Source organism: Synechococcus sp. CS-1333, from assembly GCF_025128015.1.
Classification (GTDB): Bacteria; Cyanobacteriota; Cyanobacteriia; order PCC-6307; family Cyanobiaceae; genus MW101C3.
In genome coordinates, this window is sequence record NZ_JAHLYO010000028.1 from 1 (window position 1) to 56306 (window position 56306).

General features: G+C 64.7%; 52 protein-coding genes, 1 tRNA gene, 3 pseudogenes and 1 riboswitch (1 of these 57 running past the window's edge). Of the genes and pseudogenes, 32 read left to right on the forward strand and 24 right to left on the reverse strand.

Features of this window, described 5'->3' with window-relative positions; all coding sequences use genetic code 11:
* The 5 genes and pseudogenes from KQ303_RS10935 to KQ303_RS10955 form a co-directional block, all read left to right on the forward strand.
* Nucleotides 1-511: pseudogene (locus tag KQ303_RS10935) on the forward strand (photosystem II q(b) protein); the annotation flags it as partial.
* Nucleotides 512-762: 251 nt separating this feature from the next.
* Nucleotides 763-1695 (forward strand): metal ABC transporter substrate-binding protein, encoded by a 933-nt coding sequence (locus tag KQ303_RS10940; RefSeq protein ID WP_399233585.1) that lies wholly within the window; start codon nt 763-765, stop codon nt 1693-1695.
* 4 nt (nt 1696-1699) lie between these two features.
* Entirely contained in the window at nt 1700-2509 is an 810-nt protein-coding gene (locus KQ303_RS10945) for a metal ABC transporter ATP-binding protein (RefSeq protein ID WP_259730311.1), read from the forward strand.
* On the forward strand, nt 2509-3348 hold the full coding sequence (locus KQ303_RS10950; protein WP_094512901.1) for a metal ABC transporter permease: 840 nt from the start codon (nt 2509-2511) through the stop codon (nt 3346-3348). Before KQ303_RS10945 ends, KQ303_RS10950 begins: the two co-directional genes overlap by 1 nt.
* Entirely contained in the window at nt 3345-4556 is a 1212-nt protein-coding gene (locus KQ303_RS10955; RefSeq protein WP_259730312.1) for a DUF4336 domain-containing protein, read from the forward strand. Before KQ303_RS10950 ends, KQ303_RS10955 begins: the two co-directional genes overlap by 4 nt.
* A gap of 38 nt (nt 4557-4594) precedes the next feature.
* Here KQ303_RS10955 and KQ303_RS10960 read toward each other — a convergent pair whose 3' ends face one another.
* On the reverse strand, nt 4595-4942 hold the full coding sequence (locus KQ303_RS10960) for a DUF760 domain-containing protein (protein WP_259730376.1): 348 nt from the start codon (nt 4940-4942) through the stop codon (nt 4595-4597).
* Nucleotides 4943-4991: 49 nt separating this feature from the next.
* Nucleotides 4992-5585: a signal peptidase I gene (gene lepB / locus KQ303_RS10965; RefSeq protein ID WP_259730313.1), complete on the reverse strand. Its 594-nt coding sequence runs from the start codon at nt 5583-5585 to the stop codon at nt 4992-4994.
* 58 nt (nt 5586-5643) lie between these two features.
* Here lepB and menD point away from each other — a divergent pair, with 58 nt between their 5' ends.
* The 3 genes from menD (at nt 5644) to KQ303_RS10980 (ending at nt 9509) form a co-directional block, all read left to right on the forward strand.
* Nucleotides 5644-7467, forward strand: coding sequence for a 2-succinyl-5-enolpyruvyl-6-hydroxy-3-cyclohexene-1-carboxylic-acid synthase (menD, locus tag KQ303_RS10970; RefSeq protein ID WP_259730314.1), 1824 nt, complete (start codon nt 5644-5646; stop codon nt 7465-7467).
* A gap of 53 nt (nt 7468-7520) precedes the next feature.
* Nucleotides 7521-8423 carry a 1,4-dihydroxy-2-naphthoyl-CoA synthase gene (gene menB, locus KQ303_RS10975; RefSeq protein WP_259730315.1) on the forward strand — a complete coding sequence of 301 codons (903 nt, stop codon included), beginning with the start codon at nt 7521-7523 and terminating at the stop codon, nt 8421-8423.
* 114 nt (nt 8424-8537) lie between these two features.
* On the forward strand, nt 8538-9509 hold the full coding sequence (locus KQ303_RS10980; RefSeq protein ID WP_259730316.1) for a sensor domain-containing diguanylate cyclase: 972 nt from the start codon (nt 8538-8540) through the stop codon (nt 9507-9509).
* Nucleotides 9510-9521: 12 nt separating this feature from the next.
* Here the strand turns inward: KQ303_RS10980 and KQ303_RS10985 are convergent, their stop codons facing one another.
* The 3 genes from KQ303_RS10985 to KQ303_RS10995 all read right to left on the reverse strand — a co-directional run bounded on the left by KQ303_RS10985 (nt 9522) and on the right by KQ303_RS10995 (nt 13424).
* A complete protein-coding gene (locus tag KQ303_RS10985) occupies nt 9522-11300 on the reverse strand; it encodes an ATP-binding protein (protein ID WP_259730317.1) in 1779 nt (592 codons plus the stop codon).
* A 140-nt stretch (nt 11301-11440) separates the two neighbouring features.
* Nucleotides 11441-13069, reverse strand: a complete 1629-nt coding sequence (locus KQ303_RS10990) for an ATP-binding protein (RefSeq protein ID WP_259730318.1) — start codon at nt 13067-13069, stop codon at nt 11441-11443.
* A gap of 7 nt (nt 13070-13076) precedes the next feature.
* Nucleotides 13077-13424: a PAS domain S-box protein gene (locus tag KQ303_RS10995; RefSeq protein ID WP_255139779.1), complete on the reverse strand. Its 348-nt coding sequence runs from the start codon at nt 13422-13424 to the stop codon at nt 13077-13079.
* Nucleotides 13425-13629: 205 nt separating this feature from the next.
* Here KQ303_RS10995 and KQ303_RS11000 point away from each other — a divergent pair.
* Nucleotides 13630-13977, forward strand: a pseudogene (locus KQ303_RS11000) (STAS domain-containing protein); the annotation flags it as partial.
* A 22-nt stretch (nt 13978-13999) separates the two neighbouring features.
* Here the strand turns inward: KQ303_RS11000 and KQ303_RS11005 are convergent.
* The 6 genes and pseudogenes from KQ303_RS11005 to KQ303_RS11030 form a co-directional block, all read right to left on the reverse strand.
* Entirely contained in the window at nt 14000-15172 is a 1173-nt protein-coding gene (locus tag KQ303_RS11005; protein WP_259730320.1) for a PP2C family protein-serine/threonine phosphatase, read from the reverse strand.
* Nucleotides 15173-15177: 5 nt separating this feature from the next.
* Nucleotides 15178-17106, reverse strand: a complete 1929-nt coding sequence (locus KQ303_RS11010) for an ATP-binding protein (RefSeq protein WP_259730321.1) — start codon at nt 17104-17106, stop codon at nt 15178-15180.
* Nucleotides 17107-17271: 165 nt separating this feature from the next.
* Nucleotides 17272-17712, reverse strand: a pseudogene (locus KQ303_RS14795) (hypothetical protein); the annotation flags it as partial.
* A 16-nt stretch (nt 17713-17728) separates the two neighbouring features.
* The gene (locus KQ303_RS11020; protein ID WP_259730323.1) at nt 17729-18328 is read right to left on the reverse strand and encodes a heme NO-binding domain-containing protein; all 600 of its coding nucleotides are present in this window, start codon (nt 18326-18328) and stop codon (nt 17729-17731) included.
* A gap of 59 nt (nt 18329-18387) precedes the next feature.
* Entirely contained in the window at nt 18388-19449 is a 1062-nt protein-coding gene (locus tag KQ303_RS11025) for a polysaccharide pyruvyl transferase family protein (protein ID WP_259730324.1), read from the reverse strand.
* Nucleotides 19450-19749: 300 nt separating this feature from the next.
* Complete coding sequence (locus tag KQ303_RS11030; protein WP_259730325.1) at nt 19750-20640, reverse strand: glycosyltransferase family 8 protein; 891 nt, start codon at nt 20638-20640, stop codon at nt 19750-19752.
* Between the two features lie 666 nt (nt 20641-21306).
* On the opposite strand from KQ303_RS11030, the gene KQ303_RS11035 reads away from it, so the two are divergent.
* From KQ303_RS11035 to murF, 15 genes are all read left to right on the forward strand, one after another.
* Nucleotides 21307-22350: a polysaccharide biosynthesis/export family protein gene (locus KQ303_RS11035; RefSeq protein WP_259730326.1), complete on the forward strand. Its 1044-nt coding sequence runs from the start codon at nt 21307-21309 to the stop codon at nt 22348-22350.
* A 48-nt stretch (nt 22351-22398) separates the two neighbouring features.
* Nucleotides 22399-23868, forward strand: coding sequence for a hypothetical protein (locus tag KQ303_RS11040; RefSeq protein ID WP_259730327.1), 1470 nt, complete (start codon nt 22399-22401; stop codon nt 23866-23868).
* Nucleotides 23869-24076: 208 nt separating this feature from the next.
* Nucleotides 24077-25213 carry an O-antigen ligase domain-containing protein gene (locus tag KQ303_RS11045; protein WP_259730328.1) on the forward strand — a complete coding sequence of 379 codons (1137 nt, stop codon included), beginning with the start codon at nt 24077-24079 and terminating at the stop codon, nt 25211-25213.
* Nucleotides 25214-25377: 164 nt separating this feature from the next.
* On the forward strand, nt 25378-26658 hold the full coding sequence (locus KQ303_RS11050; protein WP_259730329.1) for a lipopolysaccharide biosynthesis protein: 1281 nt from the start codon (nt 25378-25380) through the stop codon (nt 26656-26658).
* Nucleotides 26659-26787: 129 nt separating this feature from the next.
* Nucleotides 26788-27681, forward strand: coding sequence for a glycosyltransferase family 2 protein (locus tag KQ303_RS11055; RefSeq protein WP_259730330.1), 894 nt, complete (start codon nt 26788-26790; stop codon nt 27679-27681).
* A 68-nt stretch (nt 27682-27749) separates the two neighbouring features.
* Complete coding sequence (locus KQ303_RS11060; protein ID WP_259730331.1) at nt 27750-28700, forward strand: glycosyltransferase family 2 protein; 951 nt, start codon at nt 27750-27752, stop codon at nt 28698-28700.
* Nucleotides 28701-28740: 40 nt separating this feature from the next.
* Nucleotides 28741-29772 carry a glycosyltransferase family 2 protein gene (locus KQ303_RS11065; RefSeq protein ID WP_259730332.1) on the forward strand — a complete coding sequence of 344 codons (1032 nt, stop codon included), beginning with the start codon at nt 28741-28743 and terminating at the stop codon, nt 29770-29772.
* Nucleotides 29769-30224 carry a PssD/Cps14F family polysaccharide biosynthesis glycosyltransferase gene (gene pssD / locus KQ303_RS11070; RefSeq protein ID WP_094512885.1) on the forward strand — a complete coding sequence of 152 codons (456 nt, stop codon included), beginning with the start codon at nt 29769-29771 and terminating at the stop codon, nt 30222-30224. The genes KQ303_RS11065 and pssD overlap by 4 nt, the downstream gene beginning before the upstream one ends.
* Complete coding sequence (locus tag KQ303_RS11075; RefSeq protein ID WP_259730333.1) at nt 30221-30700, forward strand: glycosyltransferase; 480 nt, start codon at nt 30221-30223, stop codon at nt 30698-30700. The genes pssD and KQ303_RS11075 overlap by 4 nt, the downstream gene beginning before the upstream one ends.
* Nucleotides 30697-31698 (forward strand): sugar transferase, encoded by a 1002-nt coding sequence (locus KQ303_RS11080; RefSeq protein WP_259730334.1) that lies wholly within the window; start codon nt 30697-30699, stop codon nt 31696-31698. The genes KQ303_RS11075 and KQ303_RS11080 overlap by 4 nt, the downstream gene beginning before the upstream one ends.
* A gap of 8 nt (nt 31699-31706) precedes the next feature.
* Nucleotides 31707-32192 (forward strand): ATP-binding protein, encoded by a 486-nt coding sequence (locus KQ303_RS11085; protein WP_259730335.1) that lies wholly within the window; start codon nt 31707-31709, stop codon nt 32190-32192.
* A 561-nt stretch (nt 32193-32753) separates the two neighbouring features.
* Nucleotides 32754-33389, forward strand: a complete 636-nt coding sequence (locus tag KQ303_RS11090) for a L,D-transpeptidase (RefSeq protein WP_399233555.1) — start codon at nt 32754-32756, stop codon at nt 33387-33389.
* A 105-nt stretch (nt 33390-33494) separates the two neighbouring features.
* Nucleotides 33495-35039, forward strand: coding sequence for a glycogen synthase GlgA (glgA, locus tag KQ303_RS11095; protein ID WP_259730336.1), 1545 nt, complete (start codon nt 33495-33497; stop codon nt 35037-35039).
* A gap of 67 nt (nt 35040-35106) precedes the next feature.
* A complete protein-coding gene (locus KQ303_RS11100) occupies nt 35107-36003 on the forward strand; it encodes a hypothetical protein (protein ID WP_259730337.1) in 897 nt (298 codons plus the stop codon).
* A 4-nt stretch (nt 36004-36007) separates the two neighbouring features.
* Nucleotides 36008-37537: a UDP-N-acetylmuramoyl-tripeptide--D-alanyl-D-alanine ligase gene (gene murF / locus KQ303_RS11105; protein WP_259730338.1), complete on the forward strand. Its 1530-nt coding sequence runs from the start codon at nt 36008-36010 to the stop codon at nt 37535-37537.
* On the opposite strand, the gene glmU is transcribed toward murF, so the two are convergent.
* The 3 genes from glmU to upp form a co-directional block, all read right to left on the reverse strand.
* Nucleotides 37501-38880, reverse strand: coding sequence for a bifunctional UDP-N-acetylglucosamine diphosphorylase/glucosamine-1-phosphate N-acetyltransferase GlmU (gene glmU / locus KQ303_RS11110; RefSeq protein WP_259730339.1), 1380 nt, complete (start codon nt 38878-38880; stop codon nt 37501-37503). The two genes, murF and glmU, sit on opposite strands and share 37 nt — an antisense overlap.
* Before the next feature lie 61 nt (nt 38881-38941).
* On the reverse strand, nt 38942-40279 hold the full coding sequence (gene aroA, locus KQ303_RS11115; protein ID WP_259730340.1) for a 3-phosphoshikimate 1-carboxyvinyltransferase: 1338 nt from the start codon (nt 40277-40279) through the stop codon (nt 38942-38944).
* 99 nt (nt 40280-40378) lie between these two features.
* On the reverse strand, nt 40379-41047 hold the full coding sequence (gene upp / locus KQ303_RS11120; RefSeq protein WP_259730341.1) for a uracil phosphoribosyltransferase: 669 nt from the start codon (nt 41045-41047) through the stop codon (nt 40379-40381).
* 51 nt (nt 41048-41098) lie between these two features.
* On the opposite strand from upp, the gene KQ303_RS11125 reads away from it, so the two are divergent.
* The 3 genes from KQ303_RS11125 to cobW all read left to right on the forward strand — a co-directional run bounded on the left by KQ303_RS11125 (nt 41099) and on the right by cobW (nt 43658).
* Nucleotides 41099-41629, forward strand: a complete 531-nt coding sequence (locus KQ303_RS11125) for a pentapeptide repeat-containing protein (protein WP_399233562.1) — start codon at nt 41099-41101, stop codon at nt 41627-41629.
* Nucleotides 41623-41779, forward strand: a riboswitch (cobalamin riboswitch). Its footprint overlaps the gene before it by 7 nt.
* A 126-nt stretch (nt 41780-41905) precedes the next feature.
* A complete protein-coding gene (locus KQ303_RS11130) occupies nt 41906-42475 on the forward strand; it encodes a HupE/UreJ family protein (RefSeq protein WP_259730342.1) in 570 nt (189 codons plus the stop codon).
* Between the two features lie 13 nt (nt 42476-42488).
* Nucleotides 42489-43658 carry a cobalamin biosynthesis protein CobW gene (gene cobW, locus KQ303_RS11135; RefSeq protein ID WP_259730343.1) on the forward strand — a complete coding sequence of 390 codons (1170 nt, stop codon included), beginning with the start codon at nt 42489-42491 and terminating at the stop codon, nt 43656-43658.
* Nucleotides 43659-43799: 141 nt separating this feature from the next.
* Here the strand turns inward: cobW and KQ303_RS11140 are convergent, their stop codons facing one another.
* Nucleotides 43800-44171: a hypothetical protein gene (locus KQ303_RS11140; RefSeq protein ID WP_255100871.1), complete on the reverse strand. Its 372-nt coding sequence runs from the start codon at nt 44169-44171 to the stop codon at nt 43800-43802.
* A gap of 94 nt (nt 44172-44265) precedes the next feature.
* On the opposite strand from KQ303_RS11140, the gene purS reads away from it, so the two are divergent.
* Nucleotides 44266-44538, forward strand: a complete 273-nt coding sequence (gene purS / locus KQ303_RS11145; RefSeq protein ID WP_094512874.1) for a phosphoribosylformylglycinamidine synthase subunit PurS — start codon at nt 44266-44268, stop codon at nt 44536-44538.
* Nucleotides 44535-45188 carry a phosphoribosylformylglycinamidine synthase subunit PurQ gene (gene purQ / locus KQ303_RS11150; RefSeq protein ID WP_259730344.1) on the forward strand — a complete coding sequence of 218 codons (654 nt, stop codon included), beginning with the start codon at nt 44535-44537 and terminating at the stop codon, nt 45186-45188. The genes purS and purQ overlap by 4 nt, the downstream gene beginning before the upstream one ends.
* 26 nt (nt 45189-45214) lie before the next feature.
* On the opposite strand, the gene KQ303_RS11155 is transcribed toward purQ, so the two are convergent.
* Complete coding sequence (locus tag KQ303_RS11155) at nt 45215-45817, reverse strand: peroxiredoxin (protein ID WP_259730345.1); 603 nt, start codon at nt 45815-45817, stop codon at nt 45215-45217.
* A 407-nt stretch (nt 45818-46224) separates the two neighbouring features.
* On the opposite strand from KQ303_RS11155, the gene KQ303_RS11160 reads away from it, so the two are divergent.
* On the forward strand, nt 46225-46503 hold the full coding sequence (locus tag KQ303_RS11160; protein WP_144037006.1) for a hypothetical protein: 279 nt from the start codon (nt 46225-46227) through the stop codon (nt 46501-46503).
* 416 nt (nt 46504-46919) lie between these two features.
* Here KQ303_RS11160 and KQ303_RS11165 read toward each other — a convergent pair.
* The 6 genes from KQ303_RS11165 to psb32 all read right to left on the reverse strand — a co-directional run bounded on the left by KQ303_RS11165 (nt 46920) and on the right by psb32 (nt 51097).
* Nucleotides 46920-46993: transfer RNA gene (locus KQ303_RS11165), tRNA-Met, on the reverse strand.
* A gap of 49 nt (nt 46994-47042) precedes the next feature.
* The gene (locus tag KQ303_RS11170) at nt 47043-48095 is read right to left on the reverse strand and encodes a M23 family metallopeptidase (RefSeq protein ID WP_259730346.1); all 1053 of its coding nucleotides are present in this window, start codon (nt 48093-48095) and stop codon (nt 47043-47045) included.
* Between the two features lie 142 nt (nt 48096-48237).
* A complete protein-coding gene (locus tag KQ303_RS11175) occupies nt 48238-48735 on the reverse strand; it encodes a tRNA (cytidine(34)-2'-O)-methyltransferase (RefSeq protein WP_094512869.1) in 498 nt (165 codons plus the stop codon).
* Between the two features lie 3 nt (nt 48736-48738).
* The gene (gene cobU, locus KQ303_RS11180) at nt 48739-49293 is read right to left on the reverse strand and encodes a bifunctional adenosylcobinamide kinase/adenosylcobinamide-phosphate guanylyltransferase (protein ID WP_259730347.1); all 555 of its coding nucleotides are present in this window, start codon (nt 49291-49293) and stop codon (nt 48739-48741) included.
* Nucleotides 49280-50422: a proton extrusion protein PcxA gene (pxcA, locus tag KQ303_RS11185; RefSeq protein WP_259730348.1), complete on the reverse strand. Its 1143-nt coding sequence runs from the start codon at nt 50420-50422 to the stop codon at nt 49280-49282. The genes cobU and pxcA overlap by 14 nt, the downstream gene beginning before the upstream one ends.
* Nucleotides 50423-50428: 6 nt before the next feature.
* A complete protein-coding gene (gene psb32 / locus KQ303_RS11190) occupies nt 50429-51097 on the reverse strand; it encodes a photosystem II repair protein Psb32 (protein WP_311134150.1) in 669 nt (222 codons plus the stop codon).
* A gap of 98 nt (nt 51098-51195) precedes the next feature.
* Between psb32 and KQ303_RS11195 the strand changes: the two genes are divergently transcribed.
* Nucleotides 51196-51858: a cofactor assembly of complex C subunit B gene (locus tag KQ303_RS11195; protein ID WP_259730349.1), complete on the forward strand. Its 663-nt coding sequence runs from the start codon at nt 51196-51198 to the stop codon at nt 51856-51858.
* Here the strand turns inward: KQ303_RS11195 and lptC are convergent.
* Both lptC and metG read right to left on the reverse strand, forming a co-directional pair.
* Complete coding sequence (lptC, locus tag KQ303_RS11200) at nt 51800-52948, reverse strand: LPS export ABC transporter periplasmic protein LptC (protein WP_259730350.1); 1149 nt, start codon at nt 52946-52948, stop codon at nt 51800-51802. The two genes, KQ303_RS11195 and lptC, sit on opposite strands and share 59 nt — an antisense overlap.
* Nucleotides 52945-54531, reverse strand: a complete 1587-nt coding sequence (metG, locus tag KQ303_RS11205) for a methionine--tRNA ligase (RefSeq protein WP_259730351.1) — start codon at nt 54529-54531, stop codon at nt 52945-52947. The genes lptC and metG overlap by 4 nt, the downstream gene beginning before the upstream one ends.
* 201 nt (nt 54532-54732) lie before the next feature.
* Here metG and KQ303_RS11210 point away from each other — a divergent pair, with 201 nt between their 5' ends.
* Nucleotides 54733-56306, forward strand: partial view of an FAD-dependent oxidoreductase gene (locus tag KQ303_RS11210; protein ID WP_259730352.1) — the 5' portion only. The gene runs 235 nt beyond the window's last position; the window shows 1574 of its 1809 coding nt (coding positions 1-1574); its start codon is at nt 54733-54735; the stop codon falls past the right edge of the window.

The window sequence follows — 56306 nt, forward strand, 5'->3', positions numbered from 1 at the left end:
CAACATCCTGATGCACCCCTTCCACATGCTGGGTGTGGCTGGTGTGTTCGGCGGCTCCCTGTTCTCGGCCATGCACGGTTCGCTCGTCACCAGCTCGCTGGTGCGTGAGACGACCGAAAGCGAGAGCCAGAACTACGGCTATAAGTTCGGCCAAGAAGAAGAGACCTACAACATCGTGGCTGCTCACGGCTACTTCGGTCGCCTGATCTTCCAGTACGCCTCCTTCAACAACAGCCGCAGCCTGCACTTCTTCCTGGCTGCCTGGCCGGTGGTGGGCATCTGGTTCACCGCCCTGGGCGTGAGCACGATGGCCTTCAACCTCAACGGTTTCAACTTCAACCAGTCGGTGCTGGATGCCCAGGGCCGGGTGCTCAACACCTGGGCCGATGTGCTCAACCGCGGCAACCTCGGCTTTGAGGTGATGCACGAGCGCAATGCCCACAACTTCCCGCTCGACCTGGCCCTGCTGGAGTCGGTGCCGGTGGCGCTGCAGGCTCCGGCGATCGGCTGAGCCAGCCTCTGTCGCCAGCCGCCGGGGGCCACCTCCCCTGGCACCTGCACCCCAGAAGGCCTCCGCTGCGGCGGGGGCCTTTTCTTCTGGCCCCGGCAGCACCTCCGCTGCCGCAGGCACGTGCCGCACCAGCAACGGTTACGTCAGCGCCGCTTGTGTTCTCTTAGACCATTTTCGTGTTTGACGTTGCGCCGTTGATGGCGGCCCGCTCGATTCTCAGGCGTCCTGCCCTGGCCCTTTGTGGCGTGCTGATGCTCACCAGTGGCGCCCTGCTGGGTTGCACGCCGTCGCCGCGTCCGGCCGAGCAGACACCGGCCCCCGGCACCTCCGCGGCTGGCACGCCAGGGGCCGCAGCGCCGCAAGGGAAACCGCGTGTGCTCACCACGTTCACAATCCTGGCCGACATGGCCCGCCAGGTGGCCGGCGATCACCTGCAGGTGGAGTCGATCACCCGGCCGGGTGCCGAGATCCACGGCTACGAACCCAGCCCCAGCGATCTGCGGCGGGCTGAGGGGGCCCAGCTGGTGCTGGTCAACGGCTTCGGCCTCGAGCGTTGGGCCGATCGGTTTCTCTCCGGCCTGCCGGACGTGCCGCGGGTGGTGCTCACCGAGGGCATCAAGCCCCTTCCGATCGCCGGGGATGCCTACGCCGGCAAGCCCAATCCACACGCCTGGATGTCGCCCTTGCTGGCGGAGGTTTATGTGGAGAACATCCGCAAGGCCTTCACCCAGCTCGCCCCCGCCCATGCGGCCGATTTCAGGCGCAACGCAGAGGCCTACCGCGCTGAGCTGCGCGGCCTCGACAGGGACCTGCGCCGCGATCTGGCCACCCTGCCGCCCCAGCACCGCCTGCTGGCCACCTGCGAAGGCGCCTTCTCCTACCTCGCCCGCGATTACGGCCTCACCGAGGCCTACCTCTGGCCTGTCAATGCCGAATCCCAGGTCACCCCGCAGCGCATGGCCCGCCTGATCGCCACGGTCCGAGAGCGCCAGGTGCCGGCGGTGTTCTGCGAAAGCACAGTGTCGGCAGAGGCGCAGAAGCAGGTGGCGGCGGAGAGCGGCAGCCGCTTTGCCGGTGTTTTCTTCGTGGATTCCCTGTCGCCTGAAGGTGGCCCGGCCTCCTCCCTGCTGGAGCTGCAGCGGCACAATGTATCCACACTGATCAACGGACTCAAGGGGCGCTGAGCCGATGCAACACCGCCCGCCCCGCCCGCCTCAGCACCGCCCGGCCCAGGAGCGGATCGTCGTCGACAACCTCTGCTACGCCTACAACGGGGTGGTGGCTCTGCATGACGTGTCGCTGCGGGCCTACGCCGGCAGCATCTGCGCCCTCGTGGGCATGAACGGCGCCGGAAAATCCACCCTGTTCAAGGCGCTGATGGGGTTCGTGAACCCTTCGCGCGGCACCATCGCCATCAACGGCGTGCCCCTGCGTGAAGCCCTGCGACAGCAGGCGGTGGCCTATGTGCCGCAGACCGAAAGCGTCGACTGGAACTTCCCGGTGAGCGTGGCGAACGTGGTGATGATGGGCCGCTACGGCACCATGAACCTGCTGCGCATTCCCCGCCGCCGCGACCACCAGGCCGTGCGTGAGAGCCTGGAGCGGGTGGAGCTCTGGCCGTTGCGCCACCGCCAGATCGGTCAGCTCTCGGGGGGCCAGCGCAAGCGGGCTTTCGTCGCCCGAGCCCTTGCCCAGGAGGCGTCAGTGATGCTGCTCGATGAACCCTTCGCCGGCGTGGACATCCGCACCGAGAAGCTGCTGATCCAGCTGTTCCAGCAGTTCCGCCAGGAAGGCCGCACGCTGCTGATCTCCACCCACGATCTGAGCCACGTCACCGGCTTCTGCGACGACGTGGTGCTGATCAATAAGACCGTGCTCGCTTACGGCGACACCTCCGAGGTGTTCACGCAGGAGAACGTGGCCCGCACCTTCGGCGGCGGACCGCTCGATTCGCTCACGATCACCCCGCCGGATCCGTCCGGTGAGGGCGACCTGTGATGGACGCGCTCCCCTGGCTCACCGAACCATTGCAGCATGCCTTCATGCAGCGGGCCCTGCTGGTGAGCATGCTCGTGGCCTCCGTCTGCGGCCTGCTCTCCTGCTACATGACCCTCAAAGGCTGGGCGCTGATGGGCGATGCGGTGTCCCATGCGGTGATGCCCGGCGTGGTGATCGCCTATGCCCTCAACCTGCCCTTCGCCCTCGGCGCCTTCGTGTTCGGAGTGGGATCGGTGGCGGTGATCGGCTACATCAAGCAGATGACGCGCATCAAGGAAGACACCGTGATCGGGCTGGTGTTTACCGGATTCTTCGCCTTCGGCCTGATCCTGGTGTCGAAGGTGCGCAGCAGCATCGATCTCACCCACATCCTGTTCGGCAATGTGCTGGGCATCAGCCCCGCTGACATCCAGCAGACGCTCTGGATCTGCGGCCTGGTGCTGGCGGTGCTGCTGCTGCTGCGCCGTGACTTGATTCTGTTCTGCTTCGATCCCACCCACGCCCGCTCGATCGGCATCCACACCGGCGTGCTGCATTACCTGTTGCTGGCGGTGCTGTCATTAGCGGCGGTGGCCGGCCTGCAGACCGTGGGCATCATCCTGGTGGTGGCCATGCTGGTCACCCCGGGGGCCACGGCTCACCTGCTCACCGATCGCTTCGACAGGATGACCTGGATCGCCGTCGGCTCCGCCATGCTCTCCAGTGTGGTCGGCATCTACTGGAGCTACTGGCTGGATGCCTCCACCGGCGGCTGCATCGTGGTGGTCCAGACCTGCCTCTTCCTGGCCAGCTTCCTGTTCGCGCCCCGCCATGGGCTGATGGCGCAGCTGCGGCAGTGAGAGCCTCCAACGGCCTGTCCCCCACGCCGAGGCTGCGGCAGGGGTGGCCCTGGTGGCCGCTGCTGCCGCTCTATCCCTATGGCCGCCGCCGCACCCTGGTGCGCGAGCTTGTGCCTGGCCAGATCTGGAGTTTCGAGCAACTGCAGGGCGTGCTCTATGTGGCGGTGCCGATCCGCATGACCGTGGCACGCCTCACCGATGGGCTGCTGCTCTACGCGCCAGTGGCGCCCACCCAGGAGCTGCTGCACAGCCTGCGCGAGCTCGAAGCCCGCTATGGGCCGGTGCGCACGATCGTGCTGCCCACCAGCTCAGGGCTGGAGCACAAGCTGCCGGTGCCGGCGATGGCCCGGGCCTTTCCTGCCGCCACCGTGTGGGTGAGCCCGTGCCAGTGGAGCTTTCCGCTGCCGCTGCCCCTGCCCTGGCTCGGATTTCCCGCTGGCCGCACCCGGGTGCTGTTCGAGCAGGGCCTGCCCCACGCCGAGCAGCTGCAATGGGAGATGCTTGGCCCGCTGGACCTGGGCCTCGGCACCTTCGTGGAAGTGGCCTGCCTGCACCGGGCCAGCGGCAGCCTGCTCGTCACCGATGCGCTGGTGGCCATCTCCAGCGAACCGCCGGAGATCTTCAGCACCGATCCCACGCCCCTGCTGTTCCATGCCCGCGAGCAGGGCACGGAGCCGCTCAGCGATGGCCAGGAGCAACGGCGGCGCGGCTGGATGCGGCTGGTGCTGTTCGCCTCCTACCTGCGGCCGTCCGCGCTGGAGGTGCGACCCTGGCCAGAGGTGATCGCCGGCAGCTTCCGGCCGGGGCTGCGCGCCGCAAAGGCCTACTTCGGCCTCTACCCCTTTCGCTGGCAGCCCGGTTGGGTGGCTGAATTCGAGGCGCTGCTGGGCGGTGATGCCCATCCTCTGCAGGTGGCGCCGGTGTTGGAGCGGCTGGTGTTTCCCAGGGCCCGCACCGCCCTGGTGGCTTGGCTGCGGCGGCTCGCCCAACTGCCAAGCATTCGCCAGGTGGTGCCTGCCCACTACGCGGCACCTGTGGCGTCCACCCAGGAGGATCTCCAGCGCCTCGCCGATGCCCTGGAGCAGCGCCCGTGGGCGCCCTCCAGCGGATCGTGGGCATTCCTCGCAGGCATCGACAGCGCCCTTGTGCGTTGGGGCGTGGTGCCGGAGGTGCCGGCAGCGGAGCCTCAACCCGCCTCAAAGGGCTGATCAGCCTGGATCTGGAGAGGCCCTGCGGGGCTCTGGGCTCAGAGGCTCAGCTCGCCGGGGTCGGCATCGAGGGCGCCTTCGCCGAACAGGCTGCTCTCCAGTTCCATGCGCTGCTCCATCTGGCGCAGGAAGTAACCCGTCATCATCGCGGAGGCCAGCAGGCCAGCGAGATTGTCGCGACTGGCCTGGATCTTCACTTCAAACTGCTCGCCCGGCAGCATGCCCAGCAGGCCCTGAACGTTGTGGCGGATGATGTCCTGAATGTCGCCGCTGGCGGATCGGGCCACACGCTGCAAAACGTCCGGAGATTGCTCCTGCAGGTACTGGATCAGCGAGTTGCCGCTGATTGATTCGCTGTCGGTCGTCAGGAACTCCGGGTTGAACATCTCCGGTGTGCTCTGCGTCACGGCCTGCACCATAACGCAGCTCTCCGGGTCAACCCACCGCCGCAGAGGGGGAGAACCGAATCGGCCCTAGCGCGTGCCAGGGCCAGTAGCGAAACACGGCAGTGCCGATCACATGGTCGGCCGGCAGGGGGCCCCAGAGGTGCGAATCGAAGCTGGCATTGCGGTTGTCGCCCATGACCAGCAGACAATCAGGCGGCACGGCGAGCGGCGCCAGCTCGTAGGCGATCGGCTCGGCCCGCCACGGCTCCGGCACCGGCTGGCCGTTGCGGATCAGCTGGCCGTCATGGACGGCGATCCGATCCCCCGCCGCTCCCACCACCCGCTTGATCAGGGCGGCATCGGGGTCGTAGCCGGCCGCCAGCAAGGCGTCGGGAGGGTGGAACACCACGATCGTGCCCACCGGCAGGGGCCGGTGCAGGCGAGCCCGCAGTTTCTCCACCAGCACCCGGTCGTTGAGCTGAAGGGTGGGCAACATGGAGCCGGAGGGGATCCAGCGGGGTTCGATCACCGCCCAGCGCAGCAGCAGCGCCACGCCCACCCACAGCAGCAACAGGCCGACCTGGCGCAGCAGCCCGGCGCGGCCTCCGGCCGGAGAGCTGCCGCCGGTGGGAGTGACGCTCATGTCGGGGGGGCTCCAGTCGTGGGCATGATCAGGCCATCCTGAACAGTCATGAGCCCCGGTGAGCGGCGACGACGGCCTCGGCAGCCAAGCCCCAGCGTGCAAAGACGCTCACGCGGCGGCCAATCTGGGCGCGGCTCATGCGCTGCTGCTGGCCTTCCGGCACCTGGGGCTGCGGCGGCTCGTGCTCTGCCCCGGCAGCCGCTCGGCGCCGCTGGCGATTGCGGCCGGCCTGCTGGAGGCCGAAGGCGGAGACCTGCGGCTTTACACGGCGATCGACGAGCGCTCCGCTGCGTTCTTCGCGCTGGGGCTGAGCCGCGCCGATGGCCTGCCGGCGGCGGTGATCACCACGTCCGGCACGGCGGTGGCCAACCTGCTGCCGGCGGCGGTGGAAGCAGACCATGGCGCGATTCCGCTGCTGCTGCTCAGCGCCGACCGGCCCCAGCGGCTGAAGGGGCGCGGCGCCAACCAGACGGTGAACCAGGAGGACTTTCTGCGCTGCAGCTGCCGCTGGGCCGGTGCTGGCGCTGCCGAGGGACTGGCCGTGATGATGCCCGCCAGCCTGCAGGCGCTCGCGCAGCGGGCCTGGCAGGAGGCCATCGGCCACCCGGCCGGCCCTGTGCACCTCAACCTGGCCTTCGAGGAGCCGCTCCATCCCTCGGCCGCCGCCATCGCGGCGCTGATGGCCCGTAAGCCCAGCGACAGGGGGGTGGGGGTTCAGCCGGAGCCGTCCGTGACCTCGGAAGCCTTGCCGCTGCTGGATCCCGATCAGCCCGGCGTGATCGTGGCCGGGCCCTGGCGCGGTGCCCCAGACCAGTGGCCGGCCCACCTGCAGGCCCTGCAACGCTGGCAGCGGCGCAGCGGCTGGCCCCTGCTCGCTGATGGCCTTTCGGGCCTGCGGGGTCAGCCGCTGCTGGAGCTGGTGGCGGGCTACGACCTGCTGCTGGAGGAGCCCACGGAGCAGTTGCAGGTGTCCCAGTTGCTGCGGCTCGGGCCCCTGCCCGCCAGCCGCCGGCTGCAGCACTGGATCGGGCGCCAGTGCGGTTGCCAGCTGGTGATCAGCGAGGGCGACCCGCGCGATCTCGATCCGCTCGGCACTGCCAGCCACCGCTTCGGCCATGGGCTGGCGGCCTGGTGCCGGGCGCTGCCTGCGGCGCTCTGGGCGGGGGAGCCGCCGGCGGCCAACCGCGCCTGGAAACGGCGCTGGATGGAGCTGGAGCACACGGTGCAGGCCGGGCTCAGTCAGGCCCTGCCGGCCACGGGTGCTGCCAATGAACCCGCCATCGCCCGGGCCCTGAGCCTGCTGTTGCCGCCGCAGCTGCCGGTGATGCTGGCCAGCAGCAGTCCCGTGCGCGACTGGGAAAGCTTTGCAGCCCAGGCGGGCGCCCCTCGGCCACTGTTCGGCTTCCGTGGTGCCTCCGGCATCGATGGCACCCTCTCGCTGGCGGCCGGCCTGGCGGAAAGCGCCGGATCCCTGCTGCTGCTCTGCGGTGACCTCGCCCTCCTGCACGACAGCAACGGCTGGCTCTGGCGCCAGCAGCTGCGCGGGCGCCTCACTGTGGTGCTGATCGACAACGGCGGTGGTGGCATTTTCGAGCAGCTGCCAATCCGCTCCACCGGCGCCTCGCCCGTTCCGCCGGAGGTTGCCGCGCCCTTCGATTTTGAGCGCCTGTTCGCCATGCCGCAGAGCCTCGATCAGGCCGCCCTGGCGGTGTTGCATGGCGTGCCCGTGCGGCGCGTGGCTCAGCTGGAGGAGCTGGAGGAGGCACTGGCCTGGGCGCTGCCCCAGCCCCTGGCCCTGCTGGAGCTGCGCACCGATCGCCAGGCGGATGCCCACCTGCGCCAGCAGCTGCGGGCCGCGCTGGCGCCTGGCTCCCCAGCCTGAGCCGGCCCACGGCTCCGCAGAATGAGCCGAAGCCGCTGCCGTTGTCAGGCCTGATGCGCCCCGATTCCGCCGCACCTCCCTCCCAGCCCGCGCCGGCAGATCCCGTGCTGCCCTGCACAGCACCGGTGCTCTGGACGCCGGCCGCCACCTACACCGACATCCGCTTCGACACCTGCGCGCAGGGGATGGCCCGCATTGCGATCAACCGGCCGGCCAAGCGCAATGCTTTTCGCCCGCTCACGGTGCAGGAGCTGTGCGATGCCTTTTCGCGCGTACGCGACGATCCCAGCATCGGCGTGGTGCTGTTCACCGGTGTCGGGCCGGCCGCCGATGGCGGCTATGCATTCTGCTCCGGTGGCGACCAGAGCGTGCGCGGCGATGGCGGCTACCTCGATGCCAGCGGCCTGCCGCGGCTGAATGTACTCGACCTGCAGCGGCTGATCCGTTCGCTGCCCAAGGTGGTGATCGCCCTGGTGGCGGGCTATGCGATCGGTGGCGGGCAGGTGCTTCACCTGCTCTGTGATCTGAGCCTGGCGGCGGAGAACGCGGTGTTCGGCCAGACGGGCCCACGGGTGGGCAGCTTCGATGGCGGCTTCGGCGCCGGCTACCTCGCCCGCGTGGTGGGGCAGCGCAAGGCACGCGAAATCTGGTTTCTCTGCCGCCGCTACGACGCCAGCCAGGCCCTGGCCATGGGGCTCGTCAATGCGGTGGTGCCGTTGGAGGAGCTGGAGGCGGAAGGAGTGCGCTGGGGCCTGGAGATCCTGCAGCACAGCCCTACTGCGATTCGCTGCCTCAAGGCAGCCTTCAATGCCGAAACCGACGGCATGGCCGGCATTCAGGAGCTGGCGGGCCAGGCCACCCATCTTTTTTATCGCACGGAAGAAGGGCAGGAAGGACGCAACGCCTTTCTTGAAAAGCGCGAGCCGGATTTCAGCGACGCGCCGTGGCTTCCCTGAAGCGCCGCGCGACCAGCCCGGGAGGGGACCTCACCAGGAAAGGACATACTGCAAGTTGTGGGATATACGGCCGAACGGCGGCGTCCCGGTCCCCCCTGCGTCCTGCTCCCCGCGATGACCGCCTACCCCATACCGGACAACGAGGCTGAGCGCCAGGCGGCTCTGGACGAGCAACACATTCTGGATGCGGAGTCCGATGAGGACTTCAATCGCATCACACGCCTGGCCAGCCAGATGCTGGGCGTGCCGACGGCCCTGATTTCCCTGGTCGATCGCCAGCGGCAGTGGTTTCTCTCCCGGGTGGGTCTGGAGGCGAGTGAAACGCCCAGGGATGTGGCCTTCTGTGCCCACGCCATCTGCGGCAATGACGTCCTGGTCGTCAATGACGCCAGTGCGGACGAGCGTTTCAAGGACAATCCCCTGGTGACGGGGAATCCCAACATCCGCTTCTATGCCGGGGTGCCGTTGCGGACCCACTCCGGCTTCAACCTCGGAACCCTGTGCGTGATCAGCCCCCAGCCGAGGCAACTCGCCGGCAACGAACAACAACTGCTGCAGGACCTTGCTGGGATGGTGATCCTGCACATGGAATCGCGGCGCAACAGTTACCTCTGCTCCCTCACGGGCCTCAAGAACCGAAGGCCCTTCTTCGATGCAGGTCTGAACGAGTTCCGGCGGCAAAGGGAGAACGGAGAACCGTTGACCCTGATGATCTTCGGTCTGGATGACTTCCATGATTTCTGCACACGATTCGGCCAACAACAGGGCGATCGGTTACTTCAGGAGCTGGCCAGACAACTGCAATCGGACTTTGGGGAGAGCGCCCTCTACGGGCGTGTGAGTGATGACGAGTTCGCCGTGTTGCAGACAGGCTTGGTGGGGCAGGAGGCGGTAGCCCAGGCGGAGGGCTTCCGTTCCGGCCTGGCTCTCCAGGGCTGGCTGGTGGGGGGAGTCCGCCATCCTCTGCCCGTCAGCCTGGGCACGGCTTGCGCCAGCAGCGACGACACCAGCTTCAAGGACCTGTTCCAACGGGCTGAAGCGGCCCTGAAGCAGGCCAGGCTGTCCGGAACAAGCCTGCCTGGCTGAACCGAGCCACACTCACGGGGCCAGTACAGCCGCGTGGGCCCGGGACAGGGCGGCTTGCAGGGACTCGACCCTGATGGGCTTACCAATGAAATCATTCATGCCGCTGGCCAGGGCCTCGTCACGGTCGCAGTAACGAATGTTGGCGGTGACCGCGACGATCCAGGGCCGCACTGTGTTGCCGGCCTGCTCACGAATTCTGCGGGTGGCCTCAAAGCCATCCACCTTGGGCATGCGCAGATCCATCAGGATGATGTCCGGATCCAGCTGGCGATACTGGCTCAGGGCCTCTTCCCCATCGCGCGCCACGCTGACGCCGTAGCCGAGACGCTGGAGCATCAATTCGCAGACACGGGCATTGACGACATTGTCTTCCGCCAGAAGAATCCGTAGCGGGTGGTCTTCGGCGAAGCTGGTTGTTGTCTGTACTTCTGGCGCTGCAGGTGATTCAGGGATCGCCACCGGCAGGATCACCGTGAAAAGGCTGCCCTGACCCTGTTCGCTCTCCACCTCAATCGCACCGCCCATGGCGACGACAAGGTGATGGCAGATGGCCAATCCCAACCCTGCGCCGCCATGGACGCGGGTGGTGGTGGAATCAGCCTGCGAAAAAGGCTGGAACAAGGACTCTTGGGCGGAGTCGGAGATTCCGGGCCCGGTGTCACGGACGCGGAAGACCAACGGAACCCAGCCATCGGGCTGGAAAGCCTGAGATGAAACGGTGATGGACACCTCTCCGCTCACTGTGTACTTGATCGCATTACTGACCAGATTCACCACGATCTGACGCAGGTGGAGAGGATCTGACAGCACGACATCGGGGAGGGCAGGGTCGAGGGAGAGGGTTAACACCAGCCCTTTGGTCTGCGCTTGTTCGGCGAACAAGGCCATCACCTCGGCGAACAGAGGCCGAAGCTGGCAGGGAGCGGAGTCGATCACCAGATGGCCGCTGTCGATCGCTGAGACGTCGAGCAGTTGGTTGAGCAACAGCAGCAGGGATTCCCCAGAGTTCCTTACCGTCTGCAGACAGGATTGTTGGTGGGGGGTCAGGCCAGTGCTGAGCAGAATGTTGGTGAGGCCAATCACTCCATTCAGTGGCGTTCGCAGCTCATGACCCATGGTGGCCAGGAAGGTGCTCTTAGCGAGGTTGGCCTGTTGTGCTTCAGCCGCCACTTGACGGGCCAGATCAGCCGCTTCCAGGCTGGATTCCAGGGCCGAAGCCGTGGATCGCAGGTAACGGCAGTGCAGGAAGCCGGCAAAGGCCGAAAGCAGGGCACTGCCTGCCAGAGAGAGACCCAGGCTCAGGCGCAAGGGAAACAGTTGCTGATTGAGGTTAGCCAGGGAGAGATCAACACCCACAATGGCCGTCCCCTCGCCGTCCTGGAATGGGGCATAGGCCGACAGGGAGGAGCCCCATTGATCGGTGTAGGGAACGGAACTGACCCTGGGCTTGGCAAGCCGGGCTGCGATCAGGGCATCGGCCGGGGCATCTGCATAGAGCTGACCAACGCTGGCGACGCTGGAGTCGTCTCCCGGATTCTTGAAGAAGACCGTGCTATCCAGACCAAATTGCAAGGGCTTTGATCGACCCCTCAGGGTGTAAGCGTAAAAGATATCCGGCACCGATCTCCTCAGCTTGATCAAAGGCTCGGAGGCCTGGCGATAGAGCTGGCTGCCCATCTGATCAGGACGGCGTATCTGGGTGTGCAGATCACCCTTCATCTCCGCCGCCGTGACCATGGCCAGATCCAGCAGCCGCTGCTGGACAGACCTGAAGAGAGTCCGTTCAGCCACCCAGTAGGTAACAATCAGGGCAGAGGTGGCAATGGAAAAAATGCCCAAAGCCAGCAGGATGGAAGGCCGTGAAAACCTGCACCTTGACCCCGATGGACCATCAATGGTGCTCACGCCACCCCTCATCGCATCACTCAGTATCATTCGGACGTAGCCGACTCTGTGGCTCGGCGCCAATCGCGATACCTGCTCAAGGCCACTCGAAGATCCGCCAATCGAAGTGGTTTGGAGAGAAAGTCGTTCATCCCAGCCGCTGCACACTCCTGCCGGTGGGTGTCGAATGAATAGGCTGTCAGGGCAATGATGTAGAGATCAGAGTAACCTTCGCTGCGCAATTGGCGTGAGGCGGCCAAACCGTCAAGACCAGGCATGGCCACATCCATGAAGATGAGATCCACGCTCCCATTCCTGACGAACTGAATGGCCGCATTGCCGTCTCCCACCGCGTCAGCGGTTAGATGCAATCTGGCCAGCATCAGCTCAAGCACCCTGCGGTTGACGCGGTTATCATCAGCAACGAGAATTCTGATTTCAGGCTCCAAGCTCTCCTCGGGATTGTCCCTGACAATCTCACCCTGCTTCTGCGCAACCAGCGTGAACGGCAGACTGACCGTAAAGCAACTGCCGGATCCGAGACTCGAATCGACGGATATATCTCCCCCCATCAATTGACACAATCTCGAACAGATGGCGAGGCCGAGGCCGGCACTTTGCTGCGTCTGGGCGGGATTGGCATGGCCAATGAACTCCTCAAAGATAAGCGGTAGAGCCTCCCTGGAGATGCCAATACCCGTGTCGGAAACATGGAACATGAAGGATCTCCCGTTAGCCGTGGCCGCCAAGGTATCAACGCTGAGGCGAATCTCCCCCTGATTGGTGTACTTGCAAGCATTCCCCAGCAGGTTGAACAGAATCTGGCGTAGCTTGAGATCATCACCAAAGAGCCATCTCGGCGTATCCGGTGGCATGCTGAGGTGCAAGCCGAGGTGTCTTACAGAGGCTTGATACTGAAAGAGATGAATGATGTCATTGAGTAAACCATGAAGGTCGAAGGTTCTGGGATTGAGTGCCAATCGCCCGGTTTCAATCTGCGAGATGTCCAGAATGTCGTTGATCAGGCTTAGCAGATACTCGCCGTTTTGATGAATCGTTTCGAGCATCTCCCGTTGCTGCCCCTCCATGGAGCTGCTGAGCAGCACATCCGTCATCCCGATCACAGCGTTCAATGGGGTGCGGATTTCATGGCTCATGTTGGCCAGAAACCGGGTTTTGGATTGGCTGGCTGCCAGGGCCTCATCGCGCGCCAGCTGCAACGCGCGGGTTCGCTCGACCACCTGGTCCTCCAGCTGGTCACGGGCATCGATCAACTTGTCCTGGGCCTGAACAATCGCGCTTTTGTCCCTGAAGGTGAACACCAAAGACGGCTTACCAGGGAGATCGACAGTCGCCCAGGACACCTCAATCACCTGGCGGAGAGGCGCACCCAGCAGTTCCCAGGTGCTGGATCCTTCTGATCCCGAGCTCCAGAACGGCAGGCCTGATCGCCTGTCGCTGAGCTCGTGGAGATAGGGCCTCGGGAGGATCTGGCTCAGGCATTGGCCAAGGCTCTGCAAGCGGGACAAACCCACGAACCGATCAAACGATGCATTCGTCCATTCCACGATTCCGTTGAGATCGGTGAAGGCAAGGGCCTCGTCAACGGCTCCCAGGGCCGCCTCCAGCCTCCCGAGAGTGCTGCGAAGCTGGCCGACAAGGGTCTGGTCCGGCATGCACGCCTCAGGTCAACGGACGCAGGGTTGCCGCGAACACCCAGCTATCGCCACGGCGTTCGGCCACAATGAAATGCTCCGAGTTGATGGCCTGGTTGTCTTTACAGATGGTCATCAATTGCAGGGGATGGTTGAGAATCTGCGATTCACCAACGATCTGGAAACGGGAGAAGCCGAGATGGTGGGCGTCTTGATAAGCAGCCGGCAGAATCATGGAAAGAGAATGGCCCTTGAGATCGTCCAATGTCCATCCATAGGTCGTCTCAAACAGATCGTTGATCTCTACAATCAACCCTTCCTGGTCGGCAGCGACAAAGGGAAGAGATTGGCGTCGTAACTCTTCAATCGTGACCATGAACCTCGCGGCTGAACCGGCCTACCTGGTTACGAACTGTAGCGCTATGCTCCATTGGCTCCCTCCTACCCCCTATGTCGAATGGGGGCTTGTGGTCAGACCCACACCCGCTCGCCACCAGCCGGCGGGCGGGTCTCAAGTCCCCAGGCCCAGACGAATGGGCTTTCGGCGATGAGTGGTAAACTCTTAGCAATTTGCGTTTCAATGTGTGGATAATCTGTACATCCTGAAACCCATGGGCCTGCTCGACGCCCAGAGTGGCGCTGAGTTGCGGCAGTCTGTCGGTTCAGTTCTGGCGGAGCAACCCAGGGACATCCTGATTGATTGCCAGGGCGTCGACTTCATGGACAGCAGCGGATTCGGCGCTCTGGTTTCCGTGCTCAAACGGGTCAAGGAGCAAGGTCAGCAACTGTTTCTTTGCGGCCTGTGCAGCCAGGTCCGCATCGTTCTGGACCTCACCGGCACCGAAAAAGTGTTCACCACGTTTCCGAACAGTGAGGCCTGCATCGCCGCATTGGCTGCCGATCAATCGGGCGGCTCAACCAACACCTGAACAACCAGAAGGCCCGTAACGATCACGACAGCAGCGCCCGGATCAGCGAGTAGTCATCGGTGAATGGCGCATTGTCCGAGACGTGGAGGATCTGGGACAGCAACCGATCCAGGCCATCGTCACCAGCGAGCACGTCTTGGCACTGCTCCACCAGTTGCATGAAGTCGGGCAGTGTGCCCATCAAGCCACCGGGCCTCGGCACTTCATAGAGGCCATCGCTGTAGATGAGAAGACAGGCCCCTTCGCCCACCTCCAGGCTCTCGGTGCCATAGGTCGCGTCGTCGAACAGGCCCACGGCCATGCCCTGACCTTTGAGCCAATGGCAGGGAAATGCACTGGTGCGGCTCCAGAGAAAGGCTGGGGGATGGCCCGCGCTGGCAAAACTCAGGGTTCGGCTGGAGGGCTGATACACCCCATACCAAAGCGTCAGATACCGCCCCTGGTGACGCTCCATCGGAAACCCGGAGTTCAGGGTCTGCAGCACAGCGCCCGGATCACGCAGATCAACGGGCAGCGAGCGGGAGCGCAGCTGGTTGTGGACGGAAATCGAGGGGAAGGCCGCCGCCAGGCCATGGCCGGAGCCATCGGCGAGGTAGAGGACGAAGTGGTCGTCATCAAGCCAGAAGAAATCAAACGAATCACCACCCAGTTCATGGCAGGGCTCGAAACGGGAGTCCGCCCGCACCGCACCAGCGATGGGCTCAGGCAGCAGGGATCGCACATAACTGGCCGCCTCCTCCAGCTCCTGATCCAGCCGCAACTTCTGCTGATGCAACTCACTCGCCAGGAGCTTCAGCCGTTCATTGGCCTGGTGCAGGCGGATGCCGGAGCGGACACGGGCCAGCAGCTCCTCCGGATCCACCGGCTTGCTGAGGAAATCATCGGCGCCGCAGTCGAGCCCCTCCACCCGGTCTTCCACCCGGGAGCGTGAGGTCAGCAGGATGAAGTGGGCCGATTCCAGGTCCGGTTCCGCCTTGATTGCCCGGCAGACGTCCAGCCCATTCATGCCGTCCATCAACCAGTCGCAGACGACAACCGTGGGGGGGCAGAGACGGGCCTTCACCACGGCACTGTCACCCGAATCCGCCACAACAACCTGGTAGCCCTGGGCGCGTAGACGGACCTCGAGGATGCGGGAATGGATGCGGTCGTCATCCACCAGCAGGATCGAAATCGGGGCGGGACAACCTTCCATCGGCGTCAGGTGTCCATCGGACGCCGCTGGCGCAGAGCTTCGGTCACCCGTCCAGCCTCGACAAGCAGCTGATCGATTCTGACCTGGGGCCACAGCTCCGAATCGGAGCGCAGGGACTCCTCAACCTGGCCGCACAGCGTGGCCAACCGCAGGGCCCCCAGGCTGGCACTGGGGGAGCGCAGCGAATGGGCAGCGGCGATCATCGCCGGGGGATCGTGGTACTGGTGGGCCATCACCACCGACGAAACGAGTCGCATCGCGTCCTCGAGGTAGAGGTCGATGAGCTCCTGGAGCACAGCCACAGCCCCGTCTCCCATGGCTTGCTCCAATTCCTCCCAGGCGGCCGCGTCGATCGGGTCGGCCCCTCCAGCCGTTGGCGCTTGGGGTTGGTCGCGGGGCTGGTAGTGCTCCAGGGCGTAGGTGAGCTGGGCAGGCACGATCGGCTTGGCCAGAAAGTCGTCCATGCCGGCCTGGAGGCAGGCCTGGCGATCCTCCGGACGGCCATGGGCGGTCATGGCAATGATCCAGGGCTGCACGAAGGGAGCCGGCAGACACCGGATCGCCCGTGTGGTCGCGTAACCATCAAGCTCCGGCATCTGCACGTCCATGAACAGCACGTCGAAGGGGGTCTCCTGCACGGCCGCGAGCGCCTCAGAGCCCGAAGCCACGGCCTCGGCCCGGTAACCCAGCCGCTGCAGCAACTGAAGCGCCAACTGGCGGTTCACGGGGATGTCATCGACGACGAGCAGCCGCAGCGGCAGCCGGTCGGCGAGGCGATGGGGGCCGCCCTGGGGGGCAGATTCGGGCGTCAGCGTTGGCGGCCCGGCCAGCCGCCGCTCCAAAGGGCTCTGCCCTTGCTGAATCAGGGCCAGGCGGAGCTGTTCGAGTCGCACAGGCTTGGAGAGCATCACAGCCGGCGTCTTGACCAGCGCTGCCAGGTCTGACACCTTGCACCTGTCAGCCAGGACGATCCAGGGGCGCACCTGAAGCAAGGGGTCCTGCAGAAAGGGGTCCTGCAGAAAGGCTGACGGGGTTGCCTCCCCTTCGGAGCACAGCAGCCGCCCATCGATGACCACCACTCCATGGCCGAGGTCGCCGATCTGGGACTGGGAGATCCGCATGGGGATCTGGCAGAGATCGGGGGCGATCACCGACAGCCCCATCCAGCCCAGCTGCTTCTGGAGCACGGCGCGCAGGGTGGGATTGCCGACCAGCAGCAGGATGGCGGACGCCGGGGGCACCAGGGGCTCCGGGCTGTTGCTGGCCTGGGGGGCCGGATCAAGATGCAGCAGCACGTTGAAGGTGAAGACACTGCCGACGCCTTCCTGGCTGGCCAGGTCGATCGAGCCCCCCATCAACTCACACAGGCGCCGTGTGATCGCCAGACCAAGGCCCGTGCCGCCGTAGCGCCGGGCGGTGGAGGGATCGGCCTGGCGGAAGGGCTCGAACAACTGGGGAATCAGCACGTCGGACACGCCGATGCCGGTGTCGCGGATCTGAAACGTGAACTGGCACGGGATCGGTTGGCCGGCCTCAGCGGCCTGGGGCTCCGCTGACACCGTGACGACGATCTCGCCCTGGGGGGTGAATTTGACCGCATTGCTCAGCAGGTTCCAGAGGATCTGGCGCAGACGGGTGAGGTCGCCGATGACGGCCGTGGGCAGGCCGGGCTCGATGTCGAGGATCATTTCCAGCGGCTTGTCCAAGAGGCGGGACACGCTCAGATCAAGGGCCTCTTCGATGCAGATGCGGAGGTTGAAGCGCTGCTCATCCAGCTGCATGGCACCGGATTCGATCTTCGAGAAGTCGAGAATGTCATTGATGATCGTCAGCAGGGAATCGGTGCTGCTGTTGATGATCTCGACATACTCCCGCTCCATGGGCTCCAGCTGGGAGTCCTGAAGTAAACCGGCCATGCCGATGATGGCGTTCATCGGAGTTCTGATCTCATGGCTCATCGTGGCCAGAAACGTATCCTTGGCGGCATTGGCGGCTTCAGCGGCCTGCTTGGCCGCCTCCAGCTCCGCATTGAGCGTCGACAGGCGCTGGGTCGACTCGCGCAACTCCCCACGCTGCGCGATCAGAATCTCATTGAGCTTCTGGCTTTCTGTGAGCGCCACATTCCTGGCCTGCAGCAGGAAAAGAAAGTCAACCAGGGAGTCATGCAAAGGAAAGTCATTGATCTTCAGACTGAGTTTCTTCAGGTCCTCCAGTTGCAGCAAACAGGGCGTACCAACAAACAACAGTTGTTCCCTTTCGTCAAGGCAACAGATCTGGCCCTTCAGTTGCAATGGAATCGCGGCGGACTTGAAAATCACGTGCCGGTCTGTGCAGTCACTCAGACTGGCGAAGTCCATGGGGACATCCGGTCGCAGCAGCAGGAAGTGCTCATCGAGGGGCTGCCCCAGCAGCTCCGGGACAGGAAGGATGCGACGCAGAACAGAGCCGACGGACTGGATACGTAGCTCACGGTCGACGACGAAATGGAAAGGGAACAGTGGATCAAGAAGGTGGTCAGGTAACGGCACGGAAGGCACCATCAGAAACGACGAACCTTCACTCGCTCGTCATGCCGTTATCCGGCCGACCTGCGACAGATTCAGAAGGCGGAGAAAGGCGAACGTGGAACAGGTCCGTGGCATCGCCCCTGTCGCGAGAGGCGATCTGATCGACCGCCAGTGGAGTACGAAAACGCTTGCCCAGGCCATGAAGCAGGCCGGTCACCATGGGGGCAAGGCCACGCCGCTTTGAACGGTACTCCAGTTGCATGGAGGCGTCAGCACTGTGCTCGCAACGGAAGGAGGGAGGCTGCAGCTCAGGAAAGGCCAGGGCGGCGCGGGCGTGGAGATTATCGAGATGATCCAGGAATTCTGGCAGGGTGTCCCCTGTGCTTTCGAGCAACTGCTCGTAACCTTCCGTGGCTGTGTAGGTGATCCAGTACTCACCAAACGCCTGCATGATCTGATCACCCGTGAGGCCAAGTTCCTCCGTGGCCGCCGCCACCAGCCGATGGGTCACGTCGTCGGGATAGGCCTGGTACGTGGAAAAGAAATCCAGATCCTGGAGATCGGCCCGCTCCTTGATGCGCTGCCACACCTCCTCACCATGGCGCGTGGTGACCATCTGCTGAATGGCCCGGTTGACAAGCCCGTACATCGTTGAACGGCCGAATAGATGAATCTAGCTCAGGGAACCAAGGGGCCAGACGACGACCGTCAGATCACATCGGGGAGTTGATCGAGGCACCACCGGAAATCGCGGCGTACCTGTTCACGCACGTGCTGATGATCGAACCGGCGCCCGCGGCTGGCCAGAATCGCTTCCAGCGCCGACGAAGGAACCAGGCTGGCCAGATCACAGCCGGGTAGATCGAGTCGCCGGCAGAGGTCCCTGCCCTTGTTGGAATAGTGGAGATGGTACGGAACCCGCCCGGCCGCCAGCGAAAGAACGGCCGTGTGAAAACGTACGGCAATCACGCTGTCGACCAGAGCGAACAGGGCCATGGCCAACTGCCAACTCGGCACGGCTGGATCGGCGACGAACGGGTTGAGGATGGCGGTGCCGGGGGCCCGTTCCTGGATGGCGGCGGCCACTTCGAGATCATTATCGGAGCCATAGGCGCCCGATTGGATCAAAATGACGGGCCTGAGTCCGGCCCCGGTGAGTTCAACGCTGAGCTGGGCCATTCTGGAAACGAAGGCCTCATTGTCGTGACCGTACATGCTGTCGAAACCACGCACAGACAGCACGGCTGCCTGGGATGGATCAATCCCTAGCCGCTCCAGGCATTGCCGCGCCGTGGCCTCCGCCAGGGGGGAGCTCTCCAGCACAAAGGCAATGTCGTAGGACAACCGTGCTTGAACCCCTGCGGCGCAGAGGCGCTGGTGACTTTCGGCATCCCGCACACAGACAGCCGCCAGGCGCTTTAAATAGCGCTGCAACAGGAGAAAGCTGAGGCCGTGGCAGGAGCGAGGGATCGACTGGCCGAACAGGATGGTGCGGTTCGGACTGTGCCTCAGTTCAGCCAGGTTCTTGAGGAAGGCTTTGGTGACAAACCATTCACGGGAATTGTTGAAGATGTCCCCCCCCACGCTCACGTAAGCGTCGCAATTCCTGGGCCGTTCGGACAAGAACGTGACCCCAAGGGTGGCATCGGGCCGTTCATCCTGAACGCAGCCCACCAGCTCCACATCAGGCAGCAACTGACGAAAGGCGCTGTAGATCGCTGCATCCCCCAGATTCAGGGTGCTGTAGGCGTTGATCAGGCCAATGCGCACGGGAGAGGGCAGAAGCGGAGAACAGTGATGGAAACGGCGCAGAAACGACTAACTCGTTACGCATGTATCCAGAGTGAACCAGGAGCAAGCCCCTCGCTCTTATCCTATCAGTTAAGGCCAGAAGGTAACCACGGGGTGGGTCGGGTGGCTTTTGCAACGACCTGAGCCAGACCTGCCGACCAATCAGATGGCTTGTCCAGATCCCTATGCCCAGGCTGCTGCTCGACTTAGCGGGTCTGGCAGGCAGCGTGAGCCAGGCCATCAGCGCAGAACACTTCTATCCTGGCGGCAATGATAGATTCAAGTAGACCGAATGAGTCGCCGCAGTTTACCTTTCACCATCTCCAAGGTAGGAACAGTACGGATAAACTTGCGATAGGCGGCTGCTATACCGAGTAGTTGAACAGGACGCTGACCGGCAAAGGCGGTTCGATCCAGCAGTGCAAACCATCGATCTTGAAAGTTTGCGGCATAATCTGCGTGCCAGGGCTTGACTTTGCCTAAGAAATGAATAATGCCATCTGAAAAACCAGCTTCAGCCCTGCCTTTGGAAGTATTCCATTTCGGATCGAGCACCAACCAATCGCCTGCCAAGACGATATTCAGAGCATCTTGATCCATTTGGTCAAGCAAATCATGGTTTTCCTGTGCAACCGCTAGAGCCTTCGATTGGATCTCATGATGCCTCCATGCATCCAGATCCATCACAATCACTCCTGAATTAAAGTACTGGCGAGGATTATCTAGTTTCAGCTTTTCGCGAAGTCGCTGCTGCTGCTGTGGAGTGTCTATGCCACCATCAATAACACAAGCACTGGATTTGCCATGCAGATCCAGAAGCTGCAGTTCAGTTAGATCCGAGCAAACGATTAAGTCCGTATCTAAATAGATGCAGCGAGATACACCCCCCAAATACTCGGGTATAAAGAAGCGCGCATAAGGAGATTTGCTCTTGACAAGCAGAGTGCTGCGGAAGCTATTGACCCGCTCAAGATTGAAATCAATAAAGCTAATTGTGCCGAGGTTGGAAGCTTGCCAGGAATTGGAAAGTTGCTGCTTATCGTCCTGTGAGAGATCGACGCAAATGGCGTAGACATTTAGGGTTGTGCTACAGGCTTCCAAAGCGGAACGAACGGTGACCGCTGCCCCCCAAAGATAGTTAGCCGTTGCCACGATTACAATGTTAACCATCGTACCTTCAGGGACCTTGCCACACGAATTTAGCTCAGTATTGTGATGGAGACTTGGCAGGGTGGCCTTCTCCCCAGCTCCAATGCCCCAGCAGCCGTGAGCATCCCAACGGCAGTGAGGGTCATGGATCCAGTTCCCGCCTGCATGCTCCAGCAGGCCCCCTACCAGTAGGAACGACGTCTGAGGTGGTGCGCAGCTCACCGGTGGGGGCATGGCGGCGCTCCTTGACAAGGCCTGGTGGACCAGGACGGCGCCAAGGCCCCAGGCTGTACCGGTTCCTGGGGGACGACCGGTTCTCACGAGCCTCAGCCTCGCGACAAGTAGTCGCAACACTGGCGGAGACAGCACGCCGCGCCGGCAGCGACCATTTGGAAGAGCCTTGCAGTAGCTCAACAGATTAGCCGGCACCCACTGATCGACTGCGCAGGGCTAACCTCGGTGATCGGGAACAGAGCGATACACCGACATAGCCGAAGATGGATAGGCAAGCAAGGGGCATTAAAGACACACGTTGCACCGGACCTGCCTCCAGGTGACGGGAATCATCAGGCGATTGAGTGATCATTCGTCAGTCTCGCCCAGGCTGAAAGCCGGTAGCCCGCTGTCTACGGATACGCTAAGATTGCCTGAGCAAGCCAAAAAGCGAACTCCCCCAGATCGACACAGATGTCGAAACTTCTATTTTGGCTTCTTGGACTCGCTTGCTTTGTTGGCACTGCAGGATCGTCCTTGGCATTACCGATCTCCCCAGGAGATCGTGTCAAGGTGACAATCCCTGAAGGGGAAGAATTCAGTGGCATCTTTGAAATCAATCTGAACGGAGAGCTTGAAATTCCCTTTTCCAAGGGAATCTACGCTGTGGGTCTTGAGCCGGAACAGCTTCAGAAGCGTGTCTATCAGGCCCTGGTGCAACAAGGCTTTTTCCAGCCATCTTTTCTCAGGGTCAGTCTGAGTGTCATCCAATGGGCACCTGTACCGGTCTTTGTCATTGGATCTGCTTTTCAGCCTGGGCGGTTACTAATCAACGAGTTGAGTGACGTTGAACAGACACAGACTCCTGTTCAACTTTCTGGGCAAGCTCCACTCAATCGTATGCTCACAACGGCACTCCGTCGTGCAGGAGGCATTACTCCCACGGCCGATGTCGCCGCGATACAGGTGAAACGAGGTTCAAAAAGGCAAGTGATTGACATGTCCGGGGCTTTCACGGGAGAACCTTTTAACGACATTCCACTCATTGCCGGTGATCAAGTCATTGTTCCGGACACTGGTACCGTTAATCCACTAATCGTTCGCCCTTCTCAGATTACGCCCGCTGAAGTTGAGATTAACATCTCAAATCTTACTGTTCCTGCGGCTGGAAACTCTGTTGCTGGCATTGGCTCTCAGGCTAGGAACTTTCCCTATGGATCTCGCTTGTCCCATGCGGTTGTCTCGGCCAACTGTGCTGGTGGAACCATGGTCACCAATGCGCGACGCCGAGCCATCCTGGTGAGAACAGAAAGGGCCTCGGGGAAGACGACCGTCTACGAGAGGGGAGTAGAAGATCTTCTTCGCGCGTCTACAGACAACGCCAACAACCCCTATCTCATGGCAGACGATGGAGTTGCCTGTTATGATTCGAAGATGACCAACTTCCAGGCTGTTCTTAGCATCTTTACTCAGTTTCTGAATCCATCCGTTTTGATTTATGATCGCAGTATTCCGTAGAATCTAGTGAAAGACTCTCCGCCGATCATCGGACGTCTCAGGCCTAAGGTGCAGGCCGTGCAAGAACCCTTGGGAAAGGCGGCGCGACTGTTTGCCGAACAGTTTCGAAATATTCCTGGGTTGAAGGCACCTGATCCAAAGGGATGGTGGAAAAAACTGAGTCGAACCGACAAGCTTCGTTGGAGTCGCTATCTATTCGTATCCACTTGTACGAATGGATTGATATGGGGCACCAGTATCCTTTATCTTGCACTTGCGAAGCCTGTCTATACAAGCTCTTGGGCTTTGGTTCTGCCTGGAAGCGCCAACGCTGTGAATTTAAGCCTGCCTGAGATTGGTCAAGCCACGGCATCAAACGAATCCCTTGGCTTGGCTACATTTGATCCTCGTGCAAATTATGAATACATCTTCGGTAGCGAGCAAGTCATCGCGCGGGCTGCCAAGATTGCCAATATCCCTAAAGCGGATTTCGCCAAACCTCGCATTAAGAACATTGATAATACAACGTTGATGCAGATTGATACCACCGGTCCATCTCCTATAGATGCCCGCAAGCGCGCCTATGCCTTGCATGACGCCATGGTAGAGCGTCTCAATGAGCTGCGTGTCAGCGAGATCGAACAACGGCAAGGTCCAGCACAGGAGATTCTGCTGGAAACGCAGCAGAAGCTTGAAACTGCTCAACAACAAGTTTCTGCATACAAGCGCAAGTCTGGCCTCACTTCCATAGAACAGGTTGAAATCCTGTCGGCTAACATTGAACAGCTACGCAAACAGAGAGCCGAGCTTGCTGCTCAGCAATCGCAGGCTGAGAGTCGATTACAGAAGTTGAGTCGTAGCCTGGGGCTGTCTCCTTCAGAGGCATCAGATGCGTTCAAGTTGCAGGTTGATCAGATCTTCCAGCAGAATGTGAAGGACTACAGCGAAGCAACGTCTATACTCAAAGTCCAACTGTCTAAATTCGGCCGTAATAATCCTCGTATTCTCAAAGAGATCAAGCGGCAAGAGGCCGCCAGACAGGCAATGAATCAGCGTGCCAAAGAGTTGCTCGGTCGCCCTCCATCGGCCCAGACTCTCACCAGGCTGGCGTTGACTGGTGCCAGTTCTGGCCGCGATTCACTCTTCCAGAACCTGGTGAACTACCAGTCAGATGCTTCAGGTGCAGCCTCACAGGTTCGCAAGCTTGATCAACAGATCAGCTCCTTGGAGGGGCGCCTCAGGTTGATGTCCCAGAAACAGTCTTCTTTGGAGAACCTTAAGCGGAATGAACAGATAGCAGAAGCTGTCTTTGCATCCACATTGGCCAAACTGGATCTTGGCCAGGCCAATATCTTTGCAGCATTCCCACTGATTCAAATAGCTGTGGAGCCATCCTTGCCAGAAACAGCTACGTCACCAAAGCGAACGTTGGTGCTTGCTGGCTCAGCATTTGGTTCCATCCTGACGACTGTAGGTCTTTGGATCCTATGGATCCGCAAGCCCTGGATCAAACGGGTCGCCAATTGGATTTCTACATAACAAGGGGTCTTCATTGGGACTTAAAACGCTTCTTTCAAGGGCATTCCAGTCTGAGGATGATCTTCAGCCAAGAAATTGGCCAGAGCGTTTGGTCTGGTGGTCGATTATTTGCACCTATCCTATCTGGTTATTCGGTGGCCTTTACGTTGTGGGGTCTGTTCTCTGCTGGCTACTTCTGGGTTGCCTACTGATCAAGATACTGGCCCGAATGGATCACCCAGAGGAAAATGAAGAAATTTCCATATCACCCGTGATCTGGCTTTGGATCATCGGCATGATCATCATGGAAGTTGCATTGATTGCAGGACATGTGAACTTCAACCTCGGGACTGGAGCTATCATCAAGTCCACGATTGGTTGGGCCAAAGGGTGGGCCGCCCTAGCGCTCTATCCGTTAGCAGGAGCTCTGCCGATTCGGAGCAGCATTCCCACACGTGCCATTTGCATCGTGGGCTTTCATACGCTCCTCATCATGCCGCTCCTTCTGCTAACCCCGCATCTGGGCCTGCCAGAAGTGCTCTATGTCTCGCCATTGAGAGCCGTCGGTGGTCCAGGAAATGAATTCTTTGATGTTCCACTCTACGAGATTGACGGTAGCACCGGTGACCTTCGCTGGCGGCTCTTCGCTCCATGGGGGCCTGCTCTTGGGTTTGTCGGCAATATCAACTTCATGATCTGTCTGCTGGAAAAAGATCGGAAATGGAAGGTTCTGGGCATCATTGGCTCGATCCTCATGTGCTTCGTCTGCAAGTCGCGTCTTGCCCAGCTCTGCATCATCCTGATTCCAGCCGTTACGGCAGTGGTATCAAGGCTGCGTCAACCATTCATGCTGATTTCTCTTGGGGTTGTTTCCTATCTTGGAGGCATCTTTGCTACGTCTATTCTTACCGCCATCAGCGACTACTGGGAAGGTTTCAAAGGTGCTCGGGCTGGCTCTACGCGCGTTCGCTTTGCCTTAAAGCGCATCGCCTTCCATCGCTGGGAGACAGAGGCTCCAATTTGGGGGCATGGTGTTGTAGAGGGCGGCCCCCATCTGGTTGAGTACATGGCCATTGGCTCCCATCACACCTGGGCCGGAGTGCTTTTTGTGAAGGGTATTGTTGGCTTCGTCGCTCTGGCTGTTCCCATGTTGGTTACAGCGCTTGATCTATTGCGCCGTGCTGCCAGTCCCCGCTATCAACTTGGCTCAGCCGGGCTGGGAATCATCATTCTCTTGTTTATGTATACATTCGGCGAGAATCTAGAAATTCTAGTCTACCTCTTTTGGCCTGGAATGCTTATCATGGGAATGGCTCTACAGGAGAACAAAGGCCCGCTCCAGCCAGAGATACTTCCCGTACCGTGATTCACACCCAATCCGCCAGCCGTGAGACACCTTGATGCCATGACGAGCATTCTGAAGGCAACAGCATGGCCAGTGTGGTCGAGGTCTCGACCGCTCTGCCTGTGGGGACAAAACTTGCGGCAACTGCTTTGCCACTCGAGTCTCCACCGTGGGGTAGACCTTTGATGCGTCTGTTCAGCCAGCTGAAGAGTTTCATCCCGAAGGATCGATTCATCCGCAACATCGGCTGGATGGGGGTGGGGGAGGTGGGGATTCGCGTCTCGCGACTCGTGGCCACAGTTTTGTTGGCCAGGCTGCTGAGCCCCAGGGACTATGGGCTGGCGGCCATCGTGTTGACGTCCGGCGAGCTTGTCAAGGTTTTCACACGCAACGGCATCGGGGACAAGATCGTGCAGGCCGATGCGGAGGATGTCCAAGAGATTTGCCAGACGGCATGGAGTCTGAACTGGCTGATCGGCTTTAGCCTCTTTGTCGTGCAGATCATTGGTTCGTTTATCTTTGCCCGCGTTTATAGCGACAACGCACTGATCCTGCCAATCATTGTGGTGAGTTTCAGCTATCTGATCTACCCACTCGCCATGGTCCAGACGGCCTTGGTACGCAGGCAAAACAGGCTCAAGTTCTACAGCTTGACCAATCTCACGGCGGTCGTCACCGACAATCTGCTGACCGGGATCTTTGCGCTTTTTGGGATGGGCATGTGGGCGATCGTACTGCCCAAGCTGCTGGTGGCTCCGGTCTGGGTCGCGATGATGCTGCGGTTTGAACCCTGGCGGCCCGTCATGACGTTCACGCTGAAACGTTGGAAATCCGTGCTGGGATTCGGCAGTCGCATCCTGGGTGTGGAGATGCTCAACACGTTCCGCGAGAATGTTGATTATCTTTTGATCGGTAGCTTCATCGGTGTCAAAGCACTTGGGGTGTACTACTTCGCCTTCAACGCTGGATTGGGTCTGAGCCTGAGTGTGATCAATGCCCTGTCCGTCTCCATCTACTCCGACTTCTGTGACGTCAGAGGGCAACCTGCCGAACTCAAGCAGCGCTTCAGCAAGAACTTGCTCACCATCACCAAGGTGATCGTGCCCGTTGTGGCGTTGCAATGCAGCCTGGCCCCTCTCTATGTACCGATCGTTTTTGGTCAGAAGTGGGTGACGGAGGGTGCCGTGCCGATCTTGATGCTGATCTGCCTGTCGGCCCTGTCCCGACCCTTCGCCAATGCCTCCTCGATGCTGTTCCGCGCCGTAGGCCTCCCCCAGGTGGATCTGCTCTGGAACCTGGCCTTCACGGTGGCCCTTACCGTCGCCATCCTGATCGGCACCTCCTGGGGATCCCTGGGTGTGGCCGTGTCCGTGGCAGCGGCCCATCTCACGCTTCAGCCGATCTACCTGATGATGGGGCAACGGCTGCTTCGAAGGATTCAGGTGGCCCAGCCGGCCTGCCTTTGACGCACCGTCGCATGCCTGAGGCCCCAGCCCTTTCCCCCGAGGAGGCCGTTGCCAGCGCGCGGTTAGGGTGATGAAAACTTTTCAAGCTTCGCTCGCCCCGCCCCAGTCCCGGGTCACGTCGGTGGTGCCATGGGTGCCATCGGACCAAGCCGTACCGTCCGCCCGCCCGATTCACGCGTGAAGATCTACGCCATCTGTCTGATCAAGAATGAGGGCGACGTCATTGCGGATTGTCTGATTCATGCGCTGACGTTCTGTGATCGGATCTTCGTTCTCGACAACGGCAGTACCGATGGAACCTGGGAAACCGTGAATGCCCTGGCACAGCACTATCCGGCGATTGTGATCGACGACCAGCTCCTGATCCCATTTCGCGATGGGATGCGCTCGGTCGTCTACAACAAATACAACCACGAACTGGCTGATCAGGATTGGTGGCTACGGCTCGATGGCGATGAGTTCCTCGAAGGGGATCCCAGAGAGGTGCTGGCCATGGCAAACCGTGAAAAAGCCGATTTCGTGACGGCCTGGAATCTTCAGTTCTACTACACGGATGCCGATTACAAGAATTGGGCGGCTGAGCAGCTTGAAACCAACCGTCCCATCACCGAACGACGCCTGTACTACTCGGCCAATTGGCGAGAGTACCGCTTCTTCCGCAATCAGCCCCATCAGCCCTGGAACGAAGCGGTTGCCCCACAGTGGCCCAACGGACTCACCAAAGCCTGCTCGAAGCGTCTCTACAATCGCCACTATCCCTACCGCACGCCTGACCAGATCAAGGAGAAGCTTCAGGCCCGCTACGGCCACGAACAGTTTCGCCATATCGACTCCGTCGACTGGACATCCAAGTTGCTGCCTGCGCGCCAGCTGAACCACTTCCAGGAGGGTCAGCCGCCCATCATCAACCAGTTCGATTACTACGCCAAACGCCTGCGGATGATCCGGATCACCCTGATGGGACGGATCAGGGACGTCCTGCGTCGTCTTCTGGGTGGCCACCGCTCCAGCCATACGTCGTAGCCGCCACGATGGTGGACCTTCATCACCACGGGACCGCTGCGGTGGTTCCAGACCCTGAACAACTGGACGTGCCGGCCATTTCCGTGGTGGTACCGATCTACAACGCGGCGCCACACATCGAGCAAACCCTGCGCTCCGTGCAGAACCAGAGCCTGAGCAACTGGGAACTCATCGCTGTTGATGACGGATCCACCGACGACAGCCTCGCCATCGTGTCGCGCCTGTTCGGGGACGATCCCCGGGTGCACCTGGTAAGCCAGCCCAACGCGGGGGTCTCGATCGCCCGCAATCGCGGGGTGGCCCTCAGCCGTGCGCCCCTGATCGCCTTTCTCGATGCCGATGACCTCTGGCATGTCGACAAACTGCGCCTGCATGTGGAGTACCAAGCCAACCATCCTCATGTCGGCGTGAGTTTCGCCCGTATCGCGTTCCTGTCCCCTGGGGGAACACCCACCGGCCTGCTGGCGGCCCTGCCCCGGGAATCACATCGGCCTGTGGATTTTCTCTGTGAGAACCCCACCAACACCACGTCGAACTGGGTGCTGCGGCGGCAGGTGTTCGACGCAGTGGGCGGATTCGTCGCCGACATGAGTTATTCGGAAGATCTGGAATGGCTGCTGCGGGTGGCCTGCGATGGCCGCTGGCAGATCGCCGGATTGCCCCAGGTGCTCACCGGCTACCGCACCTCGGCCGGGGGACTCTCCTCAAGCCTGCAGCGCATGGAGCAAGGCTGGCTGCGGCTGATCCAGGAAGCCCGTCGCTATGCGCCTGAGCTGGTGGCGAACCACTTCGCCACGGCCCAGGCCATCCACCTGCGCTACCTGGCCCGACGCTCCCTGCGCCTCGGAGGAGCCCCCGCCATCGGCACCGATTTCATGCTGCGCTCCTTGCGCTCGGATTGGCGGATCCTGCTGCGGGAGCCGCGCCGTACCGTGCTCACGGCCTTGGCCGTCTTCGCCCGACAGCTGCTGGCCCCCTTCCGCCGCCTGGGTGGCCGCCACGACGAGGCACGGCCATGATGACCCTCGCTAATGCCCCTCTGCTTGTGAGCGCACTGACATGAGCCAATCCCCTCTGGTCTCAGTGGTGATGCCGCTCTACAACTCCGCCGCCACGGTGAGGGAAAGCCTGGAATCCGTTCTGAGCCAGACCTACCCCAACCTGGAGATCCTGGTGGTGAACGATGGCTCCACCGATGACGGGGTGGCGATCTGCCAGCGGTATGGGGACGGGCGCGTTCGGGTGGTGCATCAGCAGAACCGGGGTCTGGCCGGGGCGCGGAACACGGGCATCCGGCAGGCCAAAGGGGAGTTCCTCGGATTTCTGGACAGCGACGATCTGTGGCTTCCCACCAAGGTGGAGCGGCATGTGGTCCATCTGCAAGCGCGGCCGGAGGTGGGTGTCAGCTTTTCCCGCTCCGGATTCATCGATGAGAGCTCCAGGCCGATCGGGATCTACCAGATGCCGAGGCTGCAGGACATCACGCCGGAGATCGTCTTCTGCCGCAATCCGATCGGCAATGGCTCAGCTGTGGTCATCCGCCGAGACGTCTTTGACGCCATTCGCTTTGAGGCGAATCTCTATGGCGAAGTGGAAGACTTCTACTTTGACGACACCTTTCGACAGTCCGAAGACATTGAGTGCTGGCTGCGGATTGCGCTGCAGACCCAATGGCGGATCGAGGGAATCCCCGAGGCACTGACGCTCTACCGCATCAGCGACGGCGGACTCTCGGCCAATCTGATGAAGCAGTACGCCTCCTGGGAGCGGGTTCTGCTCAAGACCAAAGCCACCCACCCCGATTTCGTCGCCCAATGGGGCTCCAGGGCCCGCGCCTATCAGCTGCGCTATCTGGCCCGCCGGGCCACCCGCCAGCGGGACGGCGCCCTGGCCGTGCGTCTGCTGCACCAATCCCTCGCCACCGACTGGAGGGTGCTGCTCGAGGAACCGCGACGTACCTTGATCACGCTGCTGGCCGCCTACCTGCTGCGGCTGTTGCCGGAGGCTCCCTATCGCTGGCTGGAGGGTCTGATGCTGCGCTCCACGGGGGCCAGTCAGCAGCGGCGCATGCGTGGGGAACTGAGCCGATGAAGATCCTGCTGGTCTGCTCTTCAGGGGGGCATTTCAAGGCGCTGCAGCAGCTGGCCGATTTCTGGGGGCGCCATCCCCATCTCTGGGTCACGTTTCGAACGCCCACGACGGAAACGGCCCTGGCCGATGAACAGGTGCTCTGGGCCCACAGCCCCACGAATCGCAACCTGCCGAATCTGCTGCGCAACCTGGGGCTGGCGTTGCAGGTGATCCGCAGAGAGCAGCCAGACGTGATTCTTTCCACCGGCGCCGGTGTGGCTGTGCCCTTTCTTCTTCTCGGTAAGCTGTTTCGATGCAAGACCGTGTTCATCGAGTCCGTGACCCGCATTGAGACGCTCAGCCTGTCGGCGCGGCTGGTGCGACCCTTCCTGGACATCCTCTATGTGCACTGGCCCCAGCTGCAGCGTCGCTATCCCCGGGCCGAACTTGTCCAGGGCAAGCTCGGATCATGATTCTCGTCAGTGTCGGAACAGAGCAGTTCCCCTTCAATCGGCTGATGCAGTGGGTGGAGCTGCTGATCCAACACGAGCTCATCGATGAAGAGATCGTCGTTCAATACGGCACCTGTACGTTTCTCCCCAGTGGCACCACCGTGTATCGGCTGTTGAAGGAGGAGTCGTTTGGGGCCCTCGTGCAGAGGGCCCGGGTGGTGATTGCCCACTGCGGAGAGGGCACGGTGCTGTTGCTCGATGAGATGCAGCAGCCCTTCATTCTTGTTCCCCGCAGTGTGCGTTACCAGGAGCATGTGGATGATCATCAGGTGGAACTCGCCCTGGCGCTGACGAAAATGGGGGTGCCGATCGCCTGGAGCCCGGGCGATCTGGTTCGCTTTCTTCTGGCGCCTTTCAAGACCTCAATCAGCGACGTGACCGATAGCTCCGCCCAGTCCCTGTGTCGCAGTCTGCAGAGCCACTTTTCTCCGGCATGACGGCTCACCCTTCCCCCAACGCGACTGTGGTCAGAACCGTTCAGAACGGGGTGCTGATTCTCCAGCTGCCCACTCGGCTGACCGTCACTGAGGCCGTGGCTTTCCGCGCCGGTTTCTGCGGCTGGCTTGAGGAGGTGGAGGACCTGCGCGAAGTGATCCTGGATTTCGGCAGGACGGCCAGCATCGACAGCAGCGGCATCGGTGCCCTGGTCGGCGCCATCAAGGCCGTCCAGGAGCGGGCCGTTCCCCTCTGTGCCTGGAGCCTGCACCGGCAGGTGTTCCTGGCCCTGCAGCTGACGGGACTGGAGAAGGTGTTGCCGGTGGCGGCCCATTCCGAGGGCCTGCTCCCCCAGCTCTCCCACGTCGAGGACCTGCGCCCCCCCCTCACCCACCCTTCGGTGCGCTCCGGCATCAAGCGGTTCATGGACATCTGTGGCGCGCTCCTCGGACTGGGGGTCACGGCGCTGCTGTTCCTGCCCCTGGCCGTGGCTATCCGCCTGGACAGCCCGGGGCCCATTCTGTTCAGTCAGGTGCGCTGCGGCTGGATGGGGCGCCATTTCCGCATCTGGAAATTCCGCTCGATGGTGAGCAATGCCGAGACCCTCAAAGGCAGTGTGGCGAACCAGGCCCAGGGCGCCTTCTTCAAGAACGACAATGATCCCAGGATCACCAAAGTGGGCCGCATCCTGCGCAAGACCAGCCTCGATGAACTGCCCCAGTTCTGGAATGTGCTGATCGGCGACATGAGCCTGATCGGCACACGGCCAGCCACCCCGGATGAGGTGCGTCGCTACGCCATTCCCAGCTGGCAGCGGTTTGATGTGCGCCCCGGGCTGAGTGGCGAATGGCAGGTGAGCGGCCGCTCTTCCATCCGTGATTTCGAAGATGTGATCAAGCTCGACCTCCGTTACCAGCAGAACTGGAGTCTTGGCTACGACCTCCGACTGATCGCCAGAACATTCCTTGTGCTGCTCAGCAAGGATTCGGGGGCAGCATGAGTCTGCCCATGGCGGCCGATTTCGTGCCGGATGGGCAGCTTGCGGTCAGCAGTGATCTCAATCAGCTTGAGCTTGTCCTCAGCTGGTTCGAGGGACTGGGCCACCCCGACGTGCCGGCCGATGTCTGGATGCAGGCCCAGCTGGCTCTTGTGGAAGGGTTCACCAACGCCGTGCGCCATGCCCATGCCCACCTGGTGTCGCCACCACAGGTGCAGCTCGCGCTGCAGCGGAGCAGCCGCCTGGTGCGCCTTCAGATTGTCGACCACGGCGACGCCTTTGATCTGGCGTCGGCACTGGTCAGGGTGGAAGCCGAGATCGCCGCCAGTGGTTCGGACCCCCTGGCCAGGGAGGCCCATTGGGGGCTGGTGATGTTTCTGAAGCTTCAGAAGGAGTATGGCTGGACGATCAGCTACTGCAGGGAGGACGACGGCATCAATGTCCTGTGCCTGAGCCACCCCCTGACGGCGGATGCAGGGGCCGGTGGGTCATGCTGAAGGACTCGGGATGGCATCGGGCAGGTTGAAAGATCGACCACCGCGTCCAGAGGTGAAGGTAGTAATTGGTTCCCTCCGGTCCCCGCCCCCAACCATTGGCCAGGTGCTGGCCCCAGATGATGCTGGTGGCTTCCAGTGACCTCCGGCTCTCCTTCGGAAGACTCACCAGATCACCGCTGTAGAGAATTCTCCGGCCTCGGTAGTAAAAGGCGGTCTCCAGGGGGAGCTCCCTGAGCTTGTCATCCAACCTGAACCAGACTTTCTTACTCTTGTGCAGCAACCAGAAGCTCCGCGAGCAGGTGGCCGGCACTGTGTTGTCCTTGTAGCTGTAGAGAACTCCGGGGTGGTGCTCAGGGGAGCCGAGCGATGCAGCCGTGATCTCCAGACCCATGAACAGAGCGGCAGACGTCAGGGAAGCGATGCGATGCAACCGTCCTCACCGTTCGGATCGCCAGCGTCAACGTAGCTTGACCTTCTGCGTGGCCATCACTCCTGGAAGGCCCTTGGGCCCTTGCGCTGGCTAGCCTGCAGAGCCTGCCCACGCCGTCCGCCCTTCCGACCGTGGATCCGGACCGCCGCTCCGCCTCCCTGCCCCAGTCGCGCTGGCGGCCCGCCGCCGGGTTGCTGCTGGCCGCCGCCTTGCTGTTGCCGGCCATCTCGTTGCCGACTCCGGCGGCTCTCGCAGCCCCGGGTGCGTCGAGCAGGGCCTCCTCCAGCCAAAGCCAGCTGACGGGGGTGCCCGTGGCACTGGTGCAGCGGCCCGATCGCCATCTGGTGCTGCAACGCCGCCAGCGGCGCCTGCTGGTGCTGGAGGCGGGCGAGCTGATCCGCACCTATCCCGTGGCGGTGGGCATGCCGGGCTGGGAAACCCCGCTGGGTCGCTTCGAGGTGTTGAACATGCACAAGAATCCGGTGTGGGAGCACCCGGCCAAAGGCACTCGCATCGGCCCGGGGCCCGCTAACCCGCTCGGCAGCCGCTGGATCGGCTTCCAGAAGGATTGTGCGGGCCGCCGCGGCTTCAGCGGTGATCAGGTGCTGGATCTGCAGGGTTGTCTGATGACCGGCTTCCACGGCACCCCGCACCGTTGGACCGTGGGCCGGGCGGTGTCCCACGGCTGCGTGCGCCTTCACGACGAAAGCGTGCAGGAGCTGTTCGAGCTGGTGGAGGTGGGCACCTCGGTCACGGTGCTGCCCTGAGCCCGATGCCCTCGGGGTCACACAGGCAGGCGCTTCAGGCAGCCCGATCAGCCAGACCCGTCAGGCAGCCCCCGTAGAGTTCGGCCCTGCCGACCGGATCTTCTGATGCGTGTGCTGTTCGCCGCCGCCGAATGTGCTCCGATGGTGAAGGTGGGCGGCATGGGGGATGTGGTGGGATCGCTTCCCCCGGCCCTTGCCGCACTCGGCCACGACGTGCGTCTGATTCTTCCTGGTTACGGCCGGCTCTGGAGCCAGCTGTCGATTCCCAGTGAGCCGATCTGGCGGGGCTGGGCGATGGGCACGGAGTTTGCGATCTATGCCACCACCCATCCCACCAATGGCCTGCCGCTGTATCTGGTGGGGCATCCGGTGTTCGACCCGGAGCGCATCTACGGCGGTGACGACGAGGACTGGCGCTTCACCTTCTTTGCCAACGCCATCTCCGAGTTCGCCTGGAACCACTGGAAGCCGGATGTGCTGCACTGCCACGACTGGCACACCGGCATGATTCCGGTGTGGATGCATCAGGACCCGGAGATCAGCACGGTCTTCACCATTCACAACCTGCGCTATCAGGGCCCCTGGCGCTGGAAACTCGACCGCATGACCTGGTGCCCCTGGTACATGCAGGGGGATCACACGATGGCGGCGGCCCTGCTCTACGCCGATCGGGTGAATGCGGTGTCTCCCACCTACGCGATGGAGATCCGCACGCCCGAATATGGCGAGCGCCTCGATGGCCTGCTCAACTACATCAGCGGCAAGCTGCGCGGCATCCTCAACGGCATTGATATCGCCGACTGGAATCCCGCCACCGACAAGACCCTGCCTGCCACCTTCAGCGCCGACGACCTGGCACCGCGGGCGACCAACAAGCGGATGCTGCAGGAACGCATGGGCCTGCGGGTGGACCCTGACACCTACGTGATGGGCATGGTGAGCCGCCTGGTGGATCAGAAGGGGGTGGACCTGCTGCTGCAGGTGGCCGATCGCGTGCTCGCTTACACCGACAGCCAGATCGTGGTGCTGGGTACCGGTGATCGCAACTACGAGGCGGGGCTCTGGCAGATGGCCCTCGCCCATCCCGGCCGGTTCGCAGTGTTTCTCACCTACGACGACGCCCTCTCCCGCCTGATCTATGCCGGCGCCGATGCCTTCCTGATGCCCAGCCGCTTCGAGCCGTGCGGCATCAGCCAGCTGCTGGCGATGCGCTATGGCTGCATTCCGGTGGTGCGCAAGGTGGGCGGCCTGGTGGACACAGTGCCGGCCCACGTGCCAGCCACTCACACCGGCACCGGCTTCTGCTTCGATCGCTATGAAGCGATCGATTTCTACACGGCGATCGTGCGCTCGTGGGAGGCCTATCGGCACACCGCCAGCTGGCAGGAACTGCAGCAGCGAGCCATGCGCGCCGATCACAGCTGGACCCGCTCCGCCCTGGAATACGACGCGATGTACCGCGAAGTGAAGGGCGTCAAGGAGCCCTCGCCGAACCGCGAGGCTGTCGAGCAATTCTCGTTGGGTCAGGAGGCTGACCCGGCTCTCGCCGACGGCGCGGCCCTCACGGAGCGTCCTCCGGTCGCGCCCCGGCCCATCCCGGCGGTGTCGCGCAACCCGTTCTCGGCCCTGCTGCGGCGCGGCAACAGCTGAGCGGGTAGAGCTGCCTTGATCCGTGCGGATCCGCCCTGATCCCACCGTCTGCTTCTGAACCTGGCCCATGACGGACCCGGACCCCGGCCGCTCCCAGCTCCCGGCGCTCTACACCAGCCCCTGGAGTGCCCTCGGCCGTGATCTGAGCGCCGTGCTCGCCAGCCTGCGCCTGAAGGCGCAGGAACTGTGGCGTCGCAACCGCCAGGCCGATCTGATCGTGCCTGGCTTCTGGCCACGCGCGCTGGCGCCGCTGTTCTGGCCGCTGTTGCTCCTGCTGGCACTGCTGGGGCTGACGGGCGTTGTGGTGGGGCTTAGGGCGCTGGGGCCCCGTGCGGTTCCCCCTGCTGCCCCCGTAGCGGCCCCTTTGCAGCCGCCCATCGCCTCCGCCGGCAATCCCGGCCAGGCTCCCGGCCTCCCCCATTCCCCGGCCGCTGGCTCAACGGACTCCCCGAGCTCCCGGACCGTCGCCTCTGAGCCGGCAGGGGAGCGGCGGGGAGCGCGATCCCCTGCCACTCCTTCACCAGCCACACCCTCCACGACAGCACGCCTAGCCGGCACCCCTTCGCCGTCGACAGCGCCGCCGCCGTCGCGCTCGCCTTCTGCGCCGTCACCTGCGCCGTCATCTGCGCCGCCTGGGGCCGCCCCGCCTGATTCAGCCCTGAGCGAACCCTCCCCGCCGGCGATCGAACCGGTGCTGGAGCTGTTGGCCGACCTGGACCCGCAGCAGCTGATCCGCGCCGCCCGCCCCCATCCCGCCAGCGGCACCCTGGAACTGGAGCTGGACGCCAGGCTCGATCGGCTCAACGCTCAGGAGCGCCAGCAGCAGGCGAACCTCTGGCTGGAGCGGGCCCGCGCCCTTGGCTACGACAACCTGGAGCTCAGCGATGGCGACGGGCTGCTGCTGGGCCGGCCTGCCTGGGTGGGAGGGGGCATGATCCTTCTCGATCACCAGGCTGGGGGCTGAGCGGATGCGGCTGGAGCAACTCGTGGCGCTCTGGGGCGACCCCATCGGTCCGGCCCTCGATCCCGCTGTGCCGCTGCCCCGCGTCTGCACCGATAGCCGGCGTCTGCAGCCGGGTGATCTGTTTGTGCCGCTCACGGGTGAACAGCACGATGGCCACCGGTTCCTCTCCCAGGCGGCCGAAGGCGGCGCCCTGGCGGCACTGATCGCGCGCGCGCGTGCCGCGGAGCGCCCCGCCTCCCTGCCCGCCTGGCTCGTGGACGACACCCAGCTGGCCTACCAGCAGCTGGCACGGGCCTGGCGCCAGACGCTGGCGGCACCGGTGATTGCCGTGACGGGTTCCGCCGGCAAGACCACCACCCGCGAACTGGTGCGCGCCGTGCTGGCGCCGCTGGGGCCGGTGCTGGCCACCAGCGGCAATGAGAACAACGATGTGGGCGTGCCGCTCACCCTGCTCAAGGCCAGCCCCAGTGAGGCGGCCGTGGTGGTGGAAATGGGCATGCGCGGTCTGGGGGAGATCGAGCGGCTCTCCCGCTGTGCGCTGCCCGATGTGGTGGTGATCACCAACATCGGCACGGCCCACATCGGCCGGCTCGGCAGCCGTGAAGCCATTGCCCAGGCCAAGTGTGAGATCACAGCCGCGCTCAGCCCGGCCGGTCTGGTGGTGATTCCCGCCGGCGACCCCCTGCTCGAGCAGGCGCTGGGCGCCGTGTGGAGCGGGCGGGTGCGCCGCGTGGCGCTCACAGGCGATGACGCCGCCGTGGGCCTGCCGGTGCCCGCACCCGACCTGCTCGGCCAGATCGAGGGGGATCCGGGCGCGGCCAGCGGCGCCTGGCTGCAGCTGCTTGCCGGCCCCGGAGTTGCTGAAGGCGCTGCTGCTCCTGTAGGCGCTGCCGCTCCTGCTCCTGTTGCTTCAGCTGAGGGAGCTTCCACTGGCGAGGCTTCCACTCACCCTTCTCCAACGGAGTTTCGGGTGCCGCTGCCTCTGCCCGGGCTCCACAATGCCCGCAACCTGCTGCTTGCCCTGGCGGTGGCCCTGGAGCTCGGCGTGCGGGCCGATCAGCTGCAGGCCCTCCAGGTGGAGGTGCCCGGTGGCCGCAGCCGCCGTCTGCAGCTCGGCGCTGTGCAGGTGCTCGACGAGACCTACAACGCCTCCCCCGAAGCGGTGCTGGCGGCCCTCGATCTGCTGGCGGCCCAGCCGGGACGCCGCTTTGCTGCTCTCGGCACGATGCTGGAGCTGGGCGAGCAGAGCGAGGCGCTGCACCGCGCCGTGGCACGCCGTGCCGCGGACCTGCAGCTGGATGGGCTGGTGATCGTGGATGGTGGTGCCACGGGCGCGGCCATGCAGGAGGCGGCCAGCGGCCTGCCGCGGCTGGCCCGCGTGCAGAGCCCGGCTGAGGCGGCCCAGGCGCTGCTGGAGTGGCTGCAACCGGGCGATCAACTGCTGCTCAAGGCCAGCCGCGGCGTGGCCCTGGAACGGGCGATCCCGCTGCTGGCGGCTCAGCTGGCCGGCGCCGCCGGCGTGGCGCCGGCCTGAGGCCCCGGCCAGTTCTCGCGCACCAGCTGGCGGGCCCGGCCCAGAGCCAGGGAGCCGGCGGGAACATCGCGGGTAAGGGTGGAGCCGGCCCCCACGGTGACGCCCTCACCCAGGCGGATCGGGGCCACCAACACGGAATTGGCACCGGTTTTGCTGCCGGCGCCGATCACGGTGCGGTGCTTGCGCACGCCGTCGTAGTTGGCGGTGATCGTGCCGGCTCCCACATTCACGTTCTCGCCCAGCTCCGCATCGCCGATGTAGCTGAGGTGGTTCACCTTGCAGCCGGCGCCCAGCCTGCTCTGCTTGATCTCCACGAAGTTCCCCACCCGGCAGCCCGCCGCCAACTCGGTACCGGGCCGCAGCTGGGCGTAGGGCCCGATGGCGCAGCCATCAGCGACGCTGGCCTCGCGTACCACCGAAAGCAGCACCTCCACTCCGTTGCCGAGTGTGGCGTTCTCCAGCAGGGAGCCTGGCCCGATCCGGCAGCCATCGCCGATCCGGCAGGCGCCGCGCAGGTGGGTCTGCGGCTCCACCACCACGTCGCGCCCGAAGCGGGTGGCGTCGCTGAGCGTGCAGCTGGCCGGATCGATGAAGGTGACACCCTCCACCATCCAGTGCCGCCGCAGCCGCTCCTGCAGCACCTGCTCGCACTGGGCCAGCTGCAGGCGGTCGTTGATGCCGTTGGTCTCGGCGCTGTCCTCCACCTCCAGGTGCTGGGCGGAGCCGAGCAGGGCCACGGTGTCGGTCAGGTAGAGCTCGCCCTGGTCGTTGTCGCCGGAGAGCTTGGGCAGCACCGCCGCCAGGCGGCTCCAGTCGAAGCAGTAGATGCCGGCGTTCACGAGCGGGTTGTCCCGCTGGGCGGCATTGCAGTCGCGGTGTTCCACGATCGCGCTCACCTGTGCATCCTCGTCCGCGAACACCCGGCCGTAGCCGCTCGGATCCTCCAGCCGGGCTGTCAGCAGGGTCACGGCGGCGCCACCGCGCCGGTGGCTGTCGAGCAGCTCGCGCAGCGTTTGCGGACGCAGCAGCGGCACATCTCCATTGAGCACCAGCAGATCACCCGTGAACCCCTGCAGCGGCTCCAGCAGCTGCTGCACGGCATGGCCGGTGCCGTTCTGCGGCTGTTGCAGCACGAACTCCAGCCCGTGGTGGGCCGCCAGCGACGCCTCCACCCGCTCGGCCTGGTGCCCCACGATCAGCAGGCGCCGATCGGGTTCGAGGCTGTCGCAGCAGCGGAGCACCCGCTCCACCAGCGTGGCACCGGCCAGCGGCTGCAGCACCTTGGGCAGGTCGCTGCGCATGCGGGTTCCCTTCCCGGCGGCCAGAACGGCAACGGCAAGCATGCGGGGGGCGGCAATTGGCGGGAATCTATCCGGCGCCCCGCTGCCCTTTCGCCGGTGGGCTTCAGGCCTGCAGACGTGCCAGGTCGTCCCAGAAGCCGGGGTACGACACCGCCGCTGCTTCGCTGCGGTGCAGCCGCGTGGGACCGAAGGCCACCTGGGCCGCCACCGCCAGGCTCATCGCCACCCGGTGGTCGGTTTCGCTGTCCACCTCCGCGCCGTGCAGCTCCACCCCTCCGGTGATGTCGAGCCCGTCGGGGTGCTCCACCAGCCGTGCCCCCATCGCGCCCAGCTGGCGGCACATCACGGCGAGCCGATCGGTTTCCTTGACGCGCAGCTCAGCCGCTTCGCGGATCCGGCTGGTGCCCTCGGCCCGGCAGGCGGCCACCACCAGCACGGGGATTTCATCCACCAGGCGCGGAATCAGCTCGCCGCCGATGTCAAAGGCCTGCAATGGCCCATAGCGCACCCGCAGATCCCCCACCGGCTCGCCCGCCACCAGGCGCTGCTCCAGCCGCTCGATGCGGGCGCCCATGGCTTCGAGCACCTCCAGCACCCCGGTGCGGGTGGGGTTGAGGCCCACGTTGCGCACGGTCAGGTCGGCGCCTGGGGTGATCGCCCCGGCCACCAGCCAGAAGGCCGCCGAGCTGATGTCGCCCGGCACTTCCACCGGCTGCCCCACCAGCTCCCGGCCCGGCGTCAGCCGCACATGCCGGCCGGAGTCGCCGCCGATCTCGATGTCGGCGCCGAAGCCACGCAGCATCCGCTCGCTGTGATCGCGGGAGCGGGCCGGTTCGATCACGCTGGTGGGACCGGTGGCGGTGAGACCCGCCAGCAGGATCGCCGACTTCACCTGGGCCGAGGCGATCGGGGTGCCCAGCACGGCCCCATGCAGCGCGCTTCCCTGGATCGAGAGCGGCGCCAGCTTGCCACCGGCGCGGCCGCGGATCTGGGCGCCCATGGCGGCCAGCGGTTCGGCCACCCTTCCCATCGGCCGCTGGCGCAGGGACGCATCGCCGTTCAGCACGAAGTGGCAGCCGCTGCGTCCCGCCAGCAGCCCCATGATTAGCCGCATGGTGGTGCCGGAATTGCCGCAATCCAGCACGTCGTCGGGTTCCCGCAGGCCTTCGAGGCCCACCCCCTGCACGATCACCGGCTGCCCTGCCGCAATCGGGCTGATGGTCACCCCCATGGCGCGCAGGCAGGCGGCGGTGCTGAGCGGATCCTCCGCAGGCAGCAGGCCATCGATGCGGGTTTCGCCGGTGGCGATTGCCCCGAACAGCAGCGCGCGGTGGGAGATCGACTTATCGCCCGGCACCTGCACGGTGCCGCTCAACGAACGCGAACCTTCCTGCCCGAGGGCACGGGCCGGGGGCGGTGAAGCGGCGACAGCCAGTCCCATGCCAGGGGAGCAATGGCCCGTGAGCCTAGGTCTGGGCCTGGGCGCCACGATCTGGCCGAGCACGACAGAGGAGGGCTGGAGCCGCGCCTGCTGCAGGCATCAGGGAATGGCCGCCGAGGGGGTGCCGAACAAACGATCACCGGCATCGCCGAGGCCGGGAACGATGCGGAAGTCGGCATCCAGGTCAGCGTCGATGCAGGCGGTGTAGAGGGTGAGGTGGGGGAAGCGCTGCCCCAGGGTGTTGAGCCCGGGCCGGGCCGCCAGGGCCGTGATCACCCGCAGCCGGTCACCGCTCACCCCTTTGCTCTCGAGCCGTTCCAGCACCTGCACCAGGCTGCCGGCGGTGGCCACCATCGGATCGAACACCAGCACCCCCACCTGGGGGCCGATTGTTTCGGGCAGCGCGTCGTAGTACCAGGAGGCTCTGGCATCAGCTTCATTGCGTCGCAGGCCCACGTGGGCCACCCGGGCCGTGGGCAGCACGGCCTGGGCCCCCTGCCACAGCCCCAGGCCCGCCCGCAGGATCGGCACCGCCAGCAGGGGCACGCTGCCGTCCACCACGCTGCCTTCGGTGCTGGCCAGCGGTGTCTGCACCGTCACCCGCTGATGGGGCAGCCAGTCGCGCAAGGCTTCATAGGTGAGCCAGCGGCCCAGCTCGGCCATGGCGGTGCCGAACAGAGAGGGGGGCGTGTCCTGGTCACGCAGCAGGGTCAACCAGTGACCGATCAGGGGATGGGGCGGCACCACCACCCGCAGGGACATGCTCATGTCGATCGCGTCGCGGCCGTGGCTGCCATAACTTGAGGGCCCACGGTACGTGTGTTCTTGCCCCCCTTCACTCGCCCCGGTTGGCTCAGCTCCCTGCTTGCCCTGCTGGTGGTCACGGTCGCCTGGCTGGGTCTGGTGGGCCCCCTGGCGCCGGCCTTGGCGATCACTGCACCGGAGCTGCGCGGCCAGCGGGCGCTGAAGGATCTGCAGCCCGATATGCATGGCCGCAACCTGCAGCAGCAGGAGTTTCTGAAGGCGTCGATGCAGGGCTTCGACCTCAGTGACACCAACCTGCGCGGTGCCGTGTTCAATTCCAGCGATCTGCAGGGCAGCAATCTCAGCGGCGCCGACCTCGAAGACGCCGTGGCCTTCGCCACCCGCTTCGACAACGCCGACCTCAGCGGTGCGGTGCTCCGCAACGCCATGCTCATGCAGAGCCGCTTCACCGGGGCCACGATCGAGGGGGCCGATTTCAGCGACGCCGTGCTCGATCTGACCCAGCAGAAAGCCCTCTGCGCCAGGGCCGCAGGCGTCAATCCCCGCACCGGCGTCAGAACGGTTGAAAGCCTCGGCTGCCGGTAGATTGGCTCGCCGGTTCCAGGGGATCCATCCCTTGGAGGCAAGGGGGAAAGTCCGGTGCAATTCCGGCGCTGTCCCGCAACTGTGAAGCCTGTTCCGCGAGTCCTCGTGGCAGGGCCAGTCAGAACACCCGCCGGCGTTTCAACCCATCCAGTTCCGGCGAGGACCGGTCGAGCCATGTTTCTTCAACCCCGGGCTGCTGGCCCAGGCCGTCGTGCGGCCCAGCCAGCCAGCCCTCATCTGTATTCTGGCGCCCTGCAGCTCGCGCCACTCCTGGTCGTGCCGCTGCTGCTCGTGCCACTGCTGGCCACCCCCGCAGCTGCCCACCACCTGATGGAAACCTTCGCCCTGAAGGAGGGCCCGCTGGCGGGCCTGCTCAGTGGCATCGGCCATCCGCTGCTGGGTCCGGATCACCTGCTGTTCCTGCTGGCGCTCGGCCTGGTGGGCCTGGTGCAGCGCCTGCGATGGGTGCTCGCTCTGCTTGCCGTGGGGCTTACGGCCACCGGCCTTGGCCTGATGCTGCCCGCCCTGCCTGGCGCCGAAGCGCTGGTGGCGCTGTCGCTGGTGGTGGTGGGGCTGGTAGTGATCCAACGGTTGCCTGTCTGGACCCTGCTACCCGCTTTCGCCCTGCACGGCTATGTGCTCAGTGATGCCGTGAGCGGCTGGCAGCCCGCCTCCGTGGTTTGGTATCTGCTGGGCCTGCTGATCAGCCAGGGCGCCCTGCTGTGGCTGGCGCTCACGTTGGTGCAGCGCTGGCGCGCGGGCCTCGCTCCGGCGCGGTTGATGCTGGCGGCCGGCGTGCTGATCGGCGTGGGCTCCACGTTCGCCTGGTCCGCGTTGGTGCCCTGAGATGACACCCTCCATGCAACGGCGTCTCCCCGTCACCGTGGTGACGGGCTTCCTCGGCGCGGGCAAAACCACCTTGCTGCGCCATCTGCTCACCACCAGCGGCCTGCGCCTGGCGGTCCTGGTGAATGAATTCGGCGAAGTGGGCATCGACGGTGACCTGCTGCGCAGCTGCGGCTTCTGCCCGGAGGAGGAGCTTGATGGCCGGCTGGTGGAGCTCGCCAACGGCTGCCTCTGCTGCACCGTCCAGGACGATTTTCTGCCGACGATGCAGAAGCTGCTGGCGTCCGCAGATCGTCTTGACGGCATCGTGGTGGAAACCAGCGGCCTGGCGCTGCCCGAGCCCCTGGTGCAGGCCTTCCAGTGGCCCGACATCCGCACCCGCACCCGCGTCAACGGCGTGGTGACGGTGGTGGATGGTGAAGCGCTGGCCGGCGGCAGTGTGGTGGCCGACCCCGCCGCGCTTGAGCGGCAGCGGGCTGCCGACCCCAGCCTTGATCATCTCTCCGACCTGGAGGAGCTGTTCGACGACCAGTTGCGAGCGGCTGATCTGGTGCTGGTGAGCCGCGGCGACCGCCTCACGCCTGCAGAGCTGGACCGGGTGCGCGGGCGCCTTCAGGCCTCCTGCCGCCCCGGCGCCCAGGTGTTGCCAATGCAGCGCGGTCAGGTGCCGCCCGAGCTGCTGCTGGGCCTGGATCGCCCAGCCGTCGCGCCGGCTCCTGGCCCCCATGGCGAGGCCTCCCACGATCACGATCACGACCACCATCACGATCACGGTCATCACGACCACGAGCATCACGACCACACCCACGTGCCCATGCAATCGGTGGCGATTCAGCTCGCTGGCTCCTTCGATCGTGAGGCCCTTGAAGCCACGCTCCTGGAGCAGATCCAGCACCAGGCCCTGCTGCGCCTCAAGGGCTGGCTGATTCAGCCCGGCAAACGACGGCCTCTTCAGATCCAGGCGGTTGGTCCGCGGCTCGATTGCTGGTACGAGGACCACGACGCACAGAGGGCAGCCACCGCAGGCCCGATAGCCCCCGCACCCAGGGAGATTGGCTCCCCTGCCAGCCCCCACGAGGGTCGGCTTGAGCTGGTGGCGCTCGGGCTGCGTGTCGAGCGCAGCTTGCTGCTGCAGGCGATCGAAGGCACCCGACGCAGGCAGGTCAGCGCCAGCCGCGTCTGAGCAGGCTCGCAGCCAAGCTCAGGCGGCCTGCCTGCGATCCATTCGATGGCGGCTTGTCTGTGATCCATTCACAGCCTTCCCAGGTGTGCCATCCACTTCCACCCGACCAAATCTTCCAGCCGACCAAATCCGATGGTCGGTTCAGTCCAGGGGGATGTCCCCCTGGGCGCAGATGCCGTCCCAGCAGAGGGCCTGATCCTCGCTCCAGCGGGCCTTCACCGTCTCCCAGCTGCCGGCTGGTCGCTGCATCTCCACCACACCCTTGCCGTCGTGGCGGAAGCTCAGCTGTGTGTTGTCGAAGCGCAACCTCCAGCGCTCACCCACCGCTTCCACCGTCATCACGCAGGGAAGCCAGGGGCCATCGGCCAGCCGGCAGCGCAGGGGCACCCGCTGCACCTGTGCCAGGGCCGGAGCAAGCAGAGCGGTGCCTGCCATCGCGATCAACACTGCCACCATCCCCGCCCGGGCCAGCCGGGCTCCCAGGCAGGGTTGGCTGGCGCCTGTCGCTTGCATCGCTTCCAACGCCCACCTCTGTTTTGACCATGCTTCGGCGCTGGTCCCGAGGGGGAGGCAAGCTGCCAAGATTTAACAAACGACATCCCTGCCGGTGCCCCGCTTTCAAGCCCGTGTGCTGGTCTCCCTGAGACCATCGGTTCTCGATCCGGCAGGAGAAGCCACCAGAGCCGCCGCCCAGCGGCTCGGTGTCGATGGCATCACGCGTCTGCGCATTGGCAAGGCGATGGAGGTGGAACTCGATGCGCCGGATCTCGACGCCGCGCGCAGCACGATCGAGCGGCTCAGCGATCGCCTGCTGGCCAATCCGGTGATCGAGAACTGGTGCCTCGAGCAGCTCAAGCCCGTGGAGGGCGCCGGGTCATGACGATCGGAGTGGTGGTGTTTCCCGGTTCGAACTGCGACCGGGATGTGCGCTGGGCGGCGGAAGGATGCCTCGGCATTCCCACCCGCTTCCTCTGGCACGAGGAGTCGAGCCTGGAGGGCATCGATGCGGTGGTGCTGCCCGGCGGGTTCAGCTATGGCGACTATCTCCGTTGCGGCGCCATTGCCCATGTCTCGCCGCTGTTGAGCGAAGTGGCCAGCTTCGCGGCGCGTGGCGGCCCGGTGCTGGGCATCTGCAACGGCTTCCAGGTGCTCACAGAAATGGGCCTGCTGCCCGGAGCGCTCACGCGCAACCGCCAGCTGCACTTTCTCTGTGAAGCGGCTCCGCTCACGGTGCACCCGGGCGCCTCTCAGTGGCTGCGCCACTACAGCGAAGGTGAGCAGATCAGCCTGCCGATCGCCCACGGCGAAGGTTGCTTCCAGGCCGACGCTGACACGCTGGCGGAGCTGGAGTGGGAAGGCCGGGTGGTGCTGCGTTACGCCGCCAACCCCAACGGTTCGGTGGGGAATGTCGCCGGCCTCTGCAACGCCCAAGGCAACGTGCTGGGTCTGATGCCCCACCCGGAGCGGGCCTGCGACCCGATCACCGGCGGCACCGACGGCACCCGCCTGCTGGCCTCGCTGCTGGGCTGACCGCCAAGGCGGTGGCAGGGGGTAGCTCAGCCGTGGGCGGCGAAGTACTCCTTGCTGCCGACCGGGTCGGGCTTCATGGTCGCAGCGCCCGGCATCCAGTTGGCGGGGCACACCTCGCCAGGGTGCCCCTGCACGTGCTGGAAGGCCTTGAGCACGCGCAGGGTTTCTTCCACGCTGCGGCCCACCGAGAGATTGTTGATGGTGGCGTGCTGCACGATGCCGTCCGGATCGATCAGGAACAGGCCCCGCAGCGCCACACCGACCTCCTCGTCGAGCACGCCGTAGGCGCGGGCGATCTCCTTCCTGAGATCGGCCACCAGCGGATAGGCGATTTCGCCGACACCACCGTCCTGGCGCGAGGTCTGGATCCAGGCCAGGTGGCTGTACTGGCTGTCGACTGAGACGCCCAGCACCTCAGCGCCAAGTGCGGCGAACTCTGCGTGCCGATCGCTGAAGGCTGTCACCTCCGTGGGGCAGACGAAGGTGAAATCGAGCGGATAGAAAAACAGCACCACATACCGGCCGCGGTACTGCGACAGCTGGATTTCGCTGAAGTCCTGCTCCACCACGGCGGTGGCGGTGAAGTCGGGCGCCTGCTGACCCACGCGCAGGGAGGCGTTGATCGTCATGGCGGAGAGATGCTCAGGGACGGGAAGGTTGGGGAGGCTATGGCCGCCGGCGACAGCATCACGCCGGAAGCCGGAGATTGCAGCTGCGAAAGGAGGTGTGCCGCGGTGTTCCTGCCGTCTCTATCACTGTATCCAGCGCTGTCTGTGTGCAGCGGCCGTGGCACGGATCAGTGGCGCTCGCTGCCGATCAGCAGGGGCCTCAGCCAGACGGATCAGGGCAGCCCTTGCCGGCCAAGCGCAGCGGGTCAAGAACTTTTGTCATAAAACACTGGCTGCATGCCTGAATGGGGTTGTTGGCGCGGTAGGCAGGTGAGGTGGCAGGCTGCTTCGTCAGCTCCTGTCCGCAGCACCGAACGCCAGCCTGGAGCGCACCCGGTTTCGGTGGTCCTTTTCTTTTGCCTGCCCTGATGTCCTGGGATCCCGTCCTGCTTCGCAAGTACAACGCCACCGGGCATTTCCGTCTGCTCAGCCAGCTGCGCAGCGAAATCGTCTCCCACCCGATTCAGCGTCCCCAGGCCGATGGCAGCCCGGCACGCCGTGGCCGTGGTTCCTCATCCTCCTCAAGGCGCTCCGGTGCCCGTGGTGGCGCCAGCGAGGCTGCGAACACCACCTCGGATTACGGAGCCGCTTCAGCCAATTCCGCCCCCAGCTTTCGTGAGCGCCTGAACGCCATCGAAATGCGCTGAGATCACGAGGCGATGCGGGATGGTGACTCAGATAGCGAGAGCCTGAATCAGAAAGCGAGACGCTGAGTCAGAAAGCGGCAGGTTGATTCAGGAAGCGAGAGAGACGATCACGTTCACCCCGCATGGAACCCACCCAACATTGACCCCCCGCGGATTGAACGCACCCCACATTCAACCCACCGCGGATGGAACCAACCCCGGATGGAATCCACCCCGTTTTCATGCGGACCCAACTTGAGTGCTGGCTGATTCGCACGCCCCGGCACGCAGCGCCGGGATTGAGTCATTGGCCGAGCCGCGCAGAGCGCTCAGCTGAGCTCGCCAGCTTCAGGCGCCAACAAAGTCTCGCCAACTTAATGGCAAAGAATTGAAGTGCCACCGGATCCACCACTGGGTTGGATCGATTTTCAGGGCAATGGCTCGGGGGAGACTTGAACTCCCGACCTTGGGGTTATGAATCCCACGCTCTAACCAGCTGAGCTACCGAGCCCTGTGTGGAGAGCTTAAACGACGGCCCGACGCCTCCCGTGCAGCGCGTCTCAGGCGCGGCCGGGGAGGAATTCCAGGGGATTCACGGCACCACGGCCGGGGGGATGGATCTCGAAGTGAAGGTGAGGCCCGGTGCTGCGGCCGGTGCTTCCCATCGAGCTGATCACGGTGCCCTGGCCCACTATCTGGCCGACTCTCACCATCAGGCGGCTGTTGTGGGCGTAGAGCGACTTGCTGCCGTCGCTGTGCTGGATTTCCACCAGGTAGCCGTAGCCGCCGTCATGCCAGCCGGCAAAGACCACCTGGCCGGAGCGGGCGGCCATGATCGGCGTGCCGACGTTGTTGGCGATGTCGACGCCTTTGTGCATGCGCCCCCAGCGCCAGCCGAAGCCGGAGCTGAACACTCCCCTGGTGGGCCAGATCCAGGTGGTGTCGCCCTGGGTGGGGCCTTGCTCCACCTCTGGACGGCCACCGAAGGAGGGGAGATCCGGCCAGCTGAGGCCGCCGCTGCCCACGGGATTAAGCCCGAGCACCATCCGGGTGCGGCCGGGTGCGGAACGGGCCAGGCGCACCTGGGTACCGGCCACGAGCCGGGCGGCCTCTAGGCCGGGGTTCAGCCGCAGCAGCTCCTGAATCGTGAGGTTGTAGCGCTTGGCGAGCTTCATCAGGCTGTCGCCAAAGCGCACCACTCCGGTGGATTCCAGGGGTGGCAGCTCGGAGAGCGGGGCGGAGCGCCGGATCTGCTCGGGATCGAGGGCGGCCACGCTGCGGGCCCGGTTTGTGTCCCGTACAGGGATCACCAGCCAGTCGCCCTGGCTGAACCTGTGGTCTTCGGTCACATCATTCATGCGGGCCAGGGGCGTTTCCTGGATGCGCAGCTGCTGAGCGAGCTCATCCAGGGTGACCTCTGCGCGCACCTGGATCCACACCCTGTCGCTGGCCTTGGGGAGCGAGGCGAGCTGCTGGACCGCTTTGGGTTCGGCCGTCAGCCCCAGAGCATCCCCGAAGCCGGCAGACAGCTCATCAACCCCGCTGGAGCGGGAGTCGGCGATGCCAGGGATGGCCGCAGCAGCCACCAGAGAGAGAACCGGGAGGGCTCCCATCAGAGGCAGGATCAGTTGCGAAGGCTTCATGCAAATTCACCCATTGGACAAAACCCGGTGGAGAAGCCGCCACCCCCCGGGTCGCGCCGACAGTAGCGGCCTGAACTCCTTTAGACAACCTGAAGGCTGGAGCGAACGGGGTTCAAGCGTCCCTGGCGGTGCTGGAGATCCCTGTCCCCAACTGGCGAATGGCCTCAAACAACACCACGGCGGCGGCCACGGAGAGGTTGAGGCTGCGCACCCCACCACCGCTGCGCACCGAGCCCGGCATCGGCACGGTGAGCCGGGCATCGGCGGCGGCCAGCACATCCGGCGGCAGGCCGCTCGATTCACGCCCATGCAGCAGCCAGTCGTCGTCTCGGAAGGCGAAGGAGGTGTAGGGCTGGTCCACCTGGCTGCTGAAGGCCACCAGGCGCCCACCGCACCTGCGGCGGTGCTGCTCGAAGCTCACCAGGTTGGCGTGGCGGTGCAGCTGTACCCAGGGCCAATAGTCCAGGCCCGCCCGCTTCAGCTGCCGGTCATCGATCTGGAATCCCAGCGGTTCGATCAGGTGAAGCTCGCAGCCGGTGGCCGCACAGGTGCGCGCCACATTGCCGGTGTTCGGTGGGATTTCCGGCTCAAACAGCACCACGCGCGGCATGGCTCAGAGCTCCGGCACCGGCCTGCTCAGCCGCAGCAGATCGATCGCCCGCCCGTGCACCACCAGCCAGGCCTCGTTGCAGCGGGGCAGCAGCTCTTGCTGCAGCGCCCCGAGCCGATCCCGGAAGCGCCCGCCGATCGCCGTGGGGGGCACCACACCCCAGCCAGTCTCCTCAGACACGATCAGCGCGGCGGCGCGGCAACGCTGCAACGCCAACAGCAGATGCTGCTGTTCCTGCTCCCAGGCGCCTGTGTCCAGTTCGAGGTGGTGCGCCAGCCAGGTCCCGAGCGAGTCGATCAGCAGCAGTCGCTCAGCGGGCGCCTGCTCCAGCGCGGCGCTGAGCTGCCCTTCCACCTCCCAGGTGGGCCAGTCGGCCGGCCGGCGGCGGCGGTGCAGGGCCAGCCGCTCGCTCCAGCTGGCATCGCCCTCGAGGCGGGGGCCGGTGGCGATGTAGGTGACCGGCCGGCCCGAACGCAGGGCCAGGTGCTCGGCCCAGCGGCTCTTGCCGCTCCGGCTCGGACCGGTCACCAGGGTGAGCATGGCGTCAGCCCCCGCCATTCATGTTGCGCAGCGTGGCCACAGAAGATGGGGACACACGGTTGAGATAGCGGAAAATCCAATACTTGAAGATCGTGGCCAGAATCACCGGGAAGGTGGCGATGAAGAGCATCACGAAGTTCTCTCTCACCGGTAGTCCCAGGTGGGTGGCTACACCATCCAGCAACACAGTCCAGCCTTCCGGGCTGTGAAATCCCACGAAGATGTCGGTAAAAAGAATGATTGCAAAGGCCTTGGCACTGTCGCTCAGGCCATACACTTGTTCGTCCAGAAAGCCGCGCAGCACCCGGATGTCCTCACGGGCCAGCAGGCAGACCAGCCCGAAACTGAGAAGCCCGAAGGCATCGGACAGCACGTTCTTGATCGCCAGGGTGCTCTGACCATCCGCTTCTTCCTTCAGTTCGGCGGCGCGGCTGGCCAGGGCCTTGTGCATCGCTGCCGGATCGGGGAGGTCTTCACCCTTGAGCAGGGCATCGAATTCCAGCTCCGCTTTGTATACACGCAGCTTCTCCACAGCTGCCTCTTCAAGCTGCGGCTTGGGGTAACTGAGGAAGGGCAGGTCAGGCGCGAAGCGGTCGACCAGCGGCGAAATGACAAAGGTGCGACTGGCCTGCTGCATCAGCAGCGGTACCAGCACCAGCAGCAGCAGGATGCGCAGCGACACCAGTGTGGAATCGCGGCGCCGGCGAAAGCCAGCCACCACAGTGGCCTCCGCCTGGGGGTCCAGCTGCCGTTGCACCTTCTCCATCAACCCCATCAGGCTGCGGGGCAACAACTCCGGTGAACGGGTGAGGGTGGAGAGTGGCTTGCGGTTGGAGTAGCGCCCTTCGACTGCTTCAATCAGCTGGAACTGCCGCAGCTCCTGGGGATCGAGTTCGTGGCGGCGGGGCTGGAGTTCCTCCACCACCTGCCGGCACAGCTCCAGTGAACTGCGAAACCGCCGCATCATCTGCGCCTGCACCGACGCCGGCATGCTCAGCTCAAGCTCCGGCCGCACAGGGCGGTCGTTGAAGTATTCGAGCTCGATGTTCTGGATCAGCAGGGCGGCCTCATAGGCGCGCTCCAGATTGCTACGCAGATCCTTGGTGCGGGCCTTCCCGAAGGTTCCCATCCAGTCGGTCAGACCCATGGGTGCTCAGCGGGAGAAAACCCACCAGGTGAGCATCGGCACCACCGTGCCCACCACCAGCAGCACGACGATCCAGGTGAAACCATTGCTGGAGGCCGTTTCCTCCTGGGTGGGGATGTTCGACTCCACCGGCACGATCACCTGCTCCAGCGGAGGGCCAGGGTCTTCGCCTCCTGCCAGCACGGCCGTGATGCGATCGAGGGCATCGAGTGAGGCCTGGCGGTAGCGAGATCCCAGCCGCATTGGAATCGCCATGGTGCGATCGGCGGTGTTGCGCAGCAGGGATTCAGGAAGCTGGTCCAGCAGGGTATCGCTGGCCACCACGGCGGCGGTGTTCGTCTGCGAATCGATCAGCAGGATCAGCTGGGAGGAGTCGTCGCTGGAGGCGGTGGCCCAGCGGTCGAGCAATTGCTGGCCGAGGGTCTCGAGATCAAGGCCGTAGTCGAGGCGCTGCACCGTGACCAGGCGGGCTTCGATGTGATCGGCCTGCAGCTCCTTGAGCCGGCGTTCCAGCTCCACCGCCGTGGCCCTGCTGAACAGCTCAGCGGGATCGATCAGGTGCTGCTGGGGCAGAGCGGGATAGGCGCTGGCTCCGACGGCCCAGGCCGCCGCTACGGGCAGGAACTGGAGCAGCAACACGGTGATGGCAGCCAGTAGACGCAGCGGCAGACGCAAAGACCGGGCCTCACGGTTGTGATCGTCAGTCTGCCGCCCGCAGGCCCTGCTGTCGCGCCCTGATGTGTCAGCGTTCGTACTCCAATCGCCAGAACCCCATGGCCGGTCTTCCGCCGCCGGCACGGCTCTGCCTGGCTGCCGGAGTGCTCGGCCTGCTGCTCTGCCTGCTCAACCAGCTCACGGCACCCGACCTTTCTCCCGCTCTGGAGCGGGCAGCCGTGCTCGCCAGCCTGATGGCGGTGGGCCTGATGCTGGTGGCCGTGCTCTGGACACGGGCCCTGCCGGCGGCACCGGAGCGGGTGGAGTTGCCCGGGCCCCAGGGGATTGAACTTGATGAGGCCCTCCCGCCCCTGGCCCGGCAGGAACTCGCCTGGGGCAGCCACATGCTGCTCACCGCCACGCCCGCCGCCAGCGTGCTGCTGTTCTGGCAGGGCCGGGTGGTTCTGCGCCGCGGGGTGCTGGCTGAAGAGCCTTTCCTCCCGGGCGCAATCTGCGAGCGGGCCCGACGGACGGAGCGCTGCGTGTCGCTGGTGGACCTGCGCCTTTATCCCGGCCGCCAGGAGTTCACCGGCCTGCCGCTGGGCACGCCGGCCGTGATCGTGCAACCCATCGGTGCGGTGGGCTGGCTGCTGGTCGCAGGCTGGTCGCCACGTTGCTTCAGCCGCGCCGATGAACTGTGGGTGGAGGGCTGGGCCCGCAAGCTCAGAACGACACTGGAGGACGCTTCCGCGCCGGGCCCGGCGCCCGTGGCGGCACCGTGAGCTCGGTGAACACCCGCGCCCCCGGACTGACGAACTCAACGGTGCCGTCTTTGCCCACCTGGCCGCTGAGCGCCTCGCTGCGGGTGATCTGCCGGTTCGCCTCGCGTTCCAGCCGCACGGCCCCCTGGGCCTGAACCTCTTTCGAGGTCCAGTTCCACCGGCAGACGTTGGCCTTCAACCACTCGCCTGGTTGGCGCACATCGCAGCCGGCGGGGATGAAGGCCGTGGTGTCCGCCAGATTCGCTTCCAGTGCCTTGCCGCGCACCGTGAGCTGATCGAAGCGGCCCGTGAAGGGTTCGGCGCTGGAAATCCATTGCTTCTCCAGGTTCCAGCGGGTTCGCCCAGCGGCGATCTCCGTCTTGGCGGCGGGATCGAGGAACTGCACCGGCGCGATCCCGTCGAACACCTGCTCGCGCGTGTTGCCCTCCAGCGCTGATGCGGTGAGGCGCTGGGCGGGCTTGCCGGGCTGCTGCCTCAGCGCCAGCACCGGCCCGGCCGCCTTCAGATTGCCGCTCGGCGGATACCAGTCGGCTTCGCGGGTGAGCAGGTTGAGGCCCGGCTGGAGCAGACGGGGAGATCCGCGCAGTTCCAGCTTGTCTTCGGCGATCAGGAAACGGGCGCGCTCCGCCGTCAGGCGGGTGGAGCGGTCGGTGGCGACGGGCCTCCCGCTGATCTCAATCAGGGAGCGGGCTGGCGTCCAGCGGACGCGATCGCCCGTGATCGTGGCGCCCTGGGGGCCGATCACCACGATGCTCACCTTCCCCTCCAGCTGGATCACCTCGCCGTCGTTGATCACGGTGCCGCTGCCGGCCTGGATGCGGTAGCGCGGCTTGCCGGCCGCATAGATCACACCGCGCGGTTGCCTGGCGGTGGCCACGCGGCGCTGCAGGTCGTAGCGGGCTTCAGGGCTGGTCAGCTCCCAGCTGGGTCGCCCCTTGGCATCCTGCTGGCGGAGGTTGAGGGCGCGGAACACGAACGGCTGCGGTTTGGCCGGCGTTCTGGTGCTGCGCGCACAACCGAACAACGGCACCCCAAGCAGCAGCACCAGCAGCAGAAGGCCGTTGCGGCGTGTGGAGCGGGAAGCGATCAAAGCGCTTCCTCCAGCTCAAGGCGGGCCATCACCGGCGCCGGCTCAGGCAGGGGTGTGCCCGCCACTAAGCCACCCCAGCGCAGCCGTTCGCTCCATGGCGGATTGGCGGGGTCGCCGGCGGGGGCCGGCTCAGGCGCACCGCTGAGCACGGGGGCCTGCGCCAGCTGGACCAGCATGCGCCCGGCCAGATCCGGCAGCAATGGGGCGATCAGCAGGGCCACGATCCGGGCAGCCTCGAGCACGGCGTAGAGATCATCCGCCACCTGCTCCACCCCCTCCTGCCGTTTCATGCGACTCCAGGGGGCCTGCTCGTTGAGGTAGCCGTTGGCGGCCACCGCCAGCTGCAGCGCCGCCTCCGCCCCCGCGCGGAAATCAAGCCGTTCCAGTGCCGCCGTCACCCGCTGCGTGGCCTCCGCGCTGGCCAGGGCCAGCGGATGCTGATCGGTGACGGCGCTGCTCACCGGCGGCACAGCCTCGGCGAACCAGCGACGCGCCATGGAGGAGGTGCGGTTGAGCAGGTTGCCGATCGTGTTGGCCAGGTCGTTGTTGACCAGGTCGGTGAAGCGCTGCTGCTGAAAGTCGCCGTCGTCGCCGAAGCCGATGTCCCGCAGCAGATACCAGCGCACTGCATCGGGCCCACAGCGCTCCAGCAAGGTGGCGGGATCCAGCACGTTGCCCAGCGACTTGCCCATCTTCTGCCCTTCACGGGTGAGAAAGCCGTGGCCGAACACCCGCTCGGGCAGCGGCAGGCCAGCCGACAGCAGCATCGCTGGCCAGTAGACGGCATGAAAACGCAGGATGTCCTTGCCGATCACATGCACCGACGCCGGCCAGCCCCGCTGGCTGAGGAGATCGAGATCGGGGGCATCACCCGGCTCCAGCAGGGCGGTGAGGTAGCCCAGCAGCGCATCGAACCACACATAGAACGTCTGCGGTTCATGGCCCGGCACCGGCAGCCCCCAGGGCACGTTCAGGCGGGAGATCGAGAAATCGCGCAGGCCCTGCTGCACGAAGTTCTCCACCTCCTTCTGCCGGCCGGGCGGGGCGATGAAGCCAGGACGGCGGATCAGCTCCTCGATCGGCTGCTGGTAGCGCGAGAGCCGGAAGAAGAGATTGGTTTCATCGCGCCACTCAAGCGGGCGGTGGTGAATGCTGCAGTTGGGTGAATCGGCACTGGCGGCCTCGTCCTTGAATTCCTCGCAGGCCACGCAGTACCAGCCCTGCTGGCGGCCCTCCACCACGTCGCCGGCGGCCTCGACCCGCCTGAAGAACTGATCCACGAGTTGGCGATGGCGTGGATCAGTGGTGCGGATGAAGCGGTCGTTGCTGATCTCCCACGCCTGCCACAGCTCTCTGTACTGGGCGCTGACGCGGTCGCAGTGGGCCTGGGGGGTGAGCCCGGCCTGCTCGGCGGTGCGTTGGATCTTCAGGCCGTGCTCGTCGCAGCCGGTGATGAAGATCACCCGTTCCCCCTGGAGGCGCTGGAAGCGGGCCAGGGCGTCACAGGCCAGGGTCGTGTAAGCGCTGCCGAGGTGCGGCTTGTCGTTGACGTAGTAAAGGGGGGTGGTGAGCGTGTAGGTCATTCGGCGGGGATCAAGGGCTCGCTGGCCCGCCAAAGCGGCCCTGCGCCGGCGACGGATCCTACCGAGAGTCTCTTGGCGCCGGCCTTTCCGCCAGCGGTGCCTCAGCACTTTCGGGCACTCTGACAACCTTTCCCCACCAGCCGCCCTGCCGCCGATGGCCTTGCTTCTGTGTGACCGCCTCCCGCTGCCCGGTTGCCGCTGATGGGCGCCGCAACGGAACAAGCCCAGGTGGTGGTCTGGGGCGGTGGCAGCGGCGGCGTGGCAGCGGCGCTGCAGGCGGCCCGCGCCGGCGCCGACACCCTGCTGCTCACCCCCGGCGGCTGGCTGGGGGGAATGGTGAGCGCTGCAGGGGTCTGCGCGCCCGACGGCAATGAGCTCACCCCCTGGCAGACCGGTCTCTGGGGGGCGCTGCTGCGGGCCTTGCAGCAGGCGGAAGCCGAAGGGCTCGATCACAACTGGGTGAGCTGCTTCGGTTGGCGGCCGGCCACGGCCGAACGGATCCTGCGCGGCTGGGTGGCGGCAGAACCGCGCCTGCGCTGGTGGCCGTGCTGCACGCTGCGCGGCGTACGGCGCCAGGGACGGCGGGTCACCGCCGTGGAGATCGAGCGGGAGCACGAGCCCCAGTCGATCGCTCTGGAGGTGCTGATCGATGGCAGCGACCGAGGCGATCTGCTGCCCCTGGCGGAGGTGCCGTTCCGCTGCGGCTGGGAACCCCGCGAACAGTGGGGAGAACCCAGCGCTCCGCCACAGCAACAGCTGGAGACCGACGCCTTCTTCCAACGGCAGCCGGTGCAGTCGCCCACCTGGGTGGTGCTGGGCCAGCTCGGGCAGGGCCCCTGCCCCTCCGGCCGGCCGCCGGCCCCACCCTTCGCGGGCTCCACCGAGGCCCACGGCCTGCTGCGCACGCTCACCTATGGGCGCCTGCCGGGCGGGCTGGTGATGCTGAACTGGCCCTTGCACGGCAACGACTGGCACGACGGCCTGGAGCGGGCCTTCAGCGCCGATCCGCAGCAGCAGCAGGCGCTGCAGGCGGAGATGCGCGCCCACAGCCTCGCGTTTGCTGCGGCCCTGGGCGAAGCCAGTGACGGCTGGATAAAGACGGCGGCGGTGTTCCCGGAGGCGGCGGCAGCGGCGGCCCTGCAGGGCTCCTCGGCCTTGGCGTTGATGCCCTACTGGCGCGAGGGCCGGCGCCTGCACGGTCTGGCCACTGTCACTGAAGGGGATCTGTTGCCCCAGGCCTGCGCAGGCGGCACAGCCGAGGCACGCCTGGCCCCGCTGGCCACCGGCCCAGACGGGACGATCAGCTCCATTGCCGTGGGCAATTACCCCAACGATCACCACTACCCCGGCCCTGACTGGCCCCTGGCCCCGAAGAGCTGCCGTTGGGGCGGACGCTGGAGCGGCACCCCCTTCACGATTCCCTATGGCGCACTGGTGTGCGCCGACCTCGACAACCTGCTGGCCGCCGACAAGTCCTTCAGCACCAGCCACATGGCCAACGGTGCCACCCGGCTGCAGCCGCTGATCCTCAACATCGGCCAGGCGGCGGGAGCGGCGGCAGCGTTGTGCGTGGCCCACGCACTGCTGACGGCCGAGCTGCCGGTGCGCCAACTGCAGGAGGCTCTGATCAACGACCCGCAGGCGCCTGCCGGGCCGCTACCGCTCTGGGACACCCCCTGGCATCACCCCGAGTGGCGCCTGCGCCAGCACGCGGCGCTGGCCGCGCCCGAGCGCCTGTCGCCGGGCGGCGAGCTGCTTGGCGCCGCGCCAACGGA

Coding starts and splice junctions, on each gene's coding strand:
- KQ303_RS10940 (WP_399233585.1), top strand. CDS start 763: ATGCTCACCAGTGGCGCCCTGCTGGGTTGCACGCCGTCGCCGCGTCCG.
- KQ303_RS10945 (WP_259730311.1), top strand. CDS start 1,700: ATGCAACACCGCCCGCCCCGCCCGCCTCAGCACCGCCCGGCCCAGGAG.
- KQ303_RS10950 (WP_094512901.1), top strand. CDS start 2,509: ATGGACGCGCTCCCCTGGCTCACCGAACCATTGCAGCATGCCTTCATG.
- KQ303_RS10960 (WP_259730376.1), bottom strand. CDS start 4,942: ATGTTCAACCCGGAGTTCCTGACGACCGACAGCGAATCAATCAGCGGC.
- lepB (WP_259730313.1), bottom strand. CDS start 5,585: ATGAGCGTCACTCCCACCGGCGGCAGCTCTCCGGCCGGAGGCCGCGCC.
- menB (WP_259730315.1), top strand. CDS start 7,521: ATGCGCCCCGATTCCGCCGCACCTCCCTCCCAGCCCGCGCCGGCAGAT.
- KQ303_RS10980 (WP_259730316.1), top strand. CDS start 8,538: ATGACCGCCTACCCCATACCGGACAACGAGGCTGAGCGCCAGGCGGCT.
- KQ303_RS10990 (WP_259730318.1), bottom strand. CDS start 13,069: ATGCCGGACCAGACCCTTGTCGGCCAGCTTCGCAGCACTCTCGGGAGG.
- KQ303_RS10995 (WP_255139779.1), bottom strand. CDS start 13,424: ATGGTCACGATTGAAGAGTTACGACGCCAATCTCTTCCCTTTGTCGCT.
- KQ303_RS11005 (WP_259730320.1), bottom strand. CDS start 15,172: ATGGAAGGTTGTCCCGCCCCGATTTCGATCCTGCTGGTGGATGACGAC.
- KQ303_RS11010 (WP_259730321.1), bottom strand. CDS start 17,106: ATGAACGCCATCATCGGCATGGCCGGTTTACTTCAGGACTCCCAGCTG.
- KQ303_RS11020 (WP_259730323.1), bottom strand. CDS start 18,328: ATGTACGGGCTTGTCAACCGGGCCATTCAGCAGATGGTCACCACGCGC.
- KQ303_RS11030 (WP_259730325.1), bottom strand. CDS start 20,640: ATGGTTAACATTGTAATCGTGGCAACGGCTAACTATCTTTGGGGGGCA.
- KQ303_RS11035 (WP_259730326.1), top strand. CDS start 21,307: ATGTCGAAACTTCTATTTTGGCTTCTTGGACTCGCTTGCTTTGTTGGC.
- KQ303_RS11045 (WP_259730328.1), top strand. CDS start 24,077: ATGGATCACCCAGAGGAAAATGAAGAAATTTCCATATCACCCGTGATC.
- KQ303_RS11050 (WP_259730329.1), top strand. CDS start 25,378: ATGCGTCTGTTCAGCCAGCTGAAGAGTTTCATCCCGAAGGATCGATTC.
- KQ303_RS11055 (WP_259730330.1), top strand. CDS start 26,788: ATGGGTGCCATCGGACCAAGCCGTACCGTCCGCCCGCCCGATTCACGC.
- KQ303_RS11065 (WP_259730332.1), top strand. CDS start 28,741: ATGAGCCAATCCCCTCTGGTCTCAGTGGTGATGCCGCTCTACAACTCC.
- pssD (WP_094512885.1), top strand. CDS start 29,769: ATGAAGATCCTGCTGGTCTGCTCTTCAGGGGGGCATTTCAAGGCGCTG.
- KQ303_RS11075 (WP_259730333.1), top strand. CDS start 30,221: ATGATTCTCGTCAGTGTCGGAACAGAGCAGTTCCCCTTCAATCGGCTG.
- KQ303_RS11080 (WP_259730334.1), top strand. CDS start 30,697: ATGACGGCTCACCCTTCCCCCAACGCGACTGTGGTCAGAACCGTTCAG.
- KQ303_RS11085 (WP_259730335.1), top strand. CDS start 31,707: ATGGCGGCCGATTTCGTGCCGGATGGGCAGCTTGCGGTCAGCAGTGAT.
- glgA (WP_259730336.1), top strand. CDS start 33,495: ATGCGTGTGCTGTTCGCCGCCGCCGAATGTGCTCCGATGGTGAAGGTG.
- KQ303_RS11100 (WP_259730337.1), top strand. CDS start 35,107: ATGACGGACCCGGACCCCGGCCGCTCCCAGCTCCCGGCGCTCTACACC.
- murF (WP_259730338.1), top strand. CDS start 36,008: ATGCGGCTGGAGCAACTCGTGGCGCTCTGGGGCGACCCCATCGGTCCG.
- glmU (WP_259730339.1), bottom strand. CDS start 38,880: ATGCTTGCCGTTGCCGTTCTGGCCGCCGGGAAGGGAACCCGCATGCGC.
- aroA (WP_259730340.1), bottom strand. CDS start 40,279: ATGGGACTGGCTGTCGCCGCTTCACCGCCCCCGGCCCGTGCCCTCGGG.
- upp (WP_259730341.1), bottom strand. CDS start 41,047: ATGAGCATGTCCCTGCGGGTGGTGGTGCCGCCCCATCCCCTGATCGGT.
- cobW (WP_259730343.1), top strand. CDS start 42,489: ATGCAACGGCGTCTCCCCGTCACCGTGGTGACGGGCTTCCTCGGCGCG.
- KQ303_RS11140 (WP_255100871.1), bottom strand. CDS start 44,171: ATGCAAGCGACAGGCGCCAGCCAACCCTGCCTGGGAGCCCGGCTGGCC.
- purQ (WP_259730344.1), top strand. CDS start 44,535: ATGACGATCGGAGTGGTGGTGTTTCCCGGTTCGAACTGCGACCGGGAT.
- KQ303_RS11155 (WP_259730345.1), bottom strand. CDS start 45,817: ATGACGATCAACGCCTCCCTGCGCGTGGGTCAGCAGGCGCCCGACTTC.
- KQ303_RS11160 (WP_144037006.1), top strand. CDS start 46,225: ATGTCCTGGGATCCCGTCCTGCTTCGCAAGTACAACGCCACCGGGCAT.
- KQ303_RS11170 (WP_259730346.1), bottom strand. CDS start 48,095: ATGGGAGCCCTCCCGGTTCTCTCTCTGGTGGCTGCTGCGGCCATCCCT.
- KQ303_RS11175 (WP_094512869.1), bottom strand. CDS start 48,735: ATGCCGCGCGTGGTGCTGTTTGAGCCGGAAATCCCACCGAACACCGGC.
- cobU (WP_259730347.1), bottom strand. CDS start 49,293: ATGGCGGGGGCTGACGCCATGCTCACCCTGGTGACCGGTCCGAGCCGG.
- pxcA (WP_259730348.1), bottom strand. CDS start 50,422: ATGGGTCTGACCGACTGGATGGGAACCTTCGGGAAGGCCCGCACCAAG.
- KQ303_RS11195 (WP_259730349.1), top strand. CDS start 51,196: ATGGCCGGTCTTCCGCCGCCGGCACGGCTCTGCCTGGCTGCCGGAGTG.
- metG (WP_259730351.1), bottom strand. CDS start 54,531: ATGACCTACACGCTCACCACCCCCCTTTACTACGTCAACGACAAGCCG.